The organism is Isoptericola haloaureus, assembly GCF_036689775.1.
Taxonomy (GTDB): domain Bacteria; phylum Actinomycetota; class Actinomycetes; order Actinomycetales; family Cellulomonadaceae; genus Isoptericola; species Isoptericola haloaureus.
This window is the reverse complement of sequence record NZ_JBAGLP010000118.1, coordinates 56206-111905: the sequence shown is the minus strand read 5'-3', so window position 1 is coordinate 111905 and position 55700 is coordinate 56206. Positions and strand designations below refer to the sequence as shown.

The 55700-nt window shown below is 70.6% G+C and carries 59 protein-coding genes and 1 pseudogene (2 of these 60 only partly in view); 37 read left to right on the top strand and 23 right to left on the bottom strand.

What is annotated here, in order from left to right; genetic code table 11:
- The 11 genes from V5O49_RS10800 to V5O49_RS10750 all read right to left on the bottom strand — a co-directional run.
- Positions 1 to 1982: the 5' portion of an endonuclease/exonuclease/phosphatase family protein gene (locus tag V5O49_RS10800; RefSeq protein WP_332902246.1), read on the bottom strand. Its footprint begins 16 nt before the window's first position; 1982 of the gene's 1998 nt are visible here — the first part of the coding sequence; its start codon is at positions 1980 to 1982; its stop codon lies off the left edge, out of view.
- Positions 1979 to 2479, bottom strand: a complete 501-nt coding sequence (locus V5O49_RS10795; RefSeq protein WP_405001190.1) for an NUDIX domain-containing protein — start codon at positions 2477 to 2479, stop codon at positions 1979 to 1981. Before V5O49_RS10795 ends, V5O49_RS10800 begins: the two co-directional genes overlap by 4 nt.
- A 9-nt stretch (positions 2480 to 2488) precedes the next feature.
- Entirely contained in the window at positions 2489 to 4294 is a 1806-nt protein-coding gene (locus V5O49_RS10790) for an acetyl/propionyl/methylcrotonyl-CoA carboxylase subunit alpha (RefSeq protein WP_332902244.1), read from the bottom strand.
- Positions 4295 to 4470: 176 nt separating this feature from the next.
- Complete coding sequence (locus tag V5O49_RS10785) at positions 4471 to 5175, bottom strand: Maf family protein (RefSeq protein ID WP_332902243.1); 705 nt, start codon at positions 5173 to 5175, stop codon at positions 4471 to 4473.
- Positions 5176 to 5294: 119 nt separating this feature from the next.
- Complete coding sequence (locus tag V5O49_RS10780; RefSeq protein WP_332902242.1) at positions 5295 to 6215, bottom strand: AEC family transporter; 921 nt, start codon at positions 6213 to 6215, stop codon at positions 5295 to 5297.
- A 1-nt stretch (position 6216) separates the two neighbouring features.
- A complete protein-coding gene (locus tag V5O49_RS10775) occupies positions 6217 to 7971 on the bottom strand; it encodes a DUF885 domain-containing protein (protein WP_332902241.1) in 1755 nt (584 codons plus the stop codon).
- An 82-nt stretch (positions 7972 to 8053) separates the two neighbouring features.
- Positions 8054 to 8785, bottom strand: a complete 732-nt coding sequence (locus V5O49_RS10770; RefSeq protein ID WP_332902240.1) for a tyrosine-protein phosphatase — start codon at positions 8783 to 8785, stop codon at positions 8054 to 8056.
- A 116-nt stretch (positions 8786 to 8901) separates the two neighbouring features.
- The gene (locus V5O49_RS10765) at positions 8902 to 9456 is read right to left on the bottom strand and encodes a hypothetical protein (RefSeq protein ID WP_332902239.1); all 555 of its coding nucleotides are present in this window, start codon (positions 9454 to 9456) and stop codon (positions 8902 to 8904) included.
- The gene (locus V5O49_RS10760) at positions 9453 to 9692 is read right to left on the bottom strand and encodes an acyl-CoA carboxylase epsilon subunit (RefSeq protein WP_278236836.1); all 240 of its coding nucleotides are present in this window, start codon (positions 9690 to 9692) and stop codon (positions 9453 to 9455) included. Before V5O49_RS10760 ends, V5O49_RS10765 begins: the two co-directional genes overlap by 4 nt.
- Complete coding sequence (locus V5O49_RS10755) at positions 9689 to 10234, bottom strand: hypothetical protein (protein ID WP_332902238.1); 546 nt, start codon at positions 10232 to 10234, stop codon at positions 9689 to 9691. The genes V5O49_RS10760 and V5O49_RS10755 overlap by 4 nt, the downstream gene beginning before the upstream one ends.
- A 39-nt stretch (positions 10235 to 10273) precedes the next feature.
- A complete protein-coding gene (locus V5O49_RS10750; protein ID WP_278236838.1) occupies positions 10274 to 11851 on the bottom strand; it encodes an acyl-CoA carboxylase subunit beta in 1578 nt (525 codons plus the stop codon).
- 134 nt (positions 11852 to 11985) lie between these two features.
- Here V5O49_RS10750 and V5O49_RS10745 point away from each other — a divergent pair, with 134 nt between their 5' ends.
- The gene (locus V5O49_RS10745; protein WP_332902237.1) at positions 11986 to 12858 is read left to right on the top strand and encodes a biotin--[acetyl-CoA-carboxylase] ligase; all 873 of its coding nucleotides are present in this window, start codon (positions 11986 to 11988) and stop codon (positions 12856 to 12858) included.
- A 68-nt stretch (positions 12859 to 12926) separates the two neighbouring features.
- Entirely contained in the window at positions 12927 to 13970 is a 1044-nt protein-coding gene (locus tag V5O49_RS10740) for an adenylate/guanylate cyclase domain-containing protein (protein ID WP_278236840.1), read from the top strand.
- A gap of 8 nt (positions 13971 to 13978) precedes the next feature.
- Here V5O49_RS10740 and V5O49_RS10735 read toward each other — a convergent pair whose 3' ends face one another.
- A complete protein-coding gene (locus tag V5O49_RS10735) occupies positions 13979 to 14557 on the bottom strand; it encodes a DapH/DapD/GlmU-related protein (protein ID WP_332902236.1) in 579 nt (192 codons plus the stop codon).
- 56 nt (positions 14558 to 14613) lie between these two features.
- On the bottom strand, positions 14614 to 15396 hold the full coding sequence (locus V5O49_RS10730) for an SOS response-associated peptidase (protein ID WP_332902235.1): 783 nt from the start codon (positions 15394 to 15396) through the stop codon (positions 14614 to 14616).
- A 121-nt stretch (positions 15397 to 15517) separates the two neighbouring features.
- Here V5O49_RS10730 and V5O49_RS10725 point away from each other — a divergent pair, with 121 nt between their 5' ends.
- Positions 15518 to 16747 carry a multidrug effflux MFS transporter gene (locus V5O49_RS10725; protein WP_332902234.1) on the top strand — a complete coding sequence of 410 codons (1230 nt, stop codon included), beginning with the start codon at positions 15518 to 15520 and terminating at the stop codon, positions 16745 to 16747.
- 57 nt (positions 16748 to 16804) lie between these two features.
- The gene (locus tag V5O49_RS10720; RefSeq protein ID WP_332902233.1) at positions 16805 to 18136 is read left to right on the top strand and encodes an LCP family protein; all 1332 of its coding nucleotides are present in this window, start codon (positions 16805 to 16807) and stop codon (positions 18134 to 18136) included.
- 47 nt (positions 18137 to 18183) lie between these two features.
- Here the strand turns inward: V5O49_RS10720 and V5O49_RS10715 are convergent, their stop codons facing one another.
- Complete coding sequence (locus V5O49_RS10715; protein ID WP_332902232.1) at positions 18184 to 19104, bottom strand: LysR family transcriptional regulator ArgP; 921 nt, start codon at positions 19102 to 19104, stop codon at positions 18184 to 18186.
- Positions 19105 to 19178: 74 nt separating this feature from the next.
- Between V5O49_RS10715 and V5O49_RS10710 the strand changes: the two genes are divergently transcribed.
- Positions 19179 to 19796 carry a LysE/ArgO family amino acid transporter gene (locus V5O49_RS10710; protein ID WP_332902940.1) on the top strand — a complete coding sequence of 206 codons (618 nt, stop codon included), beginning with the start codon at positions 19179 to 19181 and terminating at the stop codon, positions 19794 to 19796.
- A gap of 24 nt (positions 19797 to 19820) precedes the next feature.
- Here the strand turns inward: V5O49_RS10710 and V5O49_RS10705 are convergent, their stop codons facing one another.
- Both V5O49_RS10705 and V5O49_RS10700 read right to left on the bottom strand, forming a co-directional pair.
- On the bottom strand, positions 19821 to 21032 hold the full coding sequence (locus V5O49_RS10705; RefSeq protein ID WP_332902231.1) for an aminotransferase class I/II-fold pyridoxal phosphate-dependent enzyme: 1212 nt from the start codon (positions 21030 to 21032) through the stop codon (positions 19821 to 19823).
- A gap of 39 nt (positions 21033 to 21071) precedes the next feature.
- Positions 21072 to 21251, bottom strand: coding sequence for a hypothetical protein (locus V5O49_RS10700; protein ID WP_332902230.1), 180 nt, complete (start codon positions 21249 to 21251; stop codon positions 21072 to 21074).
- A 79-nt stretch (positions 21252 to 21330) separates the two neighbouring features.
- Between V5O49_RS10700 and V5O49_RS10695 the strand changes: the two genes are divergently transcribed.
- From V5O49_RS10695 to V5O49_RS10685, 3 genes are all read left to right on the top strand, one after another.
- A complete protein-coding gene (locus V5O49_RS10695) occupies positions 21331 to 21699 on the top strand; it encodes a hypothetical protein (RefSeq protein WP_332902229.1) in 369 nt (122 codons plus the stop codon).
- Between the two features lie 77 nt (positions 21700 to 21776).
- Positions 21777 to 22256 carry a hypothetical protein gene (locus V5O49_RS10690; RefSeq protein ID WP_332902228.1) on the top strand — a complete coding sequence of 160 codons (480 nt, stop codon included), beginning with the start codon at positions 21777 to 21779 and terminating at the stop codon, positions 22254 to 22256.
- A 49-nt stretch (positions 22257 to 22305) separates the two neighbouring features.
- Entirely contained in the window at positions 22306 to 22704 is a 399-nt protein-coding gene (locus V5O49_RS10685) for a helix-turn-helix transcriptional regulator (protein WP_332902227.1), read from the top strand.
- Between the two features lie 480 nt (positions 22705 to 23184).
- Here V5O49_RS10685 and V5O49_RS10680 read toward each other — a convergent pair whose 3' ends face one another.
- Positions 23185 to 23985, bottom strand: a complete 801-nt coding sequence (locus V5O49_RS10680; protein WP_332902226.1) for a hypothetical protein — start codon at positions 23983 to 23985, stop codon at positions 23185 to 23187.
- 412 nt (positions 23986 to 24397) lie between these two features.
- Between V5O49_RS10680 and V5O49_RS10675 the strand changes: the two genes are divergently transcribed.
- From V5O49_RS10675 to V5O49_RS10610, 14 genes are all read left to right on the top strand, one after another.
- Positions 24398 to 25810: a ferredoxin reductase family protein gene (locus V5O49_RS10675; RefSeq protein ID WP_332902225.1), complete on the top strand. Its 1413-nt coding sequence runs from the start codon at positions 24398 to 24400 to the stop codon at positions 25808 to 25810.
- Between the two features lie 6 nt (positions 25811 to 25816).
- A complete protein-coding gene (locus V5O49_RS10670) occupies positions 25817 to 26362 on the top strand; it encodes an FMN-binding protein (RefSeq protein WP_332902224.1) in 546 nt (181 codons plus the stop codon).
- 5 nt (positions 26363 to 26367) lie between these two features.
- The gene (locus tag V5O49_RS10665) at positions 26368 to 27150 is read left to right on the top strand and encodes an FAD:protein FMN transferase (RefSeq protein ID WP_332902223.1); all 783 of its coding nucleotides are present in this window, start codon (positions 26368 to 26370) and stop codon (positions 27148 to 27150) included.
- A gap of 135 nt (positions 27151 to 27285) precedes the next feature.
- Positions 27286 to 28200 (top strand): cysteine synthase CysM, encoded by a 915-nt coding sequence (gene cysM / locus V5O49_RS10660; RefSeq protein WP_332902222.1) that lies wholly within the window; start codon positions 27286 to 27288, stop codon positions 28198 to 28200.
- 184 nt (positions 28201 to 28384) lie between these two features.
- Positions 28385 to 30106, top strand: a complete 1722-nt coding sequence (locus V5O49_RS10655; RefSeq protein WP_332902221.1) for a vWA domain-containing protein — start codon at positions 28385 to 28387, stop codon at positions 30104 to 30106.
- A 161-nt stretch (positions 30107 to 30267) separates the two neighbouring features.
- Positions 30268 to 30870 carry a GyrI-like domain-containing protein gene (locus V5O49_RS10650; RefSeq protein WP_332902220.1) on the top strand — a complete coding sequence of 201 codons (603 nt, stop codon included), beginning with the start codon at positions 30268 to 30270 and terminating at the stop codon, positions 30868 to 30870.
- A gap of 129 nt (positions 30871 to 30999) precedes the next feature.
- Positions 31000 to 32262, top strand: coding sequence for a TadA family conjugal transfer-associated ATPase (locus tag V5O49_RS10645; RefSeq protein ID WP_332902219.1), 1263 nt, complete (start codon positions 31000 to 31002; stop codon positions 32260 to 32262).
- The gene (locus tag V5O49_RS10640; protein WP_332902218.1) at positions 32262 to 33119 is read left to right on the top strand and encodes a type II secretion system F family protein; all 858 of its coding nucleotides are present in this window, start codon (positions 32262 to 32264) and stop codon (positions 33117 to 33119) included. Before V5O49_RS10645 ends, V5O49_RS10640 begins: the two co-directional genes overlap by 1 nt.
- Positions 33116 to 33895 (top strand): type II secretion system F family protein, encoded by a 780-nt coding sequence (locus tag V5O49_RS10635; RefSeq protein ID WP_332902217.1) that lies wholly within the window; start codon positions 33116 to 33118, stop codon positions 33893 to 33895. Before V5O49_RS10640 ends, V5O49_RS10635 begins: the two co-directional genes overlap by 4 nt.
- A 5-nt stretch (positions 33896 to 33900) precedes the next feature.
- Positions 33901 to 35415: a recombinase family protein gene (locus tag V5O49_RS10630; RefSeq protein ID WP_332902216.1), complete on the top strand. Its 1515-nt coding sequence runs from the start codon at positions 33901 to 33903 to the stop codon at positions 35413 to 35415.
- A 564-nt stretch (positions 35416 to 35979) separates the two neighbouring features.
- The gene (locus tag V5O49_RS10625; protein ID WP_332902215.1) at positions 35980 to 36201 is read left to right on the top strand and encodes a hypothetical protein; all 222 of its coding nucleotides are present in this window, start codon (positions 35980 to 35982) and stop codon (positions 36199 to 36201) included.
- Between the two features lie 670 nt (positions 36202 to 36871).
- Positions 36872 to 37978 carry a hypothetical protein gene (locus V5O49_RS10620; RefSeq protein WP_332902214.1) on the top strand — a complete coding sequence of 369 codons (1107 nt, stop codon included), beginning with the start codon at positions 36872 to 36874 and terminating at the stop codon, positions 37976 to 37978.
- Complete coding sequence (locus V5O49_RS10615) at positions 37975 to 38466, top strand: hypothetical protein (RefSeq protein ID WP_332902213.1); 492 nt, start codon at positions 37975 to 37977, stop codon at positions 38464 to 38466. The genes V5O49_RS10620 and V5O49_RS10615 overlap by 4 nt, the downstream gene beginning before the upstream one ends.
- A gap of 619 nt (positions 38467 to 39085) precedes the next feature.
- Positions 39086 to 39337, top strand: a complete 252-nt coding sequence (locus tag V5O49_RS10610; protein ID WP_332902212.1) for a DUF3892 domain-containing protein — start codon at positions 39086 to 39088, stop codon at positions 39335 to 39337.
- A gap of 342 nt (positions 39338 to 39679) precedes the next feature.
- On the opposite strand, the gene V5O49_RS10605 is transcribed toward V5O49_RS10610, so the two are convergent.
- Positions 39680 to 40189 carry a hypothetical protein gene (locus V5O49_RS10605; protein WP_332902211.1) on the bottom strand — a complete coding sequence of 170 codons (510 nt, stop codon included), beginning with the start codon at positions 40187 to 40189 and terminating at the stop codon, positions 39680 to 39682.
- Between the two features lie 735 nt (positions 40190 to 40924).
- On the opposite strand from V5O49_RS10605, the gene V5O49_RS10600 reads away from it, so the two are divergent.
- Entirely contained in the window at positions 40925 to 42274 is a 1350-nt protein-coding gene (locus tag V5O49_RS10600; protein WP_332902210.1) for a DNA cytosine methyltransferase, read from the top strand.
- Here the strand turns inward: V5O49_RS10600 and V5O49_RS10595 are convergent.
- Positions 42271 to 43023 carry a hypothetical protein gene (locus V5O49_RS10595; RefSeq protein ID WP_332902209.1) on the bottom strand — a complete coding sequence of 251 codons (753 nt, stop codon included), beginning with the start codon at positions 43021 to 43023 and terminating at the stop codon, positions 42271 to 42273. The two genes, V5O49_RS10600 and V5O49_RS10595, sit on opposite strands and share 4 nt — an antisense overlap.
- A 902-nt stretch (positions 43024 to 43925) precedes the next feature.
- Between V5O49_RS10595 and V5O49_RS17015 the strand changes: the two genes are divergently transcribed.
- Together V5O49_RS17015 and V5O49_RS10590 are read left to right on the top strand one after the other, a co-directional pair.
- Positions 43926 to 44537, top strand: a complete 612-nt coding sequence (locus V5O49_RS17015; RefSeq protein WP_405001167.1) for a helix-turn-helix domain-containing protein — start codon at positions 43926 to 43928, stop codon at positions 44535 to 44537.
- Positions 44534 to 44938: a hypothetical protein gene (locus V5O49_RS10590; RefSeq protein WP_332902208.1), complete on the top strand. Its 405-nt coding sequence runs from the start codon at positions 44534 to 44536 to the stop codon at positions 44936 to 44938. The genes V5O49_RS17015 and V5O49_RS10590 overlap by 4 nt, the downstream gene beginning before the upstream one ends.
- A gap of 61 nt (positions 44939 to 44999) precedes the next feature.
- Here the strand turns inward: V5O49_RS10590 and V5O49_RS10585 are convergent, their stop codons facing one another.
- Positions 45000 to 45686, bottom strand: a complete 687-nt coding sequence (locus tag V5O49_RS10585; protein ID WP_332902207.1) for a DUF2637 domain-containing protein — start codon at positions 45684 to 45686, stop codon at positions 45000 to 45002.
- Complete coding sequence (locus V5O49_RS10580; protein WP_332902206.1) at positions 45683 to 46021, bottom strand: hypothetical protein; 339 nt, start codon at positions 46019 to 46021, stop codon at positions 45683 to 45685. The genes V5O49_RS10585 and V5O49_RS10580 overlap by 4 nt, the downstream gene beginning before the upstream one ends.
- Before the next feature lie 730 nt (positions 46022 to 46751).
- On the opposite strand from V5O49_RS10580, the pseudogene V5O49_RS10575 reads away from it, so the two are divergent.
- The 6 genes and pseudogenes from V5O49_RS10575 to V5O49_RS10550 all read left to right on the top strand — a co-directional run.
- Positions 46752 to 46946 (top strand): annotated as a pseudogene (locus V5O49_RS10575) (type II secretion system F family protein); the annotation flags it as partial.
- Between the two features lie 19 nt (positions 46947 to 46965).
- Positions 46966 to 47157, top strand: coding sequence for a hypothetical protein (locus V5O49_RS10570; RefSeq protein ID WP_278236856.1), 192 nt, complete (start codon positions 46966 to 46968; stop codon positions 47155 to 47157).
- Between the two features lie 83 nt (positions 47158 to 47240).
- Positions 47241 to 47588 carry a TadE/TadG family type IV pilus assembly protein gene (locus V5O49_RS10565; protein ID WP_332902205.1) on the top strand — a complete coding sequence of 116 codons (348 nt, stop codon included), beginning with the start codon at positions 47241 to 47243 and terminating at the stop codon, positions 47586 to 47588.
- On the top strand, positions 47585 to 48067 hold the full coding sequence (locus V5O49_RS10560; RefSeq protein ID WP_332902204.1) for a pilus assembly protein: 483 nt from the start codon (positions 47585 to 47587) through the stop codon (positions 48065 to 48067). The genes V5O49_RS10565 and V5O49_RS10560 overlap by 4 nt, the downstream gene beginning before the upstream one ends.
- Positions 48064 to 48519 carry a hypothetical protein gene (locus V5O49_RS10555; protein WP_332902203.1) on the top strand — a complete coding sequence of 152 codons (456 nt, stop codon included), beginning with the start codon at positions 48064 to 48066 and terminating at the stop codon, positions 48517 to 48519. The genes V5O49_RS10560 and V5O49_RS10555 overlap by 4 nt, the downstream gene beginning before the upstream one ends.
- A gap of 155 nt (positions 48520 to 48674) precedes the next feature.
- Positions 48675 to 48869 carry a hypothetical protein gene (locus tag V5O49_RS10550; RefSeq protein WP_332902202.1) on the top strand — a complete coding sequence of 65 codons (195 nt, stop codon included), beginning with the start codon at positions 48675 to 48677 and terminating at the stop codon, positions 48867 to 48869.
- 59 nt (positions 48870 to 48928) lie between these two features.
- Here the strand turns inward: V5O49_RS10550 and V5O49_RS10545 are convergent, their stop codons facing one another.
- Together V5O49_RS10545 and V5O49_RS10540 are read right to left on the bottom strand one after the other, a co-directional pair.
- Positions 48929 to 49618 carry an SRPBCC family protein gene (locus tag V5O49_RS10545; RefSeq protein ID WP_332902201.1) on the bottom strand — a complete coding sequence of 230 codons (690 nt, stop codon included), beginning with the start codon at positions 49616 to 49618 and terminating at the stop codon, positions 48929 to 48931.
- A gap of 43 nt (positions 49619 to 49661) precedes the next feature.
- On the bottom strand, positions 49662 to 50423 hold the full coding sequence (locus tag V5O49_RS10540) for an HNH endonuclease family protein (protein ID WP_332902200.1): 762 nt from the start codon (positions 50421 to 50423) through the stop codon (positions 49662 to 49664).
- A gap of 108 nt (positions 50424 to 50531) precedes the next feature.
- Here V5O49_RS10540 and V5O49_RS10535 point away from each other — a divergent pair, with 108 nt between their 5' ends.
- From V5O49_RS10535 to V5O49_RS10510, 6 genes are all read left to right on the top strand, one after another.
- Complete coding sequence (locus V5O49_RS10535) at positions 50532 to 51647, top strand: magnesium and cobalt transport protein CorA (RefSeq protein WP_332902199.1); 1116 nt, start codon at positions 50532 to 50534, stop codon at positions 51645 to 51647.
- A 24-nt stretch (positions 51648 to 51671) separates the two neighbouring features.
- A complete protein-coding gene (locus V5O49_RS10530; RefSeq protein ID WP_278236866.1) occupies positions 51672 to 52040 on the top strand; it encodes an ankyrin repeat domain-containing protein in 369 nt (122 codons plus the stop codon).
- Between the two features lie 22 nt (positions 52041 to 52062).
- The gene (gene prfB / locus V5O49_RS10525; RefSeq protein WP_278236867.1) at positions 52063 to 53172 is read left to right on the top strand and encodes a peptide chain release factor 2; all 1110 of its coding nucleotides are present in this window, start codon (positions 52063 to 52065) and stop codon (positions 53170 to 53172) included.
- A gap of 209 nt (positions 53173 to 53381) precedes the next feature.
- Positions 53382 to 54287 carry a cell division ATP-binding protein FtsE gene (gene ftsE, locus V5O49_RS10520; protein WP_278236868.1) on the top strand — a complete coding sequence of 302 codons (906 nt, stop codon included), beginning with the start codon at positions 53382 to 53384 and terminating at the stop codon, positions 54285 to 54287.
- A gap of 3 nt (positions 54288 to 54290) precedes the next feature.
- On the top strand, positions 54291 to 55202 hold the full coding sequence (gene ftsX / locus V5O49_RS10515) for a permease-like cell division protein FtsX (RefSeq protein ID WP_332902198.1): 912 nt from the start codon (positions 54291 to 54293) through the stop codon (positions 55200 to 55202).
- 6 nt (positions 55203 to 55208) lie between these two features.
- Positions 55209 to 55700, top strand: the beginning of a protein-coding gene (locus V5O49_RS10510; protein ID WP_332902197.1) for a peptidoglycan DD-metalloendopeptidase family protein. It continues 1026 nt past the right edge of the window; 492 of the gene's 1518 nt are visible here — the first part of the coding sequence; the start codon lies at positions 55209 to 55211; the stop codon falls past the right edge of the window.

The following is a 55700-nucleotide window of genomic DNA, read 5'->3' as shown; positions in this document are numbered from 1 at the left end:
ACGGTGGCGACGAGCGGCCGGTGGTCCGAGGTCGTCGCGTCGAGCACCTCGAACGCGGTGAACTCCAGGTCCGCGGAGGCGAGGATCCAGTCCACGCGGTAGCGGGGGTCCACGGCGGGCGAGGTCAGCACGGCGGGGTCGCCGACGGCGTCCTGGCCGCTGACCAGGCCGCGCTCCTCGAGCGCGGCGATCTCGGGCCACCCGGGCTCGGCGTTGAGGTCGCCGGCCAGTACGTACGCACCGTCGACCGGTTCGGCGTCGAAGAGCGCGTCGAGCTGCTCGAGCCGGGTCGTGCGGCTCTCCTCGCGGTGCTGCAGGTGCGTCACCACGACGCGGACGCCGTCCGTCGTCGTGTCGCCGCCGGCCGGACGGAACGTCGCCGCCAGCGCCGAGCGGTCCTGCGGGCCGTCGCCGAACGGCAGCGCGACCCGGTCGACGTCGGAGGCCGTGACGCGCTCCGGGTCCCACAGCAGCGCGTTGCCGAAGCGCCGGTCCGCGGCGGGGACGAAGGCGTGCTCCATCCCGGTCGCGTCGGCGAGGAACGAGAGCATGTCGGCACCGCCGCCGAGCACCCAGCCGCGGGACACCTCCTGCAGGGCGACGACGTCGGCCCCGGAGTCCTCGACGACGTCGGCCATCTCGCCCAGGCGCACCGACGGGCCCGGCCCGACGCCGTAGTGCACGTTCCACGACAGCACCGTGAGCGCGTCGTCGTCCGCGACGTCCTGCTCGCGGCCGTCCGCGCTGCCGGGACCGCTCCAGAACGTCGTCGCCGTGCCGATGACGGCGAGCAGCGCCACGGCGCCGGTCAGCAGCGGTCCGGCGGTGGGGGCCAGCCGGGCGAGCCGACGTGACCCCACGAGGGCGGGCAGCGCCACGACGGCGGCCGCGACCACCGGGACCAGGCCCGCGGGCACCGGCAGCGGGACCTCGAAGTGCAGCTGGTACACCAGCAGCGGCAGGGCGGCACCGAGCCCGGCGGCCGCGGTGACGCCCACGAGCCGCCGGCCGCGCAGCACCCGGGTGGGCCGGGACCAGGCCGCGGCGAGCGTGCGTGCCCCGGCCGCCGGCAGCGCCGTGGCCACCACGAGCAGGGCCCAGGACCAGACCGGGGCAGGGTCGGCCAGGAGGGGCACGGTGAGGAACAGCAGCCAGGTGCCGCCGACGAACGCCACGGCGGCCGCCCAGGGACCGACCGTCGGCCGGTGGACCGACAGCGCCACGCCGACCCCCAGCGCCGCCACGGCGGTGGCACCGGAGGCCGCGGCGAGCGGCAGTCCCGTGGTCGAGGCGACGAAGGCGGGGTTGGCGAACGCCTGGACGCCGAGCGCGAGGAAGGGGCCTAGCAGCCAGAGCCCGCGCGCCCCCGGCCGGTGGCCGCGACGGCGCAGCCGGACCGCGACGACCAGCGCCCCGGCGCTCAGGAGCCCGGTGACCGCCCAGCTCGCAGCGTCCGACCGCCACACGGCGTCCCAGGTGTCCTGCAGCACGGCGACCGCCGCCGCGCCCAGCAGCCCCAGCGTCACGCCGCGGGCGACGAGCGACCCGGGCCCGGGCGGTGGAGCGCCGTCGTCGGCCGGCTCCGCGGACGTCCCGGAGGCGAACGCGGCCACCAGGACGAGCGTGCCGAACCCGAGCGCGACCGTGCCCAGGCCGCCGTAGAAGCGCAGCTCGCCGAGCTCGGGGGCCGGCGGGACGGTGGCGATCCGGGCGCCGAGGGCCTGCAGCCCGACGCGGGCGGCCACCAGGAGTGACACGGCCACCAGCACGGTGCGTCCCGACACGGGGCGGCCGGCGGTGAGAGCGGCGACGAGCACGGCCGGGGCGAGATAGGTCGCCAGCGCGGCCAGCGCGGCCGTGGTGACCCCCGCCGCGAAAGCGTGGTCCAGGAGGGGGCCGCTGGCCCGGACGAGCTCGGCGACGATCGCGGTGACCAGCGCGAGGAGCAGCAGCGAGTGCCGGTCGCGCGCGGTCGGGCTCATCCTCGTGAGGCTATCGTGAGCAGGCGCGGTACGGCCTGCGCGAAGGCGGGGTGCAGCGGCAGCGTGGCCAGGGCCGACACCGGGACCCAGGCCACCTCGATGCTCTCGTGGTCGGTCGCCGCCGGGACCAGCTCGACGCCGGCGGTGACGTGGCCGACGACGGTCGTGTAGGTCCACACGCCGTGGTCGAGCACGTGCTCGCCGACCACCCGCACGATCGCCGGGTCGATCCCGGCCTCCTCGGCGGCCTCGCGCAGCGCCCCCGTCTCGGCGGACTCGGTCGGCTGGACGGCGCCTCCCGGGATGCCCCAGGTGCCGCCCTCGTGCGACCACGTGGCGCGGTGCTGGAGCACGACGTGGGTCGCCTCGGACGACGCCGCGACGTCGTGGCGCACGAGGAAAAGCCCGGCGGCGCCGTGCAGGCCCCAGTGCCGGTGGTCCCCGCAGGTCACCCAGCCGTCACCGGGGTGACGGTGGTGCGGGACACCGGGAGGCAGGGGCACCGGTCAGGAGATCTCGCAGATGGCCGTGCCCGCCGAGACGCCCGCGCCCGGCTCCAGGCTGAGCGCGGTCACCGTGCCGGCACGGTGGGCGGTGATGGGCTGCTCCATCTTCATGGCCTCGAGCACGACGACGAGGTCGCCCTCGGCGACCTCGTCGCCCTCGGTGACGGCCACCTTGACGATGGTGCCCTGCATGGGGGAGGCCAGGGTGGTGCCGGCGTTCCCGCCGGCGGCGGCCCGCCCGTTGCGGCGCGCCCGGCGCGGGCGGGCGGCGTCGGCGCGGCGGGCCCGGCCCGCGGCCATGCCCAGACCGGCCGGCAGCACCACCTCGAGGCGGCGTCCGCCGACCTCGACGACGACACGCTCGGGGGACGCCTCGGCCGGCTCCTCCTCGTCGACGACCGGTGCCGGTGCGGCGGGGGACAGGGCGGCCAGCTCGTCGGCGAAGTCCGTCTCGATCCACCGGGTGTGCACGGCGAAGTCGTCCGCCCCGGCGTCCTCGCCGGCGGCCGGGACGAAGTCCGGCGCCTCCAGCACGGCACGGTGGAACGGCACGACCGTGGGGATGCCGGCGACCTCCAGCTCGCGCAGCGCCCGACGGGCCCGCTGCACGGCCTGCGTGCGCGTGGCGCCGGTGACGATCAGCTTGGCGATCATGGAGTCGAACAGGCCCGAGATGCTGTCGCCCTCGACGACGCCCGTGTCGACGCGCACGCCCGGCCCGGACGGCCAGCGCAGCGTGGACACGGTGCCCGGGGCGGGCAGGAACCCGGCGGCCGGGTCCTCGCCGTTGATGCGGAACTCCAGGCTGTGACCGCGCACGGTGGTGGCCTCGTAGCCGAGCGCGGCGCCGTCGGCGATCCGCAGCTGCTCGCGCACCAGGTCGATGCCGGTGACCTCCTCGGTCACGGGGTGCTCGACCTGCAGGCGGGTGTTGACCTCGAGGAAGGACAGCGTGCCGTCGGTGCCCACGAGGAACTCGCAGGTGCCGGCACCCACGTACCCGGCCTCGCGCAGGATGGCCTTCGAGGCGCGGTCCAGCTCGGCCTCCTGCTCGGCGGTGAGGAACGGCGCGGGGGCCTCCTCGACGAGCTTCTGGTGCCGGCGCTGCAGGGAGCAGTCGCGGGTGGAGACCACCACGACGTTGCCGTGCGTGTCGGCCAGGCACTGCGTCTCCACGTGCCGGGGCCGGTCCAGGTAGCGCTCGACGAAGCACTCGCCCCGGCCGAAGGCCGCGACGGCCTCGCGCACGGCGGAGTCGTACAGCTCGTCGATCTCCTCGTGCGTGCGGGCCACCTTCAGACCGCGGCCGCCGCCCCCGTAGGCGGCCTTGATGGCGATCGGCAGACCGTGCTCGGCGGCGAACGCGCGGACCTCCGAGGCGTCGGCGACGGGGTCCTTCGTGCCGGGGACCAGCGGGGCTCCGGCCCGCTGGGCGATGTGCCGGGCGCTGACCTTGTCGCCGAGCGACTCGATCGCCGACGGCGGCGGACCGATCCAGGTCAGCCCGGCGTCGAGGACGGCCTGGGCGAACCCCGCGTTCTCCGACAGGAACCCGTAGCCGGGGTGCACGGCGTCGGCGCCGGAGCGGCGCGCGACGTCGAGCAGCTTGTCCACGTCGAGGTAGGTGTCGGCGGCGCGAGCGCCGTTCAACGCGAACGCCTCGTCGGCGAGCCGGGCGTGCAGCGCCTGCCGGTCCGGGTCGGCGTAGACCGCGACGGAGGCGATGCCGGCGTCGGCGCAGGCACGGGCGATGCGGACGGCGATCTCACCACGGTTGGCGATGAGGACCTTGCTGATGGAGGGCACGGCTCACGGTAACGCGCGCCGACCCCTGCGCCGGTACTCCGTGCGGGCCCCGTCCGGAAGTCTGTGCCGGGTGCCAACGCGGATCGCGGGCGTTTGTGCACATCCCACATGGACCGGGGGTCCGGCGCCCCGGAGCGGGGGCGTGCGTTGGCGGATTCGTCAGGCGGGCGGGGTGCTCAGGCGGTGCCGGTGGACGTGCCGGCGGAGTCGCCCGCGGGGTTGCCGTCGCGCAGCGTGTGCCACGGCACCTCGATCTCGGCCAGCAGCGCGCGCAGCAGCGGCAGCGACACCCCGACCACGCCGTGGTGGTCGCCCTCCAGCCGGTCGACGTACGGTCCGCCGAGGCCGTCGATGGTGAACGCGCCTGCGACGTGCAGCGGCTCGCCCGTGGCGACGTAGGCGTCGATCTCGTCGTCGTCGAGGTCCGCGAACCAGACGGTGGTCGAGCTGGTGGCGCCGAGCGTCGCGCCCGTGCCGCCGTCGTCCGGGTCGCGGGTGTCGACGAGCCAGTGGCCGCTGTGCAGCACGCCCGACCGCCCGCGCATGGACCGCCAGCGCTCGCGGGCCTCGTCGGCGTCGGCGGGCTTGCCGACGACCTCGCCGTCGATCTCCAGCATGGAGTCGCAACCGAGCACCAGACCGGCGGGTGCGTCGACGTCGTCCTGACCGGTGTCCTCGAGGCGGTGGGCGACCTCCTCGGCCTTGGCCTGCGCGAGCGTCAGCACGGCGTCCGACGGCGGCAGGTCCGGGTAGCGCTCGCGGGCGGCGGCCAGCACGGCGTCCTCGTCCACGCCGCTGACCATCACGGCGGGGTCGACGCCGGCGCTGCGCAGCGTGGACAGGCGGGCGGGGGACTGGCTGGCCAGCACGAGTCGCGTCACGTCCGGCACCCTACTCGCTCCCGCCCCACCCGCTTGTCCCGTTGTGGGCATGAAATCTGCAGTGGTGATTCGGTTCAGGGTTGCAGATTTCATGCCCACAACGGACGACGGGGGCGCGCTCAGGTGAGCAGGGCGGCCGCGACGATCATCACCAGCGGCGAGGCGAGCGTCGTCATCAGCACCGTGTCGCGGGCCAGCACCTCGCCGCGGCGGAACCGGGCGGCGTAGTTGTAGATGTTCTGCGCCGTCGGCAGCGCGGCGAGCGTCACCGCCGTGGCGACCGCGGCGTCGTCCAGGCCGAACCCGAACCGGGCGACGGCGAACGCGACCGCGGGCATGACCAGCGCCTTGAGCACGGTGGCCACGACCACGGGCGCCCGCCCCTCCTCGCCCCGCAACGGCCGCGACCCGTGCAGCGACATGCCGAACGCCAGCAGGATCATCGGCACGGCCGCCCCGCCGAGGATCTCCAGCGGCGCCAGGACGATGTCCGGCACCGTCACCCCGGTCAGGGACACGGCCGCGCCCGCCAGCGCGCCGAGGATGATCGGGTTGCGCACCGGCTGGCTGACGACGAACCCGAGCGAGACCTTCCGGCTCGTCGCCGAGTCCAGCAGGAGCAGCACCAGCGGCGAGACGATCAGCAGCTGCAGACCGATCACCGGCACCACCGCCGTGGCGTCGTCGAGCACGTAGATCGCCACGGGCAGCCCGATGTTGCCGGCGTTGACGTACCCGGACCCGAGCGCGCCGATCGTCGCCTCCGGGACCCGCAGCCGCCACCAGAGCCGGTTCACGACGACGAACACGGCCGCGGCGGTCAGCGCGGCGGTGAGCTGCACCATCAGCGGCGCACCGAGCAGCCGACCGAGGTCGGCGTCGGCCACCACCGTGAACAGCAGCGCCGGGGACGCGATGAAGAACCCGACGCGGTTCAGCGCCTCGCGGGCGCCCGGCCCGCCGATGCGCAGCCGCGCGGCCACGTACCCGGCGACGATGACGACGCCGATGATGGCGAAGCCGGTGACGACACCCTGCACGTCAGGCGAGCGCCTCGCGCAGCACGTCCAGCCCGACCGACCCGAGGCCCAGCGCCCGGGCGTGGAACGCGCGCAGGTCGAACTCCTCGCCGCGCGACTCCGCGGTCGCGCGGGCGTCGTCGCGGATCTGCTCCCACAGCCGCTGGCCGACCTTGTACGACGGCGCCTGGCCCGGCCAGCCGAGGTACCGGTCCAGCTCGAAGCGCAGGAACTCGGCGTCCATGTCGGCGTTCGAGGTCAGGAATCCCCAGGCCTTGTCGGCGTCCCACGTGCCGCCGCCCCACTCTTCGGGGCACGGCTTGCCGAGGTGCACCCCGAGGTCGAGCACGACGCGGGCCGCCCGCAGGCGCTGGGCGTCCAGCATCCCGAGCCGGTCGCCCGGGTCGTCCAGGTGGCCGAGGTCGGCCATGAGGCGCTCGGCGTACAGCGCCCACCCCTCACCGTGGCCGGAGACCCAGCAGGCCAGCCGGCGCCAGGAGTTCAGGCTGTCCTTGGCCGAGACCGCGGCGGCGCACTGCAGGTGATGGCCGGGGACGCCCTCGTGGTAGACGGTGGTCGTCTCGCGCCAGGTGGTGAACTCGGTGACGCCCGGCGGCACCGACCACCACATGCGGCCCGGGCGCGAGAAGTCGTCGCTGGGCGGCGTGTAGTAGATGCCGCCGGTCTGGGTCGGGGCGATGCGGCACTCGATGGTGCGCACCGGCCCCTCGATGTCGAAGTGGGTGCCGGCCAGGTCCTCGATCGCCGCGTCGGCGGTGGTCTGCATCCAGGCGCGCAGCGCGTCGGTCCCGTGCAGCTGCCGGTCGGCGTCGGCGTCGAGCACCGCCACGGCGTCGGCCACCGTGGCGTCGGGGCCGGCGATCTCGCGGGCGACGGCCTCCTGCTCGGCCACGATGCGGGCCAGCTCGGCCAGACCCCACTCGTAGGTCTCGTCCAGGTCGACCTCGGCGCCGAGGAACTCGCGGGAGAACAGGGCGTAGCGCTCGCGGCCCACGGCGTCCTGCTGCGGCGCCTGCGGGGCCAGCTCGTGCTCCAGGAAGTCCGCCAGCTCGCCGTAGGCCGCGCACGCGGCGGCGGCACCCCGCTCCAGCTCGGCCCGCACGAGGCTGCAGGCGGCCGAGTCGTCCAGGACGCGCGCGGCGTCGTCGCCCCGCACCAGGGCGGTGAAGGTCGACTCCGGACCGGCGAGGTCGCGGGCCTGGGAGGTGGCGGCGCGCACCTGGCGGATCGCTGCCACACGGCCCCGCTCGGCGCTCCAGCGCAGCGACACGGTGTAGCCGGCCAGCGCCTCCGGGACGGAGTTGAGGCGCGCGGCGATGTTCTCCCACGCCTCGACGGTCCCGGTGGGGACGACGTCGAACAGGTCGCGCAGCTGCTGGACCGGCGACTCGATGTTGTTCAGGCTCGCCTGGGGCTCACCGGCGTCGTGCAGCTCGAGGGACAGACCCACGCGCTCGCGCATCGCGGCCAGCGTGACCCGGTCGACGTCGTCGACGGGGGTCGTGCCCGCGGCCTCGAGCTCGTCCAGCTCGCGCAGCAGCGCCCGGTCCAGGTCCGCCCGCGCCTCGTGACCGGCGGGGGACAGGTCGGGCAGCTCGTGGTCGTGCCCGGGCAGTCCCATGAAGGACGCGGCGATCGGTTCCAGGGCGGCGAAGCGGCGGACGTAGGCATCGGCCGCGGCGTCGAGGGCGGTGGGGGTGCGGGGCGCGCTGGTGGTGGCGCTCGGGGTCAGGGCGCCGGAGGTGTCGTGGGTCACGTGCCCGAGGCTATCCGACGGCGTCGAGCGTCTCTGTTCCTCCGGAATCAGCGCCTCGTTCCGGAGGAACAGAGACGCTCGATCACAGGGTCTCCGTGGTGAGCAGACCACGAAGCCGGTGCCGGTGCTCCGTGGACAGCCCGATGGCGTCGAAGGCTTCGTCCGTGCAGGACGCGGCATCGCGCACCAGCGGCGTCGTCCGCGTCACCCAGGACTCCACCTGCTCGGCGGTCCAGGTCTGCTGGCGGTCCGCCGTCGGGGCTTGCGACGCCTGGCCCGCCATCGCGCGGACGGAGGTCGCGTAGTCGGCGGCGACGTCGTCCGGGGCGACGCCGGCGTTCCCGAGCAGCAGCGCGCTGATCATCCCCGTGCGGTCCCGCCCTGCCGAGCAGTGCACGAGCACCCCCGGCCGAGCGTCGGCGATCGCCTCGAGCGCGGACCGCACCAGGTGCGGCAGGATCCGCCAGTTGTGCGACCAGTACGCGGGTGAGTCGAGGATCGGGAAGCAGGTCCGCCGGAACTCGGCGTCAGCGTGGTCCTCGGTCGGCGCGAGGAGCACGGTGACGCTCTCCGTGACCGCGGGGCGGACGACGGGATCCCCGGTGCGGGGACCGACCTCGTCGGGGCACCGAAGATCGACCACCGTCGTCAGCCCCCAGTCGCGGGCCGCTGACCACCCGGACTCGGTGAGCAGCTCACGCCGCGGCCCACGGGCGATCCGACCGGTGAGCGTGGCCCCGGTCGCGGAGAGCGACGTGGGAAGCCCTCCCAGGTCGCGGACGTTCGGGCAGCCGGTCCAGTCGAGCTCGCGCACCCCGACAACCTAGCGGGCGTCGGCTGGGGTGCCGGCGGTGTCGAGCGTCTCTGTTCCTCCGGAATCAGACCCTGGTTCCGGAGGAACAGAGACGCTCGATCGTGGCGGAGGGATGCTCAGGCCCGACGGCGCAGCTCGTCCGCCCAGCCGCGGTGGTACCGCGCCACGACGGTGTCCGAGCCCGGGGCCCACCACACGGCGGCCGGGTCGCCGGGGCGAGGGCCCGGGGCGTCGCCGTCGGCCACGAGCAGCGACCAGGTGTCCTCGGCCGTGTCGTCCTCGCGGGGGTAGGTGAGCAGCCCCCGCAGCATGACGCCGTCGCCGACGGGCCGCTCGGAGACGGTCACCGAGCCCGTCGTGGCCCGGGCGTCGCGCCGCAGAGCCGCGACGTCCTGGGTCGCGCGGGCGACGTGCTGGTCGTCGCGGTAGCGGACCAGCGCCGCGACGGCGGTGACCATGAGCAGGGCCAGCAGGGCGAGCATCAGCCACATCTCGAGCTCGCCCGAGGGGTTCTCGACGAGCCGCTGGGTGACGTAGACGGCGACGGAGGCCGCCAGCGCGGGTGCCCACAGCCACCGGCGCACCCAGCCGGGCTTCTCCGGGTCGGGCAGGTCGCCCAGCGGCGCCTCGACGTCGGCGACGGAGTCGACCTGCTGCCACCGCACGCTCACGACCGGAAGCTCCAGCGCCAGGCGTCCATGTTGTGGCGGCCGGCCCGGCCCCCGAAGCTGCGGGCCGTGGCCGCCCCGTTGCCGCGCAGGTTGCGGGCGTGGTTGGTCCACTCGTCCACGGGCGCGACGTCGTCGGGCAGCTCGTCGTCCGCGGTCACGGCCGCCAGCCCGGCCACGAGCGCGGCCACCTCCAGGTCGTCCGGTGCTCCGCGCACCACGCGTACCTGCGGGGTCATGCGTCCTCCTCGTCGTCGGGGTCGTTGCCGAAGCCCGGTGCCAGGCCGCGCGAGGCGGCCCACTCCATCACCTGGTACCCGCCCTCGGCCATCCGTGTCGCGGCGTCCTGACCGGCCTCGTCCAGCAGCTCGATGACGCCGTTCAGCGTCATCGAGGCTCCCGGCGGCGGGTCCGCGACGACGAACCCGAGGTAGAACACCTCCGCGGAGATCGTGCCCTCGGGCAGGTCCTCCTCACCGCTCTCCTCCGGCCGGCTGCCGGGCTCCGGCTCCCACACCGACGTCGTCAGGTCCGGGTGCATGCCGAGCGCGTCGTGCAGCGTGTCGAACAGCGAGGCGTTGAGCGTGCCGACCCGGTTCTCCAGCGCGAGGATGCGCGGGTCCTCGTCCGCCTCGGTCGCCCCGAACTCGGCCCGCACCCCCACGGCGGCGTCGACGTACTGGTGCAGCGCCGCGGCGAGCGTCTCCACGGCGCGGTGCATCGGCTCGGGGTCCACGTCGCCCAGCGGTGCCGGACCGTGGGTGGCGTCCTCGTGGCTCATCGGTCGATCTTCTCAGAACGTCGGCGGTTCATGGCCGCCTCACAGCGGGATGTTGCCGTGCTTCTTCGGCGGGAGGCTGGCGCGCTTGGTGCGCAGGGCACGCAGCGACCGGACCACCTGCACGCGGGTCTCGGAGGGCCGGATCACCGCGTCGACGTAGCCGCGCTCGGCCGCGTCCCACGGGTTGACGATGGCCTCGGTGTACTCGTCGGTCAGCCGGCCGCGCTCCGCCTCGACGTCCTGACCGTCCTCGCCGGCGGCCTTCAGCGCCCGGCGGTGCAGGATGTTCACCGCACCGGAGGCGCCCATGACGGCGACCTGCGCCGTCGGCCAGGCCAGGTTGACGTCCGCGCCGAGCTGCTTGGAGCCCATGACGATGTACGCGCCGCCGTAGGCCTTGCGCGTGATGACGGTGACCAGCGGGACCGTGGCCTCGGCGTAGGCGTAGATGAGCTTGGCGCCGCGGCGGATGATGCCGTCGTGCTCCTGGCCGACGCCGGGCAGGAACCCGGGCACGTCGACGAACGTCAGCACGGGGATGTTGAACGCGTCGCAGGTGCGCACGAACCGCGCGGCCTTCTCCGAGGCGGCGATGTCCAGGGTGCCGGCCATCGACTGGGGCTGGTTGGCGACGATGCCGACGCTCTGGCCCTCGACGTGCCCGAACCCGACGAGCACGTTCTGCGCGTACAGCGGCTGGACCTCGAGGAACGAGTCCGGGTCGAGCACGGTCTCGACGACGGCGCGCATGTCGTACGGCTGGTTGTCGCCGTCGGGGACGATCGTGTCCAGCACCTCGTCGTCGGCGGTGACGTCCAGCTCGGTCTCCGCCTCGGGCGCGAACGTGGGGGCGTCGGAGAGGTTGTTCTGCGGCAGGTAGCCGACCAGGTGGCGCACGTAGTCGATCGCGTCGTCCTCGTCGGCGCCCAGGTAGTGCGCGACGCCGGAGGTGGCGTTGTGCGTGTGCCCGCCACCCAGGGTCTCGAAGTCGACGTCCTCGCCGGTGACGGTCTTGATGACGTCCGGGCCGGTGATGAACATGTTCGACGTCTGGTCGGCCATGACGACGAAGTCCGTCAGGGCGGGGGAGTAGACCGCCCCGCCGGCGCTCGGGCCGAGGATGAGCGAGATCTGCGGGACGACGCCGGAGGCCGCGACGTTGCGGCGGAACATCTCGGCGAACTGCGTCAGCGCGGCCACACCCTCCTGGATGCGGGCGCCGCCGCCGTCGGAGATGCCGATGATCGGCACGCCGATCCGCAGCGCGAGGTCCTGCACCTTGGCGATCTTCTCGCCGTGCACCTCGCCGAGGGACCCGCCGAACACGGTGAAGTCCTGGGAGAACACGCAGACCTGGCGGCCGTCGATGGTGCCGTGGCCGACGACGACGCCGTCACCCGGCAGCCGCTTGGCGTCCATGCCGAAGTTGCGGCTGCGGTGCATCGCGAGGGCGTCCAGCTCGGTGAAGCTGCCCTCGTCGAGCAGGTCGTCGATGCGCTCGCGGGCGGTCTTCTTGCCGCGCGCGTGCTGCTTTGTCCGGGCGTTCTCCTCGGGCTCGGTGACCGCGGCCGCGCGGCGTCGGTCGAGCTCGGCGAGCTTCTCGGCAGTGGTCTTCACACTGGCGACCCTAGGGGTCGGTGGCCCGTGGGGCGATGCGCGACAGGCTCTGTCGCCCCCGGCGTTCTTGGAGGTTTCCTACAATCCCGCCGCGTCCGTCCCGCGGGGTCGGTGCGAGGTACCACGATGGAGGCATGACGCGCCCACCTCTCGACGTCGCCTCGCTGCGGCCCGCCCTGCTCGCCCCGACCGGACCCCTCGCCCGGGTCGACGTGGTGGAGGCCGCCGCCTCGACCCACACCGACCTCGTCGCCCGGGCGCGGGCCGGCGCCGAGATCCCGGCGGCGCTGGTCGCCGAGCACCAGCAGGCCGGGCGTGGGCGCGCCGGCCGGACGTGGGAGACGCCGGCCCACGCCGCGCTGACGGTCTCGTTCCTGCTGAGACCTCACGTCCCCACCGACGAGCTCGGGTGGATGCCGCTGCTGACCGGGCTCGCGCTGGCACGCACCCTGCGCGCCGAGGGGGTGCGGGCCCAGGTCAAGTGGCCCAACGACGTGCTGCTCCCGGCCCCGACGGCGGTCGAGGGGCTGGGCCGGTTCCGCAAGGTCGCCGGCGTGCTCGCCGAGGTGGTGCCCGACGCCGCGCCCGTCACCGCACCCGGCGATCCCGGGGACGCCGACGACGCACCCGTCGTCGTGGTCGGCGTCGGGCTCAACGTGGACCAGCGGGCCGAGGAGCTGCCCGTGCCGACGGCGACCTCGGTGGCGCTCGCGGGCCGCGACCTGGACCGCGGGGAGCTGCTCGTGGGCCTGACCGGCGAGCTCTTCACGCTCGTGGCCCGGTGGGAGGCCGCCGGCGGGGACGCGGTCGAGGCGGGTCTCGCCGGCGAGTACGCCGAGGTCAGCGCGACGCTCGGCCGGACGGTGCGCGCCGAGCTCGCGGGCGGGGCGGGGTCCGTCGAGGGCGAGGCCGTCCGGGTGGCCGACGACGGCGCCCTGGTGCTGGCGACCGCGGCCGGCGAGCGCGTGGTCACCGCGGGCGACGTGCACCACCTGCGGCGCGTCTGAGACGGCGCGGCGGGTTCGCGCCGCGGACGTCCAGGTTCCGCCCAGGTGACCCCCGTTACAGTGGCCCCGTGACCAGCCAGACCCCCCAGGAACCGCGCGAGCGCGCTGCTCAGGAACGTGCCGACACCGCGCGGCGGACCGACGAGGCGATCCTCGGCGGTCCCCGCATCTACACCTTCGCCGACCTCGTGGAGGGGACGGGGCTGTCCCCGGAGTTCGTGGAGAACTACTGGCGCTGGCTGGGGCTGCCGGTGACGCACCCCGCCGAGGCGCGGTTCACCGCGGCCGACCTGGAGTCGCTGCGGGAGATCGGCGAGCTCATCGCGGCCGGCGAGCTGGACCAGCAGGCGCAGATGACGCTGGTGCGCTCGCTGGGGCACACCTCGGACCGGCTCGCCCTGTGGCAGGTGGAGGCGTTCGTCGAGCACCTGGGCCGGCGGTTCGACCTGGACGACGTCAGCGCCCGGCTGGCGGCGCTGGACCGCATCCCGGGGTTCGCGGACGTGCTGGCCCGCCAGCTCGAGCACGCGTGGCGCCGCCAGCTCGCGGCGCTGATGGGCCGGTTCGCCACCGAGTTCGGGGGCTCGCACGGCACCGAGCTGCCCGGCGACCAGCTGCCGCTGCGCCGCGCGATCGGGTTCGCCGACATCGTGTCCTTCACGAAGCGCACGGCCGGGCTCGGCTCGCAGGAGCTGTCCGAGTACGTCCAGCTCTTCGAGTCCCGCGCCCGCGACGTCATCACCGAGGCGGGCGGCCGCGTGGTCAAGACGATCGGCGACGCGGTGCTGTTCGTGGCCGACGACGTCGCCACCGGGGCCGAGTGCGCGCTCGGGCTGGCCGCCCCGCACTCCAGCGAGGAGGAGATCCCGGTGCGGGTCGGCTTCGTGTGGGGCCGGGTGCTGTCCCGCTTCGGCGACGTGTTCGGGCCGGACGTCAACCTGGCCTCGCGCATCTCGGAGCTGGCCGAGCCCGCGAGCGTGCTCGTCGACCCGCCGACGGCGGCGCTGCTCAGCTCGTCGGCCAAGTACGCCCTGACCGCCCAGCCCCCGCAGGACGTGCAGGGGCTGGGGGAGATCACGCCGGTCCGCCTGCAGCGGGCCTACACGGGGTAGCGCCCGTCTCAGCCGGGCTGCACGGAGCGGACGACCCGCGCCGGGGACCCGACGGCGACCACGCCGGACGGGACGTCCTTGGTGACGAGCGAGCCGGCACCGATCACCGCGTCGTCGCCCACGGTCACCCCGGGCAGGATCGTGACGTTCGCGCCGACCCAGACGTTGCGTCCCAGCACGATGGGAGCGGGGTGCAGGTCGGTCCGGCGGCTCGGGTCGAGGTCGTGGTTCAGGGTCGCCAGGACGGCGTTGTGCCCGACGAGGCAGTCGTCCCCGATGGTCACACCGCCCTGGTCCTGGAACCTGCACCCGGAGTTGATGAACACCCGCTTGCCGAGGCGGATGCCGCGGCCGAAGTCCGCGGTGAACGGCGGGAACAGCGTGACGGAGTCGTCGACCGGTGCGCCGGTCAGTCGGGAGAGCAGCTCGCGGACACGCTCGGGCGGCTGGTACGGGCCGTTGAGCTCGGCGGTGACGAGCATGGCCTCCTGGCTGGCTCGGTGCATCACCTCGTGCAGGGGTGAGCCGCCGGTGATGGTCTTCCCGGCCCGCAGCGCGGCGAGGAGGTCGTCGATGGTCGCGGTCATGGCCTCAACCTACGTCCCGTGCCGGGGGTGCGGCGGCGCCGTCCGGGTTGCGGCGCTCACAGCAGCACGAGGTCGGGGTCCTGGGGGTCGGGGTCGGGCGCGACGAGCCCGGCGTCGTCGAAGCGGACGTTGCCGACCCGTGCGCCGACCGGGTAGGTGCTCATGGGCGCGGAGGCGTCCTCGAGCAGGGCGTTCGCGTCCTGCGCGCCGACCGACGGGTCCAGCCAGGCGTCCCACGCCGCGCGGGGCAGGGCCACGGGCATGCGGTCGTGGATGCGTTCGAGCCCGTCGGACGCGGCCGTGGTGATCACGGTGGTGGACACCAGCCACCGGTCGGGGTCGTCGTCGGCCCGACTGCGGTCGCGCCAGAACTCGTACAGCCCGGCGAAGGCCGCGACGCCGCCGTCCGCGGGGTGGATCCAGTACGCCTGCTTGGGGGTCTTCCGGGTCGCGGACGGCACCTCGAGCTTCCGCCACTCGTAGTAGCCGTCGGCGGGCACGAGGCAGCGCCGCACGGCCAGCGGCCTGGCGAACGCGGACTTGTCCAGCAGGGTCTCGCGGCGGGCGTTGATCATGCGTGGGCCGATCCCGGGGTCCTTCGCCCAGGACGGCACCAGGCCCCACCGGGCGACCTGCAGGGAGCGGGTGATCTCCCCGGCCGTGGTGCCGCCGTCGGGCAGGGGCTCGCGCCGGGGGCGCTCGACGACGATCCGCACCGGGTCGGTCGGGGCGACGTTCCAGCGCGGCCCGAGCAGGCGGGCGTCCTCGGCGATCTCGGCGACGGCGAGCTCGTCGGCGAGGTCCTGGGCGTCGGTGAAGGACGCGAAACGGCCGCACATGGGCCCATCGTCCCGCGCCCCGGTGACAGCCGCGCACCGGCCGGCTCCGGGCGCCGCGCGGTGAGGCGCCTCACCGCGCGGCCCCTCGTACTCGTCGTATCGTTTCGATACGATGGCGGCCATGCCCGAGAAGACCGCCGTGCCCCAGCGCGCCCGTTCGTCGTTCCGCTGGGTCGTCATGCTCGGTGCGCTGGCGGCGATCCCGGCCTTCACGGTCGACATGTACCTGCCCTCGCTGCCCGAGGTCGCGGCCGACCTCGGGTCCAGCTCGTCCTTCGCGGCGCTGTCGGTCTCGATCATGCTCGTCGGCGGTGCCGCCGGCCAGCTCGTCATCGGGCCGCTGTCCGACCGGTACGGACGCCGGCAGCCCCTGATAGTCGGGCTGGGCATGCACGTCGTCATCTCCCTCCTCTGCGCCGTCGCGCCGAGCATGGGCGTCCTCGTCGTGCTCCGGCTCCTCCAGGGGTTCTTCAACGCCGCCTGCGGCGTCGCGGCCATGGCGATCGTGCGCGACCGCTTCGTCGGTGCCGAGGCCGCGCGGATCCTCTCCCGCCTCATGCTCATCATCGGGATCGCCCCGCTGCTCGCCCCGACCTTCGGCTCCGCCGTCGCCGAGGTCGCCTCCTGGCGCTGGGTGTTCGGCTTCCTCGCCCTGATCGGTGTGACGATGGGCGTCATCGTGTGGCGGTTCCTCCCCGAGACCCACCCCGCCCAGCGTCGGGCCACGGGGGGCGCGCGATCCGTCGTCGGCGGCTACGGCCACCTCCTGCGCGACCGGCACTTCATGGCCCTCGCGCTGCTCCCCGGGCTCGGGATGGCGGTGCTCATGAGCTACGTCGTGACGTCGCCGTTCGTCTTCCAGGAGGTCTACGGGCTCAGCCACGGCCAGTTCTCCCTGCTCTTCGCGCTCAACGGGGTGGGGCTCGTGGCCTCCGCCCAGCTCAACGCGGCGCTCGTGCGGCGGGTGGCCCCGATCCGCATCCTGCGCACCGCGCTCGTGCTGCAGGGTCTCTTCGCCGTCGTCCTGGTCGTCGTGGCCGTCACCGGGGCCGGTGGCCTCGTCGGGCTGCTCGTCGCCCTGTGGTGCGTGCTGGCCTTCACCGGGCTCATCCCCGCCAACGCCTCGGCCATCGCGCTGTCCCGGCACGGCGAGCGGGCCGGGACGGCTGCGGCGGTCATCGGCGCGGTGCAGTCCGGGGTCGCCGGCGTCGTCTCGCCGCTCGCCGGCGCGCTCGGCGGTGACGCGGTCGCGATGACCGCCGTCATGCTCGCGGCGTGGACCGCCGCGATCGCCGTCCTGGCGTTCGCCACGCCGGCCTTCCGCCGCGGGGGCTGGGTCCAGCTCGCCTGAGACCCGCCGCCGGCCCACATGACGGCCTGAGGCAAGCGGTCGGTCTAAGGTGGACGAGTGAAGGAATCCAGTCCCCGGCACGCGGGACACCATGCCGGGCATCGTGTCCTGCGCTGGGTCGCCCTCGTGCTCACCGGTGTGCTGGCCTTCGTCGGCACCGCCTCCATCGCCGCCTACGTCGACCTGCAGTCGCAGATCGAGGTGTCCGACGTCGACGCGCTGATCGGCCGGGACCGGCCGGTCCCGCAGCCGCAGGCCGAGAGCTCCGAGGAGCCCGCCGACCCGAGCGACCCCTTCGCCGGCCAGGACCGGAACATCCTCGTGATGGGCACCGACTTCCGTGACGCCGAGAACGCGGAGATCGCCGGCTCCGGCGACGAGTTCCACTCGGACACGACCCTGCTGGTGCACATCAGCGGCGACCGGTCGCGCATCGAGGCGGTCTCGATCCCGCGCGACTCGCTCGTCGACATCCCGTCCTGCCCGCGGCCCGACGGCAGCTCGACGGCGCCGCACAACAACGCGATGTTCAACATGGCGTTCGCGCTGGGCGGCGGCCCCGAGCAGGACGTCACCGGTGCCGCGGCCTGCACGATCCTGACCGTCGAGTCGCTGACCGGCCTGACGATCGACGACCACGTCGTGGTGAAGATGACCGGCGTGGTCGACATCGTCGACGCGCTCGGCGGCGTGCCGATGTGCCTGCCCGAGCCGGTCGTGGGCGACTCCCGGTACAGCGACCTCGACCTCGCCGCGGGACGGCAGGTGCTCGACGGCGAGACCTCGATCCAGTTCCTGCGCGTCCGCAAGGGCGAGGGGATGGGTCTCGAGCTCGGCAGCGACCTGCAGCGCATCGAGCGGCAGCAGGCGTTCGTCGACTCCATGCTCCGCGAGGTCCTGGCCCAGAACGTCATCACCGACACCCCGCAGCTGTACCGCATGGTCCGTGCCGCCCTGCAGGCGATGTCCACCAGCCCGGATCTGGCGAGCCCCAGCGCGCTGGCCGGGCTGGCGTGGAGCCTGCGCAACGTCGACCCGTCGAGCATCGTCTTCGAGTCCGTCCCCGTGGCGGACGCCCCCACCGACTCCAACCGCGTCGTGTGGACCTGGGAGGCCGCCGAGCTGTGGGAGAGGTTCGCCGACGACGTCCCGCTGCACGGCGAGCCGTCCCCGAGCCCCAGCGCATCCGCCCAGGACGGTCAGGTCGAGGCCGGCCCGGACGGCGGTGACGGTGCCGAGGGCTCGGCCGACGCGGAGGGTCCGGACGCGGGCGAGGAGGCCGGCAGCAGCTCCGGGGGCGGCGGCCAGGGCGGTTCGGTGAGCGCCGACGGCGGCGACGGGCCGAGTCCGTCGCCGAGCCCGTCGCTGCTGCCCGGCGTCTGCGGCTGAGTCCGGCTGGACGCACCCGGCCGGCTGAGCCCGAACGGACGATCCCGTCAGGTGGGCGCGAGCGGCAGCGACCGCGACGCCGCCGTGCGGATCGCCGCGGTGACCCGGTCCAGCACCGCTGAGCGCAGCCGCCACTGCTGCAGGTGGAGGGGCACGTCCACGGTGTCGTCGCTCAGCGCGACGACGTCCGGGTCGCCGGCCTCCAGGACCTCGAACCGGGCGCCCGGGCGGGGGAGCGGCCCCCACATGCCCCAGCCGAGCCCGTGCCGGACGGCGGCGAGGAAGTCGGCCGTGGCGGGCACATGGTGGCGCGGCGGGTCGGGGACGGCGGTGCCGGCGGCGTCCGCGACCCGGCGCAGCCAGGCGTCCTGCAGGTCGTCGGTGCGAGCGAAGACGACCATGGGTGCGGCGTCCAGCGCCTCGGGCGTCGGCCCGTGCGGGAACCATCGGGCCGCGAACTCCCGGTCGGCCCGCGGCTGGTAGCGGGTCACGCCGAGCGGCACCGCGGTGCAGCCCTGCACCGGCGTCCGCTGGGACGTCACGGCCGCCATGACCTCCCCGGCGGGCAGCAGGTCGACCGTGCGGTCCTGGTCGGCCAGGTGCAGGTCGAACACGACGCCGTCGACGGCGGCCAGCGCCGGCACCAGCCACGTCGCCAGCGAGTCCGCGTTCACCGCGAGCGGGACGGTCACCGGGCGGTCGCCGTCGTCGGCGGGACCGAGCTCGGCCGCGGCCTCGCTGCCGAGCAGCTCGACCTGCCGGGCGAGCCGCAGCAGGGTCCGACCCGGACCGGTGGGACGCACCGGACGCGTGCGCTGGACCAGCACGGCGCCCGCGGCGCTCTCCAGGGCGCGCACACGCTGGCTGAGCGCCGACGGCGTGACGTGCAGGACGCGGGCGGCGGCGTCGAACGACCCCTCGCTGACGACCGCCGCCAAGGCCGCGAGCTGTCCGGACTCCCATCGCATACCTGAAGTATCCCTTCACCAGACGTAGGAACAGTAGATGGACTTCATCGCGGGGTGTTCGTAGCGTGCTCGACGTGCTGGTCTTCCTCGCGGGCTTCGGGCTCGGACTCTCGCTGATCCTGGCCATCGGCGCCCAGAACGCGTTCGTGCTGCGCCAGGGGGTGCGCCGCGAGCACGTCGGCGTCGTCGTGCTGGTCTGCGCCGCCTCGGACGCCGTGCTGTACGCGGCCGGGGGAGCAGGCCTCGGGGCCCTCGTCGAGCAGCACCCCGCGGTGGTCGACGTCGCGCGGTGGGCCGGGGCCGCCGTCGTGCTCGGGTACGGGGCGCTCGCGGCGCGGCGCGCCTGGCGCGGCGAGGAGGGGCTGACCGCCGCGGGGGACGCGACCGTCGACGACGCCGGGCGGCGGCTGCGCCCGGTGCTCCTGACGACGCTCGCGCTGACCTGGCTCAACCCGCACGTCTACCTCGACACCGTGGTGCTGCAGGGATCCGTCGCGGCCACCTACGGCGACGACCGGTGGCTGTTCAGCGCCGGCGCCGTGGTCTCCAGCCTCGTGTGGTTCACGGCCCTCGGGTACGGCGCGCGGCTGCTCGCGCCGCTGCTGCGGCGGCCGGGAGCCTGGCGGGTGGTCGACGGTGTGATTGCGCTGGTCATGCTCGCCGTGGCGGTCTCGCTGGTCGCGGGCCGCTGACTGCGCACGTGCCCGGCGCCGCGGTCAGCGGGTCAGCGCGGTCAGTCGCTCCACGCCGTCGCGCAGCACCTCGGGACGCTTGACGAACGTGAACCGGACGCGCGAGCGCAACGTCTCGGCCGCCGTCGACCCGGCCCGGCAGAAGGCCGAGACCGGCACCCCGACCACCCCGACCAGCTCGGGCAGGCGCAGGCACAGGTCGTGGCCGTCGGCCAGACCGAGACGCTCGAGGTGCGCCGCGCCGTCGGCCACCACGAAGTAGGTGCCCTGCGGGACGACGACGTCGAACCCGGCCCGCTCCAGGCCCGCGCAGAGCAGGTCGCGGCGCTCGGCGAGCGACGCCGCCAGGGCCTGGGGCGCCTCGTCGTCGCCGAGCGCCTGGGCGATCGCCGGTTGGAACGCCGACCCCGAGGTGTAGGTCATGAACTGCTTGACCGTGCGCACCGCCGTGACCAGCTCGGCCGGACCGTGCATCCAGCCGACCTTCCAGCCCGTCAGGCTGAACGTCTTGCCCGAGCTCGACACGGTGAGGGTCCGCTCGGCCATCCCCGGCAGCGTCGCCATCGGGACGTGCTCGGCGTCGTCGTAGACCAGGTGCTCGTAGACCTCGTCGGTCAGCACGACCGTGTCGCGCTCGCGGGCGACGGCGGCGACCTGCTCCAGCTCGGCGTGCGTGAGCACGGTGCCGGTCGGGTTGTGCGGGGTGTTGACCAGGATCATCGCCGTGCGCTCGGTGGCCGCGGTGCGCAGGGCCTCGGCGTCCAGGCGCAGGTCGGGGGTCAGCGGCACGGGGACGTGCGTGGCGCCGGCCATGGCGATGGCGGCGGCGTGCGAGTCGTAGAACGGCTCGAGGGTGATGACCTCGTCGCCGGGGCCGGTCAGCGCGAGGATCGCGGCCGTCAGGGCCTCGGTGGCGCCGGTGGTGGCCAGCACCTCCGTGTCCGGGTCGACGTCGAGGCCGTACCGGCGGTGCTGGTGGTCGGCGATCGCGTGGCGCAGCTCGGGGACGCCGTCGCCGGGGGCGTACTGGTTGCGCCCCGCGTCGATCGCGGCCTTGGCCGCCTCCTTGATCCAGTCCGGGCCGTCGACGTCCGGGAAGCCCTGGCCGAGGTTGACCGCGCCGGTGCGGTTCGCCAGCACCGTCATCTCCGCGAAGATCGTCTGCGCGATCGCCCCGTCGTCGGACAGCAGGCCGGTGGCGGCGGCGACCTGGCGCCACCGAGGTGTGGACGTCATGCAGGCGACACTACCCACGGCGGTCCGAGCGAGCTCGGTTCAGGCGTCGATTTTGAGCACGAACGCTGCGCTGTTCCCTCCGTACTGGAAGCCGAGGTCGTCGCCGTCGGGCCGCTTGTTCCAGATGTCGAGGAACGCGGTGAAGGCGCACTTGGCCCTGGGCGGGTCGAGAACCGGACGGAGCTTGGTCGCGAAGGTCTGCGAGGCACTGCCGCCCACCGATGTTGTCGGGAATCGTCGGTTGCAGAACTCTCGAGGACGCCAGCATCGAGCCGAGACCTCGCGTCCAGATGATGGGGTGGCGCACCTGAAGTGTCTCTTTCAGGTGGTACGCGCGCAGCACCCGACGCTGAAGGCCGCCGTCGGCGTGCCGCCGAAGAACCGGCACTCGGCGTTGAGGACCAGTCCGTTCCGCGCCACCACCAGGACAGAAGGCGCCGCGGTCGAGCCCTGCCGCGCACGCTGCGATTCGGCATCCATCTCCTCGGGCTGGCGTACGGTCGATGACCACCTTGAACTGACCGAGATGCGCGGGGGTGTCGCCGACGCGGCCGCCGAAGCGTACGAGGTGGAGCGGCGTGGGCCGGGGCGGCTGGAGAGTGAAGTTGCACTTCAACCGGCTAACTGGACCGGCAGATGGGTACCCTACCTGTCTGGACGACATTGACAAGTACGGAGCGCCGGAGGTCCTATCTAGTGACATGCGCACAGGCTCGCGCGACGTGCACGCACGGGCACACGCTGGTGGACCCGCCCGGAGCTCGTACGTGCTGGATCGACGACGAGACACCTGGCCACGGCGGCGTGTATGAGTACGCCACGTTGGCCGATGGCTCTCAGCCGTTTGCCGCTGAGATGGTGAGCGAGATGGCGCGCTATCACCCCAACGTGGCCCGCCTCCTGCGTGAAGAGATCAAGGACAAGCTGCAGGACGGGAGTCTGGGGAGGTTGGTCTACGGACCAGGGCAGGAGTGTGACGTGGAGCACATGCAGTGCACGAACACGATCCTGGAGATTCGCCTCACAACTCAGTATGGAGACAACCCGCTCCAGCGGCTATGCACGCGGATCTACTTCAACGAGCCGTGTGCCATCGACGGAGCGATCCGGCTGGTCAGCGTCGCGACGAAGCATCCGGACACGCACACGTCTGCTGAGCAGACTGCCCATGCCCGAGGGGCCGAGGATCGGCTCCACGATGCGAGCGGGTGGTTCACAACCTAGCCTGACCATGCCAGACTATGACGCTGACGTCATGACCCAAGGAGGGTAGATGGATCTCGACGAGCTGCTCGGCATCGACCGGTTCGACCCACAGCAGGCGCTGGCGGGGCGCCTTGTTGCCGAAGACCGTCGTCTGCTCGACGATCTGATCGAAAGTCGCAAACGCGCTGGCATGAACCAGGCGGCGGTTGGCGAGGCGATGGGTGGCATCAGCCAGAGCGCTGTGGCGCGGATCGAGTCTGGTGAAAGGGACCCACACCTCTCGACGCTGCGACGGTATGCCTTGGCAGTCGGCGTTGAGGTCGTTCACAGAGTCAGGAAATTCGAGTTCGCAGATCATCGTGCTCGGATCGATGACATTCTTGCCGAGTTCGACGTCCAAGACGAAGATTTGCCCGACGGGCCGTACGAGATCAGGGCCAGCAAGAGGGCCGTTTCCTATGGGTGACTCCTCGTTTGACTACCGTGTCGGAGGCATGGGCGTCGTCAGATGTTCTGCCAATCCAGGTCGCTCGAAGGCCGAGGGGATCGGATGGCAGCTTCGTGCCTACGGATTTGAAAAGTCTCCTGAGCTAGTGCTCCTAACTGACCTGATAGTGAGGTCCGAGAGGCAGCGCGCGCTAGTCTCAGTTGAATGCCTCGTGGACTTCTTTGGAAAGAAGCCCCCATTTAGCCCCGACGACGACGACGAAGTTTACCGATGCGCGGAAAAAGTGGCGTCGGATTTTGAGCATGTGCTCTACGATTATGCGGCTTCAACAGCTCGGCAATTGATCGCACTAGCACGCATGGACTTGGAAGTGCCAATTCACACGCCGGAAATGGAAGTCAGGCGTCCTGACGCCTTTGGTCCCACTGACCTTGTCCCGGGTCCCCGATAGCGAGTTGCAGTTCTCGCGGCACGCTAAGACGGGCGGAGCGGGGCCCCCTAGTCGTGTCCACTATAAAAGCCTGGACGCGGCTGCAGCGGTGCCAGGCTGATCGGCTTCGGTCGCCGGTAGTTCGTCGGATCGCTCAGCGCTTTTCGAGAAATGAAGGTTTCTACGACCCAAGGAAACAATCCGTCTCCTGGGTTGCCAAAGTAGACACCACGGAGAGTGTCCGATCTGTTCATCGGCGGTATTGCGGTGGCGTCCCGCGGCGTCGGAGTTTCGAAGATTCTTCGCTCAAAAGCTGCAATAGTCATGAACTGGCCGGCGTCATTCCGGTACGGTCCGATTGCTGCTTTTGCTTCAGTTATCTGCTCCGCTGGAACTGGCCAATAGGGCTCACCGTCGCTGACGTACACGTCCAGGTCGGACGCATATCCGATGCGCGGCGGTCTCGCGATTAGTCCATCCATCTCGGGAGAGAGCTTCAGCTTTCCCGAACCTGGGGGGTCGCCGGGGCGGAGCGTGTCCCACGGAATACGGATGCGGAGAACGCGGTGCGCATCTTGTGCAACTTCTTCTCCCGGATAGACCCGCTTGTCGAATTCCTTGTCATGCAGGACTCCGGTTCGGTCACTGACGCTGGAGTCGAATCCGTACTTGAATATCGGCGGGCCAATTCCGGGCCGGTCGTCTGGTCCGTGGAGGCTGACTTTGATCTTCCCGAGCTCCGGGTTGCGCGGTTTGATGTAAAACGATGTCTTGCTTGCCCAGAATCGCCAGACATGGCTATACGGGTGTGTTGTGTAGGGTTTGTCTCTGGTGCCAACGAGTACATACCCGCCCGTCTTATTGGTCATGGGTCCATGTTAGGGCAGGAATGTCATGCGTGAATGGATGCGACTCCGCATCATTCAGGATGCCCAGGAGCCCGCGCAGAACGGTCGCGAGCTTGACGCCACTGTCACATCGTGTCTAGATGTCCTGGTCGCTGCCGAGAAGGCTGACTAGGCATCCCGGTCGAGGCCGCCCGCCATGCGGCGCCGGTCGAGGAGCTCGGAGGGCCACGTGAGCCTGGTCGCCACCTCCCACCCGCCGTTGATTCGTCGGTTCACCGACGCCTTCGGCGGGGGCATCATCGTGACTGCAACGGCGACGGCACGGGCAGGTTGAGCAGGTTCTGTCGGTCGCCGGCGTCCGACGCCGCGATCCCCAGGCAATTCGTAGGTTCGTCGCAGGCTCTCCCCGGGTAGGCCGCGCAGTCTGGAACACATGACAGTGACGACGAGCCTCCCCGGTTCCTCCGTCCCGTCCGCGGCGGATCGGCGTCCGTGGCGGTCGCGCGCTCGTCGCGACGCCGTCGTCCGGACCGGCGCCGCTGCCGCGCTGTGGCTCGCGCTGCTCGGCGTCGACTGGATGTGGGCCGCCGACGGCGGTCTGCAGGCCCTCACTGCCTGGGACACCGCGTTGACCTCTCTCGGGCAGATCACGGGGCTGGCGTCGGCGGCGCTGCTGCTCGCGCAGGTGCTGCTCATGGCCCGGGTGCCCGCGCTGGAGGCGGCGTTCGGGCGCGACCGGCTCGTGGGGATCCACCGGCTGGTCGGGCTGTGGTCGTTCAACCTCCTCGTCGCCCACCTCGTCCTCATCACGTGGGGGTACGCCGCGGGGAGCATCACCGCCTGGCCCGCGACCTTCTGGGACCTGATGTGGCAGTGCCCGGGCATGCTGCTGGCCGTCGGCGGGACCGTGGCGCTGGTGCTGGTCGTGGTCACCAGCGTGCGGGCCGCCCGACGCCGGCTGCGCTACGAGTCGTGGCACCTGCTGCACCTGTACGGGTATCTCGGGGCGGCGCTCGCCCTGCCGCACCAGCTCTGGACCGGGCAGCAGTTCCTGGCCCGCCCCGCCGTCACCGCCGTGTGGTGGACCGTGTGGGCGCTGGTCTTCGCCGCTGTCCTCGTGTGGCGGGTCGCGTTGCCGGCCTGGCGCAGCTGGCACCACCGGATCCAGGTCACCGGCGTCGTGCCCGAGGCGCCGGGCGTGGTGTCCGTGCACCTGATGGGCCGGCGCCTGCACCGGCTGGTCGAGCCCGGGCAGTTCCTGGTCTGGCGGTTCCTGGGCCAGCAGGGCTGGACCCGGGGCAAGCCGTACTCGGTCTCGAGCGCCCCGACGTCCCGCTCCGCCCGCGTGACGGTCGCCGCCGTCGGCCCGGCCAGCACCGCGGCCGCCGACCTGCAGCCGGGCACCCGCGTCGTCGTCGAGGGAGCCTACGGCCGCCTCACCCGCCGCGCGCGCACCCGCCGCAAGGTGCTGCTGATCGGTGCCGGTTCCGGGCTCGCACCGCTGCGGGCGCTCGCCGAGGGCCTCGACTACGCCCCCGGGGAGGCCGTGCTCATCGAGCGGTACCGCGAGCACCCGCTGTTCGCGGCCGAGCTCGACCACCTCGCCGCCACCCGCGGGCTCGGGGTGGTGCGCCTGCCCGGACGACGCCGGGCCGACGGCTCGTGGGTCGGGCCCGGGTTCGACGGCGACGACGACGAGCGGGTCCTGCGCGGCTGGGTGCCCGACGTCGCCGAGCGCGACGTGTACGTCTGCGGGCCGCCCGCGTGGACGCAGAGCGTCCGCGAGGCCGCCCTTGCTGCCGGGGTCCCCGCCGCGCAGCTCCACAGCGAAGACTTCGGATGGTGACGCGAGATGAAGAAGATCGTCCTCTGGGTGCTGTCGACGGTCACCGTCCTGGTCCTGCTGCTGGGCTACCGCACCTCGACCGACCCTGACGCGCTGAGCACCTCGACGTCGGTGGTGCAGGTGGCGACCGGGACGACGTCGGGATCGACGAGCAGTTCCGGGTCGACCAGCAGCACGACCGGTGACGGGGCCGGCGGGTCCACCGGCTCCGGGTCGACCGACACCTCGAACGGGTCCGGGTCCTCGAACGGCAGCGGGGGATCGTCCGGGTCCGTCAGCACGACGGCGTCCGGCGACGTCGTCCAGACCCGCTGGGGCCCGCTGCAGGTGGAGATCACCGTCAAGAACGGGCAGATCACCGCCGTCGACGTCCCGGTGTATCCGGACGACAACGGCAAGGACCGGCAGATCAACGGGTACGCACTGCCGGTGCTCGTCCAGGAGACGCTCGACGCCCAGAGCGCCTCGATCGACATGGTCAGCGGCGCCACGGTGACGAGCATGGGATACACGCAGTCGCTGCAGAGCGCGCTCGACCAGGCGGGGCTGTGAGCGGCATGGCGCCCACCCAGCCTGCGGTCCGCCGCCGGGTCATGCACGTCATGGGGATGCCGGTCAGCGTGGCGCTGCGGGGCCGCCACGCCGAGGGGCCCGCCGCGGACCGGGCCTGGGACCGGGTGGTCGCCGAGCTGCAGCACGTGGACGCCACCTTCAGCACCTACCGGCCCGACTCGGTGATCAGCCGGCTGGCGCGCGGAGAGATCGGCGTCGACGCTCTGCCCGACGAGGTGCGCGAGGTGCTGGCGCTGGGGGAGGAGGCCCGCCGGGCGTCCGACGGCGCGTTCGACGTCGTGCAGCGGCACCCGGACGGCACCGAGACCTTCGACCCGAGCGGCGTCGTCAAGGGCTGGGCGATCGAGCGGGCGGCCCGGCACCTGCGAGACCTCAAGGGAACCGACTTCTGCCTCGCGGCCGGTGGCGACATGGTGTGCCACGTGGCCAGCGACGACGCCGAGCCCTGGCGGGTCGGGATCGAGGACCCGCACGCCCCGGCGCGGCTCGTCGCCGTCGTGCCGGTGCGGGACGGGGCCGTGGCGACCTCCGGGCTCGCGCACCGGGGTGACCACGTCGTGGATGCGCGCTCCGGGCGGACGCCGACGGCGCTCGCGTCCGTGACCGTCGTCGGGCCGAGCCTGACGTGGGCGGACATCGACGCCACGAGTGCCTTCGCGCTCGGTGCCGACGGCCGCGACTGGCTCCGGACGCGGGCGGGGGAGACGGGGCTGGTGGTCTGGGCGGACGGGCGTGCCGAGCCGTTCGCCGGCGTCGGGATCGCATGACCTGTCTTGTGCCAGGGAAGAAGCTCCTCCGGGGCGTCCCACGACCGGGGAGAGCGACGAGGCTCCCTCACCCTTGCGGTGAGGTCGAGCGGTCGACTGCGGTTCTTCCGCGACCTCCGCCGTAGACTCCGGCGGGTGAGCAACCCAGCGTCGTACCCCACGATGGAGGACGTCATCGGCGGCACCCCGCTGGTGCGTCTGCAGCGCCTGCCGGGGCCGGAGAACGAACGTCGCGGCAACGTGCTGCTCGCCAAGCTCGAGGGGAACAACCCGGCCGGCTCGGTGAAGGACCGGCCGGCGATCAGCATGATCCGGGGCGCCGAGGAGCGAGGGGAGATCGCCCCCGGCGACACGCTGCTGGAAGCCACGTCCGGCAACACCGGGATCGCCTTGGCGATGGCGGCGGCGATCAGCGGCTACCCCTTGGTCATCGTGATGCCCGAGGACGCCTCCACCGAGCGGATCCAGACGATGACGGCGTACGGAGCCGACCTGGTGCTGACCTCGGCGAAGGGCGGCATGGAAGAGGCCCGCGACGTCGTGACGCGGATGGAGCGGGAAGGTCGCGGCCGGGTCCTGGACCAGTTCGGCAACCCGGACAACCCCCGTGCCCACGAGGTCGGTACAGGCCCGGAGCTGTGGCGCCAGACCGACGGACGGATCACGCACTTCGTGTCCGCGATGGGCACCACCGGCACGATCACCGGGGTCTCGCGGTTCCTGAAGTCGCGCAACCCCGATGTCCAGATCGTCGGGGCCCAGCCCGCGGAGGGCTCGAGGATCCCCGGGATCCGCGCCTGGCCACCGGAGTACGTGCCGAGGATCTTCGACCCGTCGGCGGTGGACCGCACCGTGGAGGTCACCCAGACCGACGCCGAGGCGATGGCCCGCCGGCTGGCCCGCGAGGAGGGCATCTTCGGCGGTGTCTCCGCGGCCGGCGCGTGCTGGACCGCCCTGCAGGTGGCCGAGGAGGTCGAGGGGGCGACGATCGTCTTCGTGGTCTGCGACCGCGGCGACCGGTACCTCTCCAGCGGCGTGTTCCCCGCCTGAGAGTCGCCGTCGAGTCCACCGTCCGCACGTGCGGTGACGCGCTGGTGACGCGGCCGTGACGCTCTCGGAGGAACGTGTCGGGCGTGGTCGCCCAGTGGGTGGGCGACCGGAAGGCGCGCCTTCAGGACCTCGGAGGGAGGGCCGACCCATGAAGCGGTCGATGCGTGCAGGTGCCGTTCTCGGAATGGCTGCAGCAGGGATGATGATGGCTGGCTACGCGGTGGCGGGGACCAGCTCGACGACGCTGGCCAACGGGGCTGACCTGTCGGTGACGGTCAGTACCCCGACCACGGGGGACACGTTCCTGGTCCCGACGGGGTCGACGACCGTCGACGTCCCCGTCGAAGGCAGCGCCTCGATCGGCGAGGGCGAGCCGAACGTGCACTGGACCTATGTCGTCGACGTCAGCGGCAGCACCGGCGCCGGCTGTGGATCGGTCGGCGGCACGGTGCTGGACTGCGAGAAGCAGGCTGTCACCAACCTCAACGACACGGTGGTCGCCGACGGGTCCGGCAAGGACGTCGGCGTCAGCGTGTTCGGTCGCGGCGGCGCGTCCGCCGACATGAGCGGCGACGCCGGCAACCAGCCGATCGTGGCTCCGGACGACCCGGGAGTCGGCGTCGTCATCGGCTCGATCGTCATCGGAGGCGTCAACCAGTACACCGCCCGCCCGGTCAACTCCGGCGACACGAACTTCAGCGCCGGACTGACAGCGGCGGGCACCAGCGTCTCTGCGTCCACCGCCGCGTCCAAGAACGTCGTCTTCCTGTCCGACGGCGCATCCAACCTGGGCGGCGGCAACTTCAACGCTGCCGTGGCCGCGCTGGACGGCGCGGGTGCCACGATCTACTCCTTCGCTGTCGGTAGCGGTGCGAGCTGCGCCAGCGGATCGGACGGCACGCTCCAGGCGATGGCCGACGCGACCGGCGGCACCTGCACCAACGTGCCGGACCCGGCCACGTTGCCCGACATCGTCCAGAACGTCACCGACACCGCGATGACGGACGTCGCGCTCGAGGTCGACACGGTGAGCACGTCCTTCGACACGCTCACGCAGACACCGCCGTTCGACGGTCCGGGGAGCACGGACTTCACGGCCACCGCGGCGGACCAGGCGCCGGGTGCGCACGAGGTGTGCGCGTCCGCGACCGGCACGGGGCCGAAGAGCGATGCGACCTCGGAGCAGACGGTCACGCAGTGCGAGACCTACGACGTGTACGCGTTCTCCCTGACTCCCGAGACCGCCACCAACGAGCTCGGGACGGACGACGAGCACACCGTCATCGCCACGGTGGACGGGCCCGACGGGAAGCTGGCGGGGTGGCCGGTCGAGTTCGCCGTGACCGGGCAGAACGCCGGGGCGAGCGGGACGTGCGCCCCCGCCTCGTGCGAGACCGACGCCGACGGTGAGGTGACCTTCACCTACAGCGTCCCGGTCGAGCCCGACAGCCTGGGCACCGACACCATCTCGGCCACGGTCACCGTCAACGGTGACTCCGCCACGGTGGACGTGACCAAGGAGTGGGTGGACACGACGCCGCCGACGGCCACGTGCGAGCCCGGACCCAACCCGGGCGGGCAGATCCCCGCCGCACCCGGCGAGGGGGGCCAGGGACAGAACCAGGACGGGTTCTACACGGTCACGGCGACGGACGACGTCTGGGGCGCTGAGTCCCTCGAGGTCTTCGTCACCGACGACGGCACCGGGCACGTCTTCGGCCCCTACGCCAACCCGACCAACATCAAGTGGACCGAGGCCAACGGGGCCGAGCCCAGCGAGAAGGCCGGCTCGGGCGCCGTCGACCGGGCGCTGAAGGGTCAGGGCGACGCGCAGGTCACCGCCGTCGACGGCTCCGGCAACACGTCGGACCCGGTTGCCTGCCTGGTCCCGCCCGCACCGCAGTGACGGCCGACCCGACCGCTCCTGCCTGACACGGGTGTGGCCGGTACCCGGACGTCACGGTCCGGGTACCGGCCACGACCTCGATCCGCCGCGATGTCGCACCGCTGCTCGAGCCTGCTCACCGACGGCGTGCGTCCCGTCGCGCCGGACGGGAGCCTGGAGGCGTGACCGCCGTCGACCCCAAGAAGACCTGGCGCGCGCTGTACTCGGCATCGCCCGAGCCGGAGCTCGTGACCGTGCCGCCCCGGCCGTACCTGCTGGTCGACGGTGCGGGGGCGCCGGGCGGCCCGGCGTACCTCGCCGCGGTGACGAGCCTGTACCCGGTGGCCTACGCCCTGCGCGCCGCCGTCAAGGAGGCCATCGGGACCGCGTACACGGTGATGCCGCTGGAGGGCCTGTGGTGGGCCGAGGAGATCGAGCGGTTCCGTGAGCTGCCGCGCTCGGCGTGGCTCTGGACGATGATGATCAGCCTGCCCGACGACGTCGCGGCGGTCCCGGCGGTCGACGTCGTCGAGCGCACGACGGCGGCACGCGGCCTGCCGGCCCGCGTCCGGCTGGAGCACTTCGGTGACGGCGACGCCGCGCAGGTGCTCCACGTCGGGCCGTACACCGAGGAGGCGCCGACGGTGGACGCGCTGCACGCGTTCGTCGCGGCCTCGGGACGCGAGCTGGCCGGACGGCACCACGAGATCTACCTGTCCGACCCGCGGCGGGTCGCGCCCGAACGGCTGCGGACGATCATCCGGCAGCCGATGACCTCTGGCTGACGGCGTCGCCCGATCTCCCCGGAGTTGTCCACAGGGTGGATGACCCCCGGCGCAGCGGGAAGGAAGTTCGCTACTGTCGGTCGCGCTTGAGTGAAAAAGCCCGATTGTCCCGACGGAGAGGTACTACGGGTGGACACCGACGTCCTGACCCGCGACGAGGCGGGGAGCCTGCTGACGAGCGAGGTCCGTGAGCTCGTGCGCCGGCGCGGCATCGATCCCGTGACCGACCGGCACGGGCTCGACCGCCTGGTGGCCGAGGCGGTGGCCGACTACAGCGACCGCGCGACGGCCGGCGTCGTGCCGCCTCTGGTGGACGCGGTCGGGACCACGCGGGCGCTCGTCGACGCCTTCGGCGGCTTCGGGCCGTTGCAGCCCTACCTCGACGATCCGGAGATCGAGGAGGTGTGGATCAACAACCCGGCCCAGGTGTTCGTCGCCCGGCGTGGTGTGAGCGAGCTGACGACGACCTTGCTCACGGCTCAGCAGGTCCGCGACCTCGTCGAGCGGATGTTGAAGTCCAGCGGTCGGCGGCTCGACCTGAGCTCCCCGTTCGTGGACGCGACGCTCCCGGGCGGGGAGCGGCTGCACGTCGTGATCCCGGACGTCACGCGCGAGCACCTGGCGGTGAACATCCGCAAGCACGTCGTGCGAGCGCACCATCTCGACCACCTCGTCCGGCTCGGGTCGCTCACGGCGCACGCCGCCGCCTTCCTCGACGCGGCCGTGCGGGCCGGGGCGAACATCCTGGTGGCCGGGGCCACGCAGGCCGGCAAGACCACCATGCTCAACGCGCTCGCGGGGTCGACCCCGGCTGGTCAGCGGGTCGTCTCGTGCGAGGAGGTCTTCGAGCTGCGGCTGCCGGTGCGCGACCACGTCGCGATGCAATGCCGGCAGCCCAGCCTCGAGGGCACCGGGGAGATCCCGCTGCGGCGCCTGGTCAAGGAGGCCCTGCGGATGCGGCCGGACCGGATCGTCATCGGCGAGGTGCGGGAGGCAGAGAGCCTCGACATGCTCATCGCCCTGAACGCGGGTGTTCCCGGGATGGGCACCGTGCACGCGAACTCGGCGCGCGAGGCGGTCACGAAGATGTGCACGCTGCCGTTGCTCGCCGGTGAGAACATCTCGGACCGCTTCGTCACCCCGACGGTCGCGTCCGCGCTCGACGTCGTGGTCCACCTCGGAGTCACGCCCGACGGCGTGCGGCAGTGCCGCGAGATCGTCGCGATCACCGGGCGCGTGGAGGAGGGGCGCGTCGAGACGGCGCAGCTCTTCCGTCGTCGCCCGGCCCGCTTCGGCGGCGACCTCGTCCGGGGGGACGGCTTCCCCGCCGGCGTCGAGAAGTACGAACGCCTCGGTGTCGACGTGCACGCCCTGCTGGCGGGTGAGCGCTGATGGGGGTCGTCGTCGGCCTCGTCGGTGGGGCCGGGCTGTTCTGTCTCTGGTGGTCCTGCTGGGAGCGGCCCGACCGCCGACGACGGCGCGGCCGCCGGTACCAGGCTGTGCAGGACCTCCTCGTCCAGGCCGGTGCGCCGACGGTCACGCCGGGAGCGCTGTGGGCGGTCAGCGCAGGGATCGCGCTCGTCGTGCTGCTCGTGGGGCTGGCCCTGACCCGGTCGCCGGCCATCGCCGCCTGCTTCGCCGTCATGGCTGCGGTGGCACCCGAGGCGTTGGTCCGCACGCGAGCCCGTCGACGACGTGAGGACCTGCGCGAGGTCTGGCCGGACGTCGTGGACCACCTCGCCTCGGGCGTGCGGGCCGGTCTCTCCCTTCCGGAGGCCGTCGCCCAGCTCGGCGAGCGAGGGCCCGAGGCCCTGCGCGAGCCGTTCGCGCAGTTCGCCGCGGACCACCGCGCGACCGGTCGGTTCGGCGAGTGCCTCGACCTGCTCAAGGACCGGCTCGCGGACCCCGTCGCCGACCGGATCATCGAGTCGCTCCGGCTGACCCGCGAGGTCGGCGGCACCGACCTCGGACGGCTGCTCCGCAGCCTGTCGAGCTTTCTGCGCCAGGACCTGCGGACGCGCGGAGAGCTGGAGGCGCGCCAGTCGTGGACCGTCAACGGTGCGCGGGTGGCGGCCGCCGGCCCGTGGGTCGTGCTGGCCCTCCTGGCCAGCCGACCCGAGACCGCACAGGCGTACAACTCCGCGGCCGGGGTGGCCGTGCTGCTCACCGGTGCCGGGTGCTCGGTGGTGGCCTATCGGGTCATGCGCCGGATCGGACGCCTGCCGGAAGAAGGGCGGGTGCTGCGATGACGCTCGCCGTGACCGGCGCCCTGCTGGGGCTCCTCGCCGGGGTCGGGCTGCTGCTGGCCCTGGCCGCCGTCCGCGGCCGCCGCATCTCGCTGGACGAACGCCTCGCCCCGGCGCTGCGTCGTCGCGACGCCACCTCCGGTCTGCTGCGCGACCAGGTGACCCGTTCGCCGTTCGGGGTCGTCGACCGTCTCGTCGCCCCGTGGGTCGCGGACGCGGCCGGGTGGTTCGAACGCCTCGGCTCCACGCGAGAGGACGTCCAACGTCGGCTCGACAGAGCCGGCCTGCGCGAGACGGTCGAGCAGTTCCGTGCCCGTCAGCTGGTCTGGACCACGCTGGGTCTGGCCGGCGGGCTCTTGCTGTCCGTCGTGCTCGCCGCGAGCCGCGGCTCCTCCGTCGTGGTGCTGGCCGCCCTGGTGCTCCTGGCGGGCGCCACCGGCTTCGTCGGGTGCGACCAGCGGCTCTCGGGCGCCGCGCGGCGTCGCGAGGAACGGATGCTCGCCGAGTTCCCCACCGTCGCCGAGCTCCTCGCACTGGCCGTCACCGCGGGGGAGGGGCCGGTGCCGGCTCTCGAGCGCGTCGCGGCCACGGCGCGCGGCGAGCTGTCCGGCGAGCTCTCGACGATGCTCGCGGACGTCCGGGCGGGAGCGCCCATCACCGTGGCGCTGACCGCCATGGCCGACCGCACGGGCCTGCCGTCCCTGACGCGGTTCGCCGAGGGGGTGGCCGTCGCGCTCGAGCGCGGTACCCCCCTCTACGAGGATGCGCTGCTAACGTAGCAGAAATGCGAGCCCTCGTGTATGTCCGACTCTCCGAGTGGAGCGGTGAAGATGATCCGTCCATGTCGCCACAGGGGCAGGAGCAGGCTTGTCGTGACTATGCCGCAGCCGTGGGCTGGGACGTCGTTGACGTCGTCCGAGACCTCGATATCTCCGGGTCTAGCCGTGGCCTGCGCCTGGACCGCCCAGGTATCCGGGAGCTACGTGGCCGGCTCGACGACTGCGACGTGATCGTCTTCAAGCGTTTGGACCGGCTCGCGCGCAATGTAGTGGACTTCCGCACGTTCGCCGATGAGTGCAAGGACCGCAACGTCGTCCTCGTGTCTGTCGTCGACCGTCTCGACATGACGACTTCGATGGGCCGCTTCGCCGCCACGATCATCGCAGCCTTCGCGGAGATGGAGTCCGACATGATCGGGGAACGCGTCCGGGAAGGCAGGGCCAACCAGCGCAAGGCTCGTAGATGGGGCGGGGGCTTCCTGCCGTGGGGTTATCAGAGCGCTCCGAATCCGGATGGGCCGGGCAGGGTTCTCGAAGTGAACCCCGGCGAGGCGGAGGTCGCCCGGGAGATGGCCCAGCGCATCATTCGAGGCGAGTCTCTCTACTCAATCGGTGCTGATCTTCGGAAGCGGGGGGTCCAGGGCCGTCGATCGTCGCGGTGGGACGCCACAACGGTGCGACGTATCGTCGAGGCGCCCTCCCTGGTCGGAACCCTCATGCACGACAAGAAGCCGGTTCTGGACGACCTCGGGCTCCCCGTGCGTGCTTGGCCGCCCGCGATCGACCCGGACCTGCAACTGGAGGCCATCGCAGCCCTGTCTACCCGGAGGGTTCCGCGTCGGGAGCGAAGGGTCAAGGCAGCTCGGTTACTCAGCGGTTTGATCTCATGCCCATCGTGCGGACGTCCGCTGAGCCTGAAGTCCGTACGCGGTGTGTCTCAGTACGCCTGTGCGTCGAGGTCTCGGGGGATCGACTGTGCCGGGGGTGTCTCGGTCAGGGCCGAGCTCGCGGATGCTGAGGCTGAGCGGAGGCTTCTGCTGAAGGTGGGCTCATGGCGTCGAGTCGTAACCGAGCTCCATGAGGTAGAGGCCGATCGAGGAAGGCTGCACGACGTCGAGCAAGCGCTTGACGAGGTTGGACGAGCGTTTCAGGACCCTGCGGCGGATGTCCAAGCACTTGTCCTGCGGCGGGATGAACTCGTGAGGATGCGTGGCGAGCTCTCCGCCGCCAGGTTCCAGCGCAGCACCTCCGAAGCGCGCAAGTCCGTTCGTGAGGAATGGAACTCAGGAGACCTGGTCGATCGTCAACATCTTCTGCGCGCCTACATTGACGAGGTGCAGGTACGACCTAGCGAAGGGCGACGTGGATTCTCCCCGGATCGAGTCGTCATCAAGTGGTCTGAGGGCGTGGTTCATCAGGATGGCTACGAGCACACCTACGTCATTGAACCCGGATGGGCCTACATGAGCGCTCATGACCGGGAGACCCTGGAGGCTGCTTTGAGGCCCCCGCAGAAGTAGCCCCTCCTCGGGCGTGTCTCTTAGACCGTCCGGCGGAATGTGGCGGCGGGGGCACGCCTCGCCTCAGAGTGGGGAGACGCGCCGGGGGCACACATTGATGGTCTATGTGGCCGGGAGGTCGATTGGCAACAGTATCGTGCTGCATTCTGGAAGGGCTCGTCAAGCCGCTAGTCGACCTTTCGCTGTGAGAGGAAGAGGGGCCTTCGATGCGGAAAGTGGCGACTCGTTATGATATTGTGATCACACGTTCCGGGCGTTCCCGGATTCGAACCCTGACCGACTGAGTCGGCCCCTGGAAGAAAGCACGAGGTTGAAGATGCACCCCGCACCCGCAGGGGTCCAGCGCTGTGAGAGCGCTGTTGTCCGTACCTATGGAGTTCCTTCGTGCCTTCCGCTTCACCAGTTGTTGGAAACTGGTCCTCACTTGATGAGATTGCCCCGTGGATCAGACGTGTCCCAGTAGTTGAACCGACGACTGAGGCCATGCCTCACGTCCTTCGGTCCCGTCTCTTCCGTGCCGCGCGCCCGTCCCGTACGTCTGCCTCGGGCAGTCTTCGCCAGCGCTTGTCCTACGCGATCCTCGCCCACTCGTCCGTGGTGGCGCTGCGTCCATCGGAGGTCGCCGGCGAGATCAGAGTCTCCGCGAGTGAGTTCACTGATGCTGTCGAAGATCTGCGTCTGGCAGGCCTCATCGCTGCTCACTCCACTGCTGAGCGCGTGGACCTCCTCGGTCCGGCGGTGCTCGACGTCTTCTCCGTTGCCTCTGTTGATGAGGCGGCACGTTGAGCCGACGTCCGGTCGCCAAGGGAGTCAACTTTGGTGCAGGTGTGCCTTGGCGCGCCGTGAACACGGAAGCTGACGAACGTCTCGCCGACAACGTGGAGGCGCCGCTTGATCTGCGCCTCGTGGCTCTGGCGCGTGCCCGCATGGAACACGGCGGGCACGCTCACTTCGCTCGCAGCGAGCTCTGCCAGCGTCTTCAACTCGTCACCAAGTCGGGGACCCGCGCCGGCGAGGTTCGCGTACCTACGCGTCACGCGGTGAACAAGGCGATCGCGAGGCTGGCGGAATGGGGCGTCATCGCCCCGAAGTCGTGGAGTCAGTGCATCCAGTTCCCGCCGTTTGACGTCCAGAACGGCCTGAGGACGGGCGTGAGTACTCCCTGCCCTCGTCGACCCGGTGCCTGACAGACACCGATCTAGCGTTCTCGGATACCAGGGGTCACCCATCTGCCGCGTTCGGTGACCTCTGGTTTCCACGGCAACGCTCTGACCTGCACAAACGCAGGATGTCTCTTCTCTTCTTTCCCCAACGGCGGGAAACAGGGGGAGGGGAATCAGGGACGAGGACTCTAGACCCTAGGGCTCCATGCCCAGAACCAGGGACCCAGCGCCTCGTTCCATCACTGAACAGCCGCGCGTAGCGCGGCATCAATCCCAGAAAATAGGAGCCTACATTGGCAACTACGTCGAAGAACACGAAGCAGGACTCGATCATCGAGCACCAGGCCCAGATCGAGCTGACTGAACAGCAAGTCGATGACCGGCTCGAAGCGATCGAGAAGGCCGAAGCCCACCTTGACGACCTCAAGGCGCGACTGGCTGGGGGAGACGAGTCCGTCACCGTCCAGCACCTGACCGAGGCCCAGACGGGCGTCGAGCGCGCCCAGATCCTGCACCAGGGAACAGTCGCCAAGGTCGAGCGACTCAAGGCCGAGGCCCCGTTCATCCCGATCGTCGCGGACGCGATGTCCGATGCCCTTGCCGAAGAGCTGGCCGTCCCGGTCAAGGTCGTGGACGAGTTCCCCGAGAACCCGGGCAAGAACCTGCCCGTGCTGTACCTGGTCCAGCCCGGGGCAGCCGAGCCTGACCGCCACCCGCGCCCCTACGGTTCGATGACGGGTCAGGTCCGAGCCCGGTTCCACCGGCCCGCCTACATGCGTGCGGCCATCACGGCCAAGGACATCGAGTCCGCTCTGGCCGGCGTTCAGGGCACCTACCGCGCGGGACGTGTGGCCACGAACGGTCAGGTCGACACCTTCACCATCGATGGTCAGGGCGTGTGGCCCGAGCTGCCCAAGGTGCCGGGCAAGCCCCACGCGCACGTCGTGAAGGGGTTCGCCGCCAACCTCGCCCACTCGGTCCGCGCCTCGACGAAGGACACCGAAACCCGGGTCCTGCCGTCCATGACGGACTCGGGTTACTCCTGGGTCGACGTCTACGGCGTCGGCGTCGAGGTCGTCGATGCGAGCGTTACGGCATACACCGTGGACGAGGGTGTCGCGACGACGACGATCCGGGTCTCGTTCGACGCGTGGGTGTCCCAGGGGTTCGAGCACCGCATCCCCTCCGCCAGCGTCAAGGAGCTGGCGGAGTCTGCCGTGCGTCGGCTCGACGGCAAGGCGTTCGCTTACGTCGGACGGGTGACTGCGGCTGAGCTCACGCGCAAGACGATGAACGTCGGAGCCGTGAAGATGCAGGCCAATCACGGTGGCTTCTTCAAGCGGGACCGAGGCGCTGCCAGCGTCTACGTCGCGACCTTCACGTTCAAGGCGGCCGCGTGACCGGAACCCCTGACCCCCAGATCGGGGACCGGTACGGCAAGTGGACCGTCGTCGGCGATGTGATCCGGCTCAAGGGGCGTAAGCACGCTCAAGTCCGATGCGAGTGCGGCATCGAGCGGAACGTCCAGGTCGGTCACTTGAAGGCCGGCGAGTCCACGCAGTGCCGGCAGTGCTCGGGCCTCTGGGTCCGGTTGCCCGACGACGCCGTGACGTACGACGCCATGCACCAGCGCCTGCGCAAGGAGTTGGGCTCGGCCAGCGAGCACGAGTGCTACGACTGCGGGCGACCCGCTCAACAGTGGTCCTACGCCTACTACAGCGGCGATAGGGAACGACTCGAGCTCCGCAACGGCTGTCTGCTGCGTTACAGCATCGATCCCGATGACTACTACGCCCGCTGCGTGGCCTGCCACATCAAGTACGACGTGGAGATCACCGCCGAGGTCGGCAAGCCCGTCCTGCCCGATCAGGTGGCGCTAGCCGCCTAGCGCCGCCACCGTGCCGCAGCCGGGTCAACAGGAGTCTGACACCTGTTGACCCGGCACGGACGGCGCTCAAGCCCACTCAAGACCCAGACACAGGAGACACGTGATCACACCCGAAGAAGCCGAACGACGCTGGAACCTCGACCTCTGCCACCGCTGCGCACAGCCCCTCCCGGAGCACGACAACTGGACCATGCGCTACTGCTCCTCAAGCTGCCGCCAAGCGGCATACAGAGCCCGGGGCGAGTACCGCAACCACCGTCCCGGCTCGACCGAGGATGAACTCGACCGCGCAGGCGCAGCAGCCGCGTAGGAACGCAACAGGGCCCGTTCAGCTCACCACGAGCACGAACGGGCCCTGCGAGCGGTCACTCGCGCCCCTCAGCCCTTCAGCCGTGCATCTGAATCGCCATATCACACGAACCTGTGTAGCAACCGCGAAGGCCTGTGGATAAACCTGTGGAGAGATTCAGTGAAGCACTCACAGCATCGAACATCTAGTGGTCAATGGTGCCGCTCAGGACCATATCTAGTAGTTACACAACTGTAACTACGCGGGTGCCATGCGATAGACTCTGTGGTGCGGGTCACGGAAGGTCCGAACTCGCAGGGAGGAGTAGCCATGTGGGAGCGCCGCATCACTCACGTCCGCCGCGATCGTCAGGGGGTCACCACTCACGTCGGCATGCCGGGTGTCTGGAACGAGACCGTCCCGGAGGCGATCAAGGACATCGAGAACCGGCAGAAGAACTACTACGTCGAGTGGCCGGAGCGTCGTACGGAGGTGCGGGTGGTCAACGCCTTCCCGAAGTACTTGCGCACCGACCGTGACAACACGCCGCGCAACAACCTCGACGACCTGCCGACCTTCTAAGGGGGACAGCCATGGCTAGGAGCCAGAGCAAGAGCAGCGGGAAGAACCACCGGAGCGCCGTTACCGGTCGCTTCATCAAGGCCGCAACGGCCAAGCGCCACCCCAAGACCACGGTCTCGGAGCGGCGCGGCTGAGGGGTCGCATCCTCAGGTAGGCGGCTGAACTGGGCCGCCGGGGTCGGGTCACGTGCCAGCGTGGCCCGGCCCCTCCATCATTGCATGGGCGAGTGTGTGGTCTAGACATCTCGTCGCCGTCTCGCCGGTGCTCATTCGCCCCCAGCCAACGAGGCGACGGGCCCATCACTGCCTGCGTACATGCCGAGCGAACCGTCCGCCGGGCGGTCTAATCCGTGCTGGCTGGCTGCACGAGGGTGTCGAGCCTCTGGCTCACGTGAGGGTCCAGCTCGGACCTCGCTGCGGCTGTGAATGCCCGAATCCGGGCGTCGGTCATGTTGCGCGTGCGCTCAAACTGGTCCGACGAGTTGGCTTCCCGGAACGTGTTCATGTCCTTCAACGCGGTCACGGCGGGCTCTGAAACGCTTGAGTCCGAGGCCAAAAGCTGCACCCTGAACAGAGCCCCGGCTGCCGCGTCACGAGCGCTCTCTGCGGACGTGCTGGCCTCGCCCGTGTCCGAGTTCCCCGAACGCCAACGGTGGATCTGGGCTCGCCGGTAGGCACGCAGCGCGCTTCCGAAGTCGCAGTAGGCATCCACACGTTCTTGACGAAGTCGCGCCCGCAAATCCTCGCGGCGCGCTTCCGCAGCTTGCCGGCGCTGGGTATAGAAGCCCAGACCGGCACCCAAGAGCAGCACCACGACTGCGAAGATTCCATTCACCATCGAAAAATCATCCACCTAACTGCTGCGCGACACCTACTGCAGGGGCCAGGTGCGGGCGACAGCGGCTGTAGGACGCCGCTCTGGGGTGTTACAGCGACTCTGGAACCCGTACAGAGAGACGGATGCTATACGCTTGCGGACATGGGAGGAAGGGTCGCGCAGGTGATACCCCAGGTCTGCCTGGAATGGTGTTTGATGCAGCATGGTCCTCACCATCACGACTTCCATCATCACAGCGGGACTTGCGTGAATCCGATACGGTCACCTCATGAGTGGCGATGAGATGAAGAACTATGTGGCGGCGCTCTTTCGAGACTGGGTTCCTCCCGAGCGGTGTGTCAGGGGGATTCGCGCCGTTGTGGAGGCATACAACAGAGGTCGGACGGCGGGCGACGATCTTGGTGCTTCGCGAGGTGAATCAGACCTCAGTGCCCCAGTGGAGGCTGATTGTGGTGATTCGCGGACGAACGCGGGTGGCAAGCCTTGAGCGGGCTCTCGCGTGACGAGATCGAAGCCTGGGCACGAGTCCAGGTCGAGAAGTCACCCTTGTGGAGCGAAGCCAAGTGGCGCCAGGTGCTCGCGAACTACGGCCTGGAGCCATGCCCTGACGACGATCAGACGAAGACCGACGGGCGCCAGAGAGTTGAAGGTGCTGGGCCTCCGACGTGAGTCCGTGAGCTCGAACACATGATCGGTCGACACGCCGTGCTGGGTTGGGTGTTCGTCGGTGGCGGAGGCTAAGCTTCCCCCATGACGTCGCCCGCCCCCGCCTTCCGCTTCATCGATCTCTTCGCCGGCATCGGCGGGTTTCATGCCGCGCTGGCCGCCTACGGCGGCGAGTGCGTGTACGCGGTCGAGAACGACAGGGCTGCCGCGACGGTGTACGAGCGCAACTGGGGGCACGCTGCCTTCGGAGACATCACTGAGGACGCGAACGACTCGGTGATGAAGGTACCGCCCCACGAGGTCCTGGCAGCGGGGTTCCCCTGCCAGCCGTTCTCCAAGAGCGGGGCACAACGGGGGATGGACGAGACCCGAGGCACGCTGTTCTGGAACATCGCCAAGATCATCGAGCGGCACCACCCGAAGGTGGTTCTGCTTGAGAACGTCCGGAACCTGGCTGGGCCACGTCACCTACATGAGTGGCAAGTGATCATCGAGACCTTGGGGGAGGAGGGTTACCGCGTTTCGGAGACGCCGGCCATCTTCTCACCGCATCTCCTCCCGCCCGAGCGAGGAGGGCGTCCGCAGGTCCGTGAACGTGTCTTCATCACCGCGACGTACAACCCCGCGGGAATCGACGACGGGCTTCCCGTCCTCCCTGTGGCGACGTCCGGAGTCACGGTCGACGGCTGGAAGCCTAAGGAGGAGTGGCACCTTGAAGACCTGCTCGATGACTCCCACAACATCCCTGGCTGCGAGCTCACAAAGTCGGAGCGCTTGTGGATCGACGCGTGGGACGACTTCGTACAGATGATGTGGGAGGAGCGCGAGGGGCGGCGACTCCCTGGATTCCCGTTGTGGGCCGACTCGTGGAAAGACTATCGCGAGCCGATTGCCGAAGGTACGCCCGCGTGGAAGGTCTCGCACCTAACGAAGAACTACGCATTCTACGCTGCACACCGAGATGCTATCGACTCGTGGGCGGAGAAGTGGGGCGTCTTCACGGAGGCATTTCCTGCATCCCGACGGAAGTTGGAGTGGCAGGCGCAGGACACTCCACGGCTCTGGGACACCGTTATGCACTTCCGGCCCTCAGGAATCAGAGCGAAGCGCCCAAACTACCTACCCGCGCTGGTAGCGATCACCCAGACTTCAATCATCGGGCCACGCGGCCGTAGAATATCTCCTCGCGAAACCGCCAGGCTGCAGGGATTGCCAGACTGGTTTGATTTTGGCGCACAGCGACATGCTCTGACCTACAAGCAAATGGGCAACGGCGTGAACGTGGGTGCTGTCTGGCACATCCTCCGGGAGCACGTCAAGCGAGACGAGGACGTGTTGAAAAGATCGGCGTCGGGGCGGCGTATTCTTGAGAGTGTCTTGAATGCGCCAGACTCGCCTGATGACATACTGTCTACCATGGCTCGCAAACTCTAGTCGGCTCCCATCTTGCGAACCAGGATATCAAATTGGCTATCCGTGATTTGGCCAGCGTCCTTCATCGCTATTAGATCCCGAATCTCACCCATCACTGAGGCGGTCGGGGGGTTCGCGTCCTGAAATAAGCCCGAAAGTCGGGGGAATCGCGCGGGTGCCAGCAGTTCTTGCGTGTAATCCATGCCAGGGTCATGGTTGCCCGTCTTCGGGTTTGTGGGAATTCGACAGAGCGCGACGCACTCAGGATGTGACTGCGCGTGCTCGGCGATCGCCTTGAACCGGATTACCCATGCGTCTGACCGCTTAACTGCTCTTGCTGCAACTTCCTGGTGCACGGTTGGGTCAACGTAGGTTATTCCAGGTAGGTGCGGCGAGAGGAATACGGTCGGTTCAATAAAGCCTGCGCCAGCGCCACCAAGACCATTCGTTAGGCGGTACTCCGACTTCGAACTTGAGCTCTGATTCTTGACTGACCAAAGGCCGCGTGCTTCATTAAGTAGATCTCGCAGGTCAAAGCCACGCGCTTGGTGCCCACCAGGGACGGAGAGTATTCCGACACGGTAGGCGGTTGCGGCAAGGATCCACTCGACGGCACCGCCACTTATAAACCGTCCGCCAGGGTCAGAAGGATTGACTAGGTTCACATTCAGATCTAGAGCGTTCTCCAACTCCGCTCGCAAGCCACTGTCGCCCGCCAGCGCGTCGCGCAGTTGGTCGAACGACTTGGATCCGCTGCTCAACGACACCATGGTGAGAGCCTAGCGAAGGGAGGCCCTGGACCCCAGGGCTTCGGCTGACGCCCACTGGGTAGGACGCCTTCGTCCGTTGGCGGGTTCAGCTCCGAGCCGCGCGAGTTGTGGTGCCAGTACATGGAAGCCTCAGAGCCGTGGTGCCCGCCCTTGGGCTGACGTTGGGCGGCTGGGAACGCCGTCATCACTGATGCTTCGACTCGGGTGATGGCCGTGCGGACTAAGCGAGCGCCTGCTTGATGTTGGCGGGTTGGCGAGCGCTCCATGGACATGGCGGGTGGGTGCCGGCGCTCCGGGTTCGGTTTGGGAGCGGTACCGGGTGAAGTCGGAGACTCCTCTACCGCGCGATGGTGCACGTCCCAGGCGCAGAGGGCTGCGACCAGTTGGTTTACCCCCGCTGCGGTCCTCCGTCACGCGCTACCATCGCATGACGAAGCGGCTTCGGGAGCGTGGTACATTCATGAGTGAACCGTCTCCGGGGTCCGGTTGTGCTTGTGGGCGCCACGCCGAGGCAGCCGGTCCCGTCGGGCGAGTCGAGGACGCGATCGACGGGAAGGGGCAGCAGCCGGCTTATGACTACCTTCGTCAACTTGAGAGAAGTCGACTACGGCGTCGGCGGGATCGCTATGCAGATATTCTGGTTCGCTTAGAGACGTACGCTTCCTCGGGCAAACTCCATATCCCCAGAGAGCTCAACCATCTTCGCGGGGATATATGGGAGTTTAAGACCGCCGCAGACCGAATCCCCTTCTTTGAGACAGAACACGTCGGCATGGCAAAGAGGGTGGCGATTCGATTGACTCATGGATTCGAGAAGGATAAGGGTAGGACTCCGCAAGGGCGGACGCCGCGAAAACACCTCGACAGGGCTGACTGGATCATGCGAAGCGATATAGGGAGGGATGAAGATGGCTGATTCGGCGATCGACCGACTCGCGGGCACGGACGATGGTGCTCGCTCTCTCGCTCGGGCCTCTCTCAGGAGCCGAGTTCTAGGACTGCTCCACCACGCTCTGGATGAGGCCGGGATTACACAGACGCAGTTGGCCTCCAGGCTCGGCATTAGAAAATCGGCAATACATCGTACGTTGAACGGGAATGGAAACCTTCGCGTAGACACAATTGCCGATCTGCTCGCTGCTCTCGGCTACGAGTTGCATCTGTCGGCTTGTGACATTGGCGAACTCCGCCAGTCTCTTAGAGAAGATCGGGCGCCCAGATGTCATTCTTGGCTTCCTGAGAACCTTCACGAAGGAGTCGGTGAGACCACTGTGTCGCCTCCTCCGTTCACGGCCGTCTACACTGCGCACGTCATGAGCCGGGACGGGATGGTCGATATGCCGGTAGTCCAGCATTCGTCCCACGACCCGAGGCACCAAGACGTGGTCCCGTCGGACGAGATGCTCATCTTTGAGGACGGCGCGGACCCGGAATACTGGAAAGCCCCTCGGCCTGACGCCCCGTCTATCATCCGTAGTGGGAGCGCTACGTTTCGGGAGAGGGTTTCCGGATGAACTCTGGTGACGGCGACAGTGATGTCGTGAAGGATCTTCAGATCATCGAACTTTCGGGTATTCGGCATTCGAACAGGCGTGTGCGGTCGGCGACGGCGACCGTCGAGCTAGAGGGGCATCGGTTCGAGGAGGAGACCCCAGTGCAATTGCGGCTCAGGGCAGTCGCAAAGTTAGTTGAGAGCGACTCCGAAGTTGGCCAAGAAGCCGATTCTACGGAGGATGAAGACAGATTGTTGTTCACGGGTGCTGTCCAGTTCCTAATCGTGCTTGATGATGAGCACTCGGACACGGGTGACGACGAGGTTGTTGGGCTCGTTTGGCCTCATATTCGCGCCGAATTGATCGCGCATGCGCGTAGTCTTGGTGTTTCGCAGTTCAAACTGCCTGCATTTGTCCGCTAGTTCTCTTTGTCGGTGGCGCCCGCCAGCAGATATGGTCAAGGGGGCGCCACCGATTTCGGGTCTAGTGCTGATAACTCGCCAGTCTCGCTGGGGCGGCCAGGAGGCCTGCCTGCCTCAGATCGGCCAAGGCCGTCTTCACGAGTGTGACGGACATGCCCGTTGCGGTAGAGAGTTCCTTGAGCTTGGCTCCTTCCCTGCGCATTGTCAGGATCGCGGCCAGGGTATCGGTAGTTCTCTTGCTGTTCGGGTGGGTGGAGGCGAGGTTGCCCAGTAGTTCGCGGTCGTGATCACTCAAGCCGGGAAGGGGAGTTGCGTGCGCTTCGGCCGCGACGTGGGGTTCGACTACGACGAGTGAAGCCAGAGTGTGTACCGAGGTCAGCACGGACACCGGCGCCAAGGCGACCAGGACGACGCCGATCCAGTGTTGATGCTGCTCATTGAGCTCTAGGCCGTGTGCAGCGTTGCCGGCTACGGACACGATGGAGAAAAGGCCCACCAGGCTGAGGGACAACCTCGCTGACTCTGCCCGAGTTCGCAGGACGAGGGCTGCCGCGGTGTAGACGAGGACGGACAGGTCGATGATGACCGGGACGGCCCAGGTCAGGGCTGGTGGCACGTTCCCCCACACTGCTGCGTCGCGCAGGGCGGCGAAGGACAGTACGAAGGACACCAGGGCGACGGTGAGGGTCAGGGCGACGGTCAGGATGAGGACGGGCCGGGAGTCAGGGTTGATCCGGTTGCTGCTCACTGGCCGGCTCCGGGCATGTGTCCGTTGATCGCGGTGTGGGTGGCGACGACCCAGGTCTCGGTTTCGCTGACGGTCAGCTCGGCCAGGATGCGGGCCAGGGTCTTTGCCTGGTCTGCCTTCGGGGTGTTGTCCAGGATCTGCTGGAAGGCCTTGGTCGCGCGGGGTACGGCCTTGTTGGCTGCCTTCTTGGCCTCCTTGGGGTCGATGGTGCCTTCGTTGAGGCTGGCAAAGGTGATCTCGCGGATCTGGCGGGCCGCGAGGTAGGAGAGCTCGCGGTACGCGGTCTCGACCTCGGTGGTGAAGGTCTGGGTCTGCAGGGGCTGGTGCTCGTTCACAGCGGGTTCCTCTCGGAAAAGGGCGGTCAGGTCGGGTGACCCGACCGGGGTGGGGGTGTGGTCAGGCGGGGATGCCTCGACGGCACAGGGGGCAGTAGGTCTCGCCTCGCGGCTCGCCGTGAGGACAGTCAGGGACAGGAGAAGAGGCACGACGGGGAAGCGTCGGGAGACTTCCCCGTGAGGGGGAGGAGGCCTGCACCGAGTTCCGGATGGGCGAGCGACGACGCCTGCCCATCACGAACCTCAGGCCCTCGACGCGTCGCTTGGTCACGACCTGGCGTGCGGCAGTGGCGGCGTCCTTGAGGGTGCGGGCTGCACCGATCAGAGCCAGGACCGCTTCCTTGATGATGCGGATGTGCGAGGGCACGCAGCGTCCGGCGACGACTCCGCCACGACGCCAGAGGATGAGCCCGTGCTGCTCGAGTTCGGCCAGGCGGGAGCGGGCCCAGCGTTCGGAGTAGCCAGACGCGAGCGCAATCTGGGGCGCGGTGACGAGACCCTCGCCTGAGCCGTAGGGGAGCAGGTCGACCAGGGCGCGCAGCATGGCGCGGGTGCCCTTGTGCTCGCTGCCGGCGAGGTCTCCCCACCCAGCACGAGCGAGACTCGTTAGGACATCGCGGGTCGGTGCGTGCGCAGTAAGGTGTCGCAAGTCGGGGTACCTCCCGGCCATGCCCCCGGACCGCTGCAACGGTCGCGGGGGCGTCCTCGCGCAGCCAACAGTGTTCTAGGCGAGCGCGGCACCCCGCTCGCCGACGTCCTGCGGGCCCAGGCGCAGGACGTCCGCGAGTCCGGGCGCCGCGCCCTCATGGAGGCCGGCGGCAAGAAGGAGGTCGCCATGATGGTCCCGGTGGTGTTCCTCATCCTGCCGATCACTGTCGTCTTCGCCGTCTTCCCCTCGCTGGCCACGTTGCAGATCGGACTGTGACACCGACGAAAGGACGAACATGACCACTCCTCAGACCGACGGGCCCGTACGCGATCGGCCTGCTGCCGATGACCCCGAGCGGGGCGACGTTCCCGGCTGGGTCCTCGTCACGCTGATGACGGCCGGCCTGGTCGTCGCGCTGTGGGCGCTGGCCGGGCCGCTGCTCGAGGACGCGTTCACCCAGGCGATCGAGAGCGTCACGGGTCTGTGAGCCGGCGTCGCCCGACGCCGCGACACGGATCGCTCGACGCGTCGCCCGACGACCGCGGCGCGGAGGAACGGGGATCGGCCGTCGTGGAGTTCGCGCTCGTGTCGGCGCTGCTGGTCGCGCTCTTCCTCGGCGTCGTCCAGGTCGCGCTGGCGCTGCACGTGCGGGCCGTGGTGATCGACGCGGCGGCCGAGGGTGCCCGACTCGCGGCGCGGACCGACCGCGACCTGTCAGCCGGCGCACAGCGCACCCGCGACCTGCTCACCTCGGCGATCGGCGAACGGTACGCGGGCGAGATCGCCGTCGGGCGGACCCGTCGCGACGGGTTGGACCTGATCCGGGTGACGGTCAGCGCTCCGCTGCCAGTGGTAGGGATCCTGGGACCCACCGGCGCGATGACCCTCGACGGTCATGCCGTGGACGAGGCGTCGTGACCGGACCGTCCACGACCACAGGGCCCGCGCGCACGAGGACGGCGGCATCCGGCGAGGAGGGAGCGGCGGTCGTCGAGTTCCTGGGCGTCGGCGTGCTGCTGCTCGTCCCGCTCGTGTACGTGGTGGTGACGTTGGGCCAGCTCCACGCGGCGGGGTTCGCGGTCGAGGGCGCGGCCCGGGACGCCGCGCGGGCCGTGGTGACGGCGGACTCCGCAGCGCAGGGGGCCGTCCATGCCCGCGCCGCGACCGAGGTAGCGCTCGCCGACCAGGGCTTCGTCGTCGACGGCGGCGACCTGCTGGAGCTGGAGTGCTCGGCGAGCCCGTGCCTGACGCCGGGGGCGATGGTCGGGGTCCGGGTGCGCTACGAGGTGCCGCTGCCCCTGGCGCCGGCGGCACTGCAGGACTGGGTGCCGCTGAGCATCCCGGTCGAGGCCGCACACGTGGCACCGGTCGAGGAGCACGTGGCGGTGCGGCCGTGACGACCCGGCAGGAGGAAGGCCGCATCATGCTGCTCACGGCCGGGTTCGTGGCGGTGGGACTGATGCTGGTCGGCATGGTCGCCTCGGCGGCGTCGGTGCACCTGGACCGCAAGCACCTGTTCGACCTGGCGGACTCCCTCGCGGTGGCCGGGGCGGACTCGATGTCGCAGGCGACCTACTACGGCGAGGCCACGGCGCCGGACGCCACCGGCGTGCTGACGCTGACCGACGCGGGAGTGCGGACCGCGGTCGTCGAGCACCTGGCGGCACAGCCGACGTCGTCCGCCCCGGGCCTGCGCGGCGTCCGGGTGACGGAGGCGGTGACGCCGGACGGTCGCAGCGCCCGGGTCAGCCTCGTCGGCAGCTCCCACCCGCCGCTGGTGCGGTGGTTCACCGACGCCTTCGGCGCGGGCATCACCGTCACGGCCACGGCGACCGCACGGGCTGAGTAGGGCGCGCCGCGGCGACGCCGAGTACGCCCCCACGGGCATTGCCCGCCGTGGTGAGTGCGCGGCAGCGGAGCCGTGGGCCGACCGGAGGGTGGAGGCGTCGTGCCGTGCACCGGCGTCCGCTCGTGTTGTCGGACGCCGCCCCTACTCTGCCTGTCATGACCCCTACGGATGCCCTGCGCAATGCCCGTCCGAGGATTCAGGCGGCGGTGGCTCAAGGCTCCTTCCTCGCGTGCCAGGAGGCACAGGCCGCCGGAGCCTCGGAGCATGACGTCGCCGCGATCCTCAAGGCCTACGCCTGGGCGTGGAAGGATCTCGAGGAGTGGCTCGACGAACGTGGCGCGACCGTCTAGCGATGAGCTCGATCGCCGGGTACGTCGAGACGACGGCCGGTGCCAGGGGCGCCTGACCGTCAGGTATGCACCGGGGGAGCGGCCGCCAGCTCGGCGAGCCGGCGCATCATGCGCCGGCTCATCGCGGCGCTGACCAGGCAGAGGGCCTCGGACACGGCCCGGTCGACCGGGCGCTTCGACTCGTACCGCTCGCGCAGGTGCAGCCGGGTGGCCGGCGCCGGCCCGACGGAGACCGACTCGAGGTGGAAAGCCCACGTGAAGTCGTGTCCCTCGGGTGTGCCGTCGGCACCCTGCGAGGTCACCACGAGGTGGCTGCCGGGCACGACCTCGGCCACCCGCAGCGCCAGGTCCGGGTGCAGCCGGAAGGCGTCGCCGACCTGGACGTCTTGCCACTCGGGGTGGATCGTCGTCGCGCCGGTGATCCGGCAGCCGACGAGGTTTTCCAGCGCCTCGAACGAGTAGAAGCCGGCCTTGTCCTGGCCGAGCTGGGCGATCCACGGCCAGACGTCCGGCGGTGGGGCCGCGATGGTGCACGCCCGGTCGGCCTGGACGACGCCGCCTTCCAGCAGCTCGTCGCCGGGAAGCCAGACGCGCGTCTCGGCCTCGGTGGTGCCGAGCCGCCGGTGCGCACCGGTGGCGACCACGCCGGCCGCGGCGGTGAGGCCGGCGACGACGGGCGCCGCCAGAGCGGCCGCCGCAACGCGTCGTCCCGTCCTGGGTGTCGTCGTCCCGTCCGCTGCGTCGCTCACGGTGTCCATTCTTCTCCGATCGCTCGGGGTCGCACGGCGCGGATCAGCACTGCTCGAGCACGCGCGTCATGGCTTCCTTCTCGGGCTGGGTGATCGCCAGCTCGTACTCGGCCTTGATGGCGATCTGCCCGGCGATGTACTGGCAGCGGAACGCTCTGTTCGGCGGCAGCCACTCGGCGGCGTTCGCCGCACCCTTGGCGCGGTTCTCGCTGGGGTCGACCATGAGCAGGTTCGCCGGGTCGTTGGCGAACTCCTCGCGGCGGTCCTCGGTCCAGTCGTGCGCGCCGGAGATCCACGCGTTCTGCAGGGCGACGAGGTGCTCGGCGTCGAGGGACAGCGCCAGGTCGTCGCTGCCGCGCTCGAACGCGCGGTCCGTCTCCCCGGTGTACGGCTCGGTCTCCATCGTGCCGGTCAGGACGGTGCAGCCGTCGTCGTCCACCGTCTCCTCGACGAGGTCGCGGGCGAGCATGTCGTTGCGGGCGTCGCAGCCGTTGCCGTCCGGGTCGGTCCAGTGGTCGAACTCGTCGCGGTCGTAGCCGGTCTGCGGTGCCTTGCCCTTGACGGTGATCCCGTCGAGCTGCGCAGTGACCTGGTCGACGTCCACCGACCCGTCCGGGACGGCGGACGAGTCGTCGCCGGAGTCGCCGGTCGCGAGGTCGCCGTCGCCGAGGACGGCGCCCGCCGCCTCGGAGACCACCTCCCCGAGGCCGAGGTCGAGGTTCAGCCGCTCGTCGAGGTCGGTGGCCACGACGGTGACGACGGCGGCGAGCAGGACGGCGATCAGGCCGGTGAGTGTGCGACGCATCCGCACACCTCACCAGGTCGGACGGCCCGGGCGGCGGCGCCCACGCCGGTGTCTGCGCTGCTGAGACGTACGTCGCTGCGTAGGCTGCCCGCGAGGGGAGGGGGTCGCATGACGCACGAGGACACCGGTGCCACGCCGTCGCGCCGTCGGGACCTGCTGCGGCGACGCGCCGCGGCTGCGCCGCAGTCCGCGCCGGCCGAGGTCCCGCACCTGACCCGGTACGTCGAGGACGGCCGTCCGTCGCCGGCGCCGCCGGGCGCGAGCGTGGCCGACGGCCTGCGGTTCGCCGACTCCGCCGACGACCGCATGACCATGTCCCTCTACCCGCGCCCTACGGAACCCGCCGTCCGGGAGCTGGCCGAGGCGTGGGACCTGCACCCGCTGGTCGTCGAGGACCTGCTGCACGCCCACCAGCGACCCAAGCTGGAGCGCTACGGGGACATCCTGTTCCTCGTCGTGCGGTCGGCCTGGTACGTCGACGCCGAGGAGGACGTGGTCCTGGGGGAGTTCCACGTCCTCGTGCGGCCGGGGGCCGTGGCGGTCCTGTGCCAGGACGGTCGCTGGATCGACGGCACACCGGCCGCGGGCCTCGACGAGGAGGCCGTCCGCGCCGACCGGACGGTGGGCACCCTGCTCGCCGACGAGCACCTGCTCCGGCTCGGGCCGGAGGCGGTCGCCTACCGGTTGTTGGACGCGATCGTCGACGGGTACGCGCCCGTGCTGCAGGGCGTCGGGATCGACAAGGAGCAGATCGAGCGGCAGGTCTTCAGCGGGGACGCCGCCGTGGCCGAACGCATCTACCGCCTCAGCCAGGAGGTCATCGACATGCAGCACGCGACGACGTCGCTGACCGAGGTGCTCGAGTCCCTGCGGGCGGGCTTCGCGAAGTACGCCGTCGCCGCCGAGCTGCAGGCCTACCTCCAGGACGTCTCGGACCACCTCACCCGCGCCGACGCGCGCGTGCGGGAGTACCGCGAGGCGCTCGGGCAGATCCTCGACGTCAACGCGACGCTGGTCGCGCAGCGCCAGAACGAGGACATGAAGAAGATCTCCGGCTGGGCCGCGATCCTCTTCGCCCCGACCCTGGTCGCCGCCGTCTACGGCATGAACTTCGACGTCATGCCCGAGTTGCACTGGGCGTTCGGCTACCCGCTGGCGGTCGGCCTGATGCTGACCTTCTCCGTGGTGCTCTACGTCGTCTTCAAGCGCGGTCGGTGGATGTAGCGGCCGGTCCACTACTGTCGAGCCATGAGCGACGACCGGCTGCCCGTCGACCTGGACCAGATGTTCGACCTCGCCCGCGCCGGCGCGGACCTGCTGCTGGAGTTCGTCGACGACGGCGTACCCGTCGACCTCGCCGACGTCCACGGCAACTCCCTGCTCATGCTCGCTGCCTACCACGGCCACGCCGACCTGGTCCGGGGCCTCGCGCAGCGGGGAGCCGACGTCGACCGGCTCAACGAGCGCGGCCAGTCCCCGCTCGCCGGTGCGGTGTTCAAGGGCGACCCGGCCGTCGTCGACGTCCTGGTCGCGGCGGGCGCCGACGTCGACGCCGGTCAGCCGAGCGCCCGCACGACGGCCCGGATGTTCGAGCGTCCGGTGCCGGGAGAGGCGTGAGCGAAAGGTAGGCTGGTTCCTCGTGGCCACTATCGACTTCCCCGCCGAGATCAAGGGGCTCCGCTCCACCCTCGAGTCCATCGAGTCGGTGAGCGACCCCTCTGCCCTGGAGGCGAAGATCGCCGAGCTCTCCGAGCAGGCGGCCGCTCCCGACCTCTGGGACGACCAGGAGAACGCGCAGCGGGTCACCTCGGCCCTGTCGCACGCCCAGGACGAGCTCGACCGGGTCAAGAAGTTCAGCAGCCGCATCGACGACGTCGAGACGCTCGTCGAGCTCGGCCACGAGATGGACGACGCCGACTCGCTCGCCGAGGCCGAGACCGAGGTCGCCGCGCTGCGCAAGGAGCTCGACTCCCTCGAGGTGCGCACCCTGCTCAGCGGCGAGTACGACGCCCGCGAGGCCGTCGTGACGATCCGCGCCGGCGCCGGCGGCGTCGACGCCGCGGACTTCGCCGAGATGCTCATGCGCATGTACCTGCGCTGGGCCGAGCGGCACGGCTACCCGGCCAAGGTCATGGACACCTCCTACGCCGAGGAGGCCGGTCTGAAGTCGGCCACGTTCGAGGTGAACACCCCGTACGCGTTCGGGCACCTGTCGGTCGAGGCCGGCACCCACCGCCTGGTGCGCATCTCGCCGTTCGACAACCAGGGCCGGCGCCAGACGTCGTTCGCGGCGGTCGAGGTCATCCCGCTGATCGAGCAGACGGACCACATCGAGATCGACGAGAACGAGCTGAAGATCGACGTCTTCCGTTCCTCGGGCCCCGGTGGTCAGTCGGTCAACACCACTGACTCGGCCGTGCGCATGACGCACATCCCGACCGGCACCGTGGTGTCGATGCAGAACGAGAAGTCGCAGATCCAGAACCGTGCCGCCGCGCTGCGCGTCATGCAGTCCCGCCTGCTGCTGATCCGTCAGCAGGAGGAGGCCGCCAAGAAGAAGGAGCTCGCCGGCGACATCAAGGCGAGCTGGGGCGACCAGATGCGCTCCTACGTGCTGCACCCGTACCAGATGGTCAAGGACCTGCGCACCGAGCACGAGTCTGGCAACACCCAGAACGTGTTCGACGGCGCGATCGACGACTTCATCGAGGCCGGCATCCGGTGGCGGCGCAACCAGGCGGACGACTGACCTTCTCCTGAGCCGCCGGGCCGCGCGCGGCGTCGACCTCCGCGGCAGCGACCCGCGAAAAACGGTCAATCCCGGGCGATTGCGGCAAGCAACCGACGCGTCACCACGACACGCCGCGTGTCTGTCTCCCCGCGCCCGTCGCGGCGTGCGAGTCTCGGAGCGGGCGGTCGCCGACGCGTGCGACGACGCCGCCCGGGGGGAGGTACGTCGTGATCCGGTTCGAGAACGTCTCGAAGGTCTATGCGCGGGGGGCGCGCCCTGCGCTGGACGACGTCTCCGTCGACGTCGAACGCGGCGAGTTCGTGTTCCTCGTGGGGGCCTCCGGCTCCGGGAAGTCGACGTTCCTGCGCCTCGTGCTGCGCGAGGAGCGCCCGACCGGCGGGCGCGTCTACGTCGCCGGCCGTGACCTGACGCGCCTCTCGCCGTGGCGGGTGCCCGGCCTGCGCCGCGGCATCGGCATGGTGTTCCAGGACTTCCGGCTGCTGCCGAACAAGACCGTCTACGAGAACGTCGCGTTCGCCCTGCAGGTCATCGGCCGTCCCCGCCACCACATCCGCACCACCGTGCCCGAGGTGCTGGAGTGGGTGGGCCTGGACGGCAAGGAGAAGCGCCGGCCGCACGAGCTGTCCGGTGGGGAGCAGCAGCGCGTCGCCATCGCGCGCGCCTTCGTCAACCGGCCCAAGATCTTGCTCGCCGACGAGCCCACCGGCAACCTCGACCCCACCACCTCGCAGGGCATCATGCGCCTGCTGGACCGCATCAACCGCACCGGCACCACCGTGGTCATGGCGACGCACGACGACGAGATCGTCAACGAGATGCGTCGACGCGTCGTCGAGCTGTCCACCGGGCGCATCGTGCGCGACGAGGTCGAGGCCGCCTACGGCCGTCGCGAGGAGATCCTGCCCCAGGTCGGACCCGTCGCCGTCCTCGACGCCCCCGGTCGCGGGGTGCCCGCCCGCCGCATCTCCGTGCGGCCGGAACCGGGCGACGTCGCGGCCGAGCGCGCTGCCGAGCAGGCGGCCGCCCGGGGCGTCGACCCCCCGCCGGTCGAGGTCGACGAGGACTCCCGCGAGATGTCGGGTGCCATGGCGTCCCGGGCCGAGGAGGCCTGAGCGGTGCGCCTGCAGTTCATCCTCGGCGAGGTCTTCCGCGGACTGCGCCGCAACGCCACGATGGTGGTCTCGGTCGTCCTCGTCACGTTCGTGTCGCTGACCTTCGTCGGGGCCGCGGCGCTGCTCCAGATGCAGATCGACAAGCTCCAGGGCGACTGGTACGACCTGGTCGAGGTGTCGGTCTTCCTCTGCCCGGAGGGGTCGACGGCGTCGACCTGCGCCGGGGGAGAGGCGACCGAGGAGCAGATCAGCACCGTCGAGCGCACGATCAGCACCGAGCTCGACGACGTGGTGTCCACGGTCTACTTCGAGTCGAAGGAAGACGCGTTCGAGGCCTTCTCCGCCCAGTACCCGGACGGCTACCAGGGCACCCAGCTGACCGAGGACGACATGCAGGCGTCCTTCCGTCTCCAGCTCGCCGACCCCGAGCAGTACCAGGTGGTCGACGAGGTCCTCTCGGGGCGGGACGGCGTCGAGGTGGTCGAGGACCAGCGCGCGATCTTCGAACCGCTGTTCCTGGCCCTGAACCGTTCCTCGCTCGTCGCGGTCGGCCTGGCGGTCGTCATGCTCGTGGCCGCCGCCCTGCTCATCATCACGACCATCCGGCTGTCCGCCGTCTCCCGGCAGCGCGAGACCGGCATCATGCGGCTCGTGGGTGCTTCGACGCTGTTCGTCCAGCTGCCCTTCATGCTCGAGGGCGCCCTCGCGGCGCTGCTCGGCGCCGTGCTGGCCGTGATCGGGCTGTGGGCAGCCGTGCAGTACCTCGTGATCGACTGGCTCGCCGAGTCGGTCGACTGGGTCGAGCACGTCACCACGGCCGACGTGCTCACGATCGCCCCGCTGCTGCTGGGGCTGGCCGTGGCGGTCGCCGCCGTGTCCTCCGCCGTGACGCTCCACCGCTACACGAGGGTGTGATCCGCCGTGCCCGACGTCGTCCGCCTGCGCCGCGCCCTCGCCGGGGTGCTCGCGACCCTGCTGCTGATCGGCCCGACCGCGCCGGTCGTCGCCGACGAGCTCGACGACCAGCGGGCGGCCGCCGAGGAGGAGCAGCGCCAGAAGCGGCAGGAGCGGCAGGACCTGCAGCACGAGCTGGAGGACACCAACGCCGAGTTCGCCCAGGCCGTGCTCGACCTCAACGAGGTCGAGGGTCGGCTGCCCGTCGCCCAGGCCGAGCTCGCCGAGGCCCAGGCGGCCCTCGCCGAGGCGCGGCGCAAGGCCGCCGTCCTCGCCGACCGGCTGGCCGACGCCGAGGAGGAGGAGAAGACGGTCTCGGAGCAGATCGTCGCGGGAGAGGGCAAGGCCGAGGAGGCGCGGGGCGACGTCGCGGCCATGGCACGTGAGGCGTACCGGCGCGGCGACGACGTGAGCACCATCGGGCTCGTCACCGGCGCGCAGTCGACCGAGGAGTTCCTC

Bases quoted from the DNA above. Each gene is read 5' to 3' on its own strand.
- V5O49_RS10590 (WP_332902208.1), top strand. From the start codon at position 44,534: ATGAACTCTGGTGACGGCGACAGTGATGTCGTGAAGGATCTTCAGATC.
- V5O49_RS10680 (WP_332902226.1), bottom strand. From the start codon at position 23,985: ATGACCAATAAGACGGGCGGGTATGTACTCGTTGGCACCAGAGACAAA.
- V5O49_RS10715 (WP_332902232.1), bottom strand. From the start codon at position 19,104: ATGCGATGGGAGTCCGGACAGCTCGCGGCCTTGGCGGCGGTCGTCAGC.
- V5O49_RS17015 (WP_405001167.1), top strand. From the start codon at position 43,926: ATGAAGATGGCTGATTCGGCGATCGACCGACTCGCGGGCACGGACGAT.
- V5O49_RS10595 (WP_332902209.1), bottom strand. From the start codon at position 43,023: ATGGTGTCGTTGAGCAGCGGATCCAAGTCGTTCGACCAACTGCGCGAC.
- V5O49_RS10640 (WP_332902218.1), top strand. From the start codon at position 32,262: ATGGGGGTCGTCGTCGGCCTCGTCGGTGGGGCCGGGCTGTTCTGTCTC.
- V5O49_RS10635 (WP_332902217.1), top strand. From the start codon at position 33,116: ATGACGCTCGCCGTGACCGGCGCCCTGCTGGGGCTCCTCGCCGGGGTC.
- V5O49_RS10730 (WP_332902235.1), bottom strand. From the start codon at position 15,396: ATGTGCGGCCGTTTCGCGTCCTTCACCGACGCCCAGGACCTCGCCGAC.
- V5O49_RS10540 (WP_332902200.1), bottom strand. From the start codon at position 50,423: ATGCGTCGCACACTCACCGGCCTGATCGCCGTCCTGCTCGCCGCCGTC.
- V5O49_RS10550 (WP_332902202.1), top strand. From the start codon at position 48,675: ATGACCCCTACGGATGCCCTGCGCAATGCCCGTCCGAGGATTCAGGCG.
- V5O49_RS10725 (WP_332902234.1), top strand. From the start codon at position 15,518: ATGCCCGAGAAGACCGCCGTGCCCCAGCGCGCCCGTTCGTCGTTCCGC.
- V5O49_RS10675 (WP_332902225.1), top strand. From the start codon at position 24,398: ATGACAGTGACGACGAGCCTCCCCGGTTCCTCCGTCCCGTCCGCGGCG.
- V5O49_RS10670 (WP_332902224.1), top strand. From the start codon at position 25,817: ATGAAGAAGATCGTCCTCTGGGTGCTGTCGACGGTCACCGTCCTGGTC.
- V5O49_RS10600 (WP_332902210.1), top strand. From the start codon at position 40,925: ATGACGTCGCCCGCCCCCGCCTTCCGCTTCATCGATCTCTTCGCCGGC.
- V5O49_RS10760 (WP_278236836.1), bottom strand. From the start codon at position 9,692: ATGACCCCGCAGGTACGCGTGGTGCGCGGAGCACCGGACGACCTGGAG.
- V5O49_RS10685 (WP_332902227.1), top strand. From the start codon at position 22,306: ATGGATCTCGACGAGCTGCTCGGCATCGACCGGTTCGACCCACAGCAG.
- V5O49_RS10630 (WP_332902216.1), top strand. From the start codon at position 33,901: ATGCGAGCCCTCGTGTATGTCCGACTCTCCGAGTGGAGCGGTGAAGAT.
- V5O49_RS10570 (WP_278236856.1), top strand. From the start codon at position 46,966: ATGACCACTCCTCAGACCGACGGGCCCGTACGCGATCGGCCTGCTGCC.
- V5O49_RS10745 (WP_332902237.1), top strand. From the start codon at position 11,986: ATGACGCGCCCACCTCTCGACGTCGCCTCGCTGCGGCCCGCCCTGCTC.
- V5O49_RS10610 (WP_332902212.1), top strand. From the start codon at position 39,086: ATGTGGGAGCGCCGCATCACTCACGTCCGCCGCGATCGTCAGGGGGTC.
- V5O49_RS10655 (WP_332902221.1), top strand. From the start codon at position 28,385: ATGGCTGCAGCAGGGATGATGATGGCTGGCTACGCGGTGGCGGGGACC.
- V5O49_RS10665 (WP_332902223.1), top strand. From the start codon at position 26,368: ATGGCGCCCACCCAGCCTGCGGTCCGCCGCCGGGTCATGCACGTCATG.
- V5O49_RS10755 (WP_332902238.1), bottom strand. From the start codon at position 10,234: ATGAGCCACGAGGACGCCACCCACGGTCCGGCACCGCTGGGCGACGTG.
- V5O49_RS10530 (WP_278236866.1), top strand. From the start codon at position 51,672: ATGAGCGACGACCGGCTGCCCGTCGACCTGGACCAGATGTTCGACCTC.
- V5O49_RS10705 (WP_332902231.1), bottom strand. From the start codon at position 21,032: ATGACGTCCACACCTCGGTGGCGCCAGGTCGCCGCCGCCACCGGCCTG.
- V5O49_RS10535 (WP_332902199.1), top strand. From the start codon at position 50,532: ATGACGCACGAGGACACCGGTGCCACGCCGTCGCGCCGTCGGGACCTG.
- V5O49_RS10735 (WP_332902236.1), bottom strand. From the start codon at position 14,557: ATGACCGCGACCATCGACGACCTCCTCGCCGCGCTGCGGGCCGGGAAG.